Consider the following 56,119-nt stretch of genomic DNA (forward strand, 5'->3'; position numbering starts at 1 on the left):
AAGAACATCAACGTCGATGACATGGCCAAGGAAATGGGCACCACCGAGGCCGGCACCAACTCCATCAACGACATCACCCCCGTGCTGAACAAGGAAACCGGTAAGAACGACGCCTACCGGTCCGTGGAAATCAGCACCCCCGACGCCGACGCCAAGCAGACCGACACCCTGCGCGCCGACATCGTCAACACCGTTGACGACGGCCGGGCTGTGGTCGCGAACATCGCCGGCACCAGCACCGACACCGACGGCAACACCCACTCCTACGAGGGCGGGCACTACATCAGCGTCGTCGGCTACCGCGACAACGGCAACACCGTCACCATCGCCGACTCCGCCGACCCCAACCAGGCCGCCTACCAGATCAGCGTCGAGCACCTCGCCGACTGGATCGCCACCCGCGGCTACGCCACCAGCTGACCCCACACCACCAGCACACACCGAAGGGCCGGACCCCACCACGGGGCCCGGCCCTTCGGCATGACCTCAGTCGGTGGCGAGGACGGCCAGGATCTGCTCGCCGTACTTGGCGAGTTTGTTCTCGCCGACTCCGCTGACCCCTGACAGGTCGGCCAGCGTGCTGGGCGCGTCGCTGGCGATCTGTCGCAGCGTGGCGTCGTGGAAGATGACGTACGCCGGGACGCCCTGCTCCTTGGCCGTGGTCGCGCGCCAGGCTCGCAGCCGCTCGAACAGCGACGCGGCGGCCGGGGTCAGCTCGGCCACGACGGTGGACGCGCCGCGCGGCTTCGATGAGCGGCTCGATGCCGGCTTCTCCGGCTCGCGGCGCATGGTGACCGTACGGCGGCGAGCGAGGACGTCGGCGCTCGCCTCGGTCAGCGCCAGCGTGCCGTAGTCGCCCTCCACGGCGAGGAGCCCTTCGGCGAGCAACTGCCGGACGACGCCCCGCCACTCGGCCTCGCTGAGTTCGGAGCCGATGCCGAAGACGGTCAGCGAGTCGTGACCGTACTGGCTGATCTTGTCGTTCTGCTTGCCGAGCAGGATGTCGATGCAGTGCCCGGCGCCGAAGCGCTGGTTGCGTTCGCGGTCGAGGCGGAAGACGGCGGAGAGCAACTTCTGGGCGGCGACGGTGCCGTCCCAGGACTCCGGTGGGGTGAGGCAGGTGTCGCAGTTGCCGCAGGCGGCCGTCGACGTCTCGCCGAAGTATTCGAGCAGTTGGACCCGCCGGCAGCGCACCGTCTCGCAGAGGGCGAGCATCGCGTCCAGGTGCGCGGCCAGGTTGCGGCGGTGGGCGAGGTCCCCGTCGGACGTCTCGATCATCTTGCGTTGCTGGACCACGTCCTGAAGCCCGTACGCCAGCCAGGCGGTGGACGGCAGGCCGTCACGGCCGGCGCGGCCGGTCTCCTGGTAGTAGCCCTCGACGGACTTGGGCAGGTCGAGGTGGGCGACGAACCGCACGTCGGGCTTGTCGATGCCCATGCCGAAGGCGATGGTGGCCACCATGACCAGGCCGTCTTCCCGCAGGAAGCGCTGCTGGTTGCGAGCGCGGGTGCCCGCGTCCAGCCCCGCGTGGTACGGCAGCGCGGCGACCCCGTTGGCGGTGAGGAACTCCGCCGTCTTGTCGACCGAGGCCCGGGACAGGCAGTAGACGATGCCGGCGTCGCCGGGGTGCTCGTCGCGCAGCAGGGTCAGCAGCTGCTTGCGGGGCTCCCGCTTGGGCACGATCCGGTACTGGATGTTGGGCCGGTCGAAACTGGCCACGAAGTGCCGGGCGTCGTCGAGTTTGAGCCGGGTCGCGATCTCGGTGCGGGTGGCGCTGGTCGCGGTGGCGGTCAGGGCGATGCGGGGGACCTGCGGCCAGCGTTCGTGCAGCATCGAGAGCGCGAGGTAGTCGGGGCGGAAGTCGTGCCCCCACTGGGACACGCAGTGCGCCTCGTCGATCGCGAACAGGGAGATGCGGCCCCGGTCGAGCAGGGCGAGGGTGGATCGGACGCCGAGTGCCTCCGGGGCCAGGTAGAGCAGGTCCAGCTCGCCGGCGATGAAGGCGGCCTCCACCCGCCGCCGGGCGTCCAGGGTCTGGGTCGAGTTGAGGAACCCGGCGCGTACGCCGACCGCGGTGAGGGCGTCCACCTGGTCCTGCATGAGCGCGATCAGTGGGGACACGACGACGGCGACCCCGTCGCGGACCAGGGCCGGGATCTGGTAGCACAGGGACTTGCCGCCACCGGTGGGCATCAACACCAGCGCGTCGCCGCCGGCGACGACATGGTCGATCACGTCCTGCTGGAAACCGCGGAAGGCGTCGTAACCGAACACCCGGCCCAGCACGTCCAGGGCGTCGGAGGCGGCACGCAGGTCGGTGGGAGAGGCCATCCGGGGAGTCTACGAGCCCAGCCCGACAGCGCCCGTCCGGCGCACCCGGGCCGGGTGCACCGGACGAGCGACGCGGTCAGCCAGGCTGGCTGGACCGGTTGGCCAGGCCGCGCGGCGGAGCCTTCATCCCGACCACAATGTCGACGATCTCGATGTAGCGGGCCTTGTTGCCCATGCGGAAGGCGGTGGCCGCCGCGTTGATCTCCTCAAGGGTGTCCGCCTCGACCATGGTGACCTGGTCGTACTTGCCGTTCACCCCGGTGCAGACGACGTGGGTGAGCTGCTTGGCGAAGCGGCCCAGGTCGCGGGCGTGCTCGGCGGAGATCTCGTGGATGCCCTCGCGACCGAGGGCGAAGTACTCGGGGCTGATTCGCATGAACAGGAAGCCGACGTACTTGTTCTTGTCCGCCAGGTCGTGCATCGCGCCCTCCTGATGTCGGTCTGACCTGCGACGATCACGTTGAGCGTATTGACAACTACTGATCGTCATCAAGCGTGCGGGCTGTCGGGAGGGCGACCCTCGAAACGGTCCGCGACCGCCGCCCGGCCACGGGTGCCGGGCCGCAGCCCGGCGGCGGGATAGAGTCGCTGATTGACCAATCGCGGCCGAGGGCGGCCGCGGCGCCACGGCTTGGGGGTACGGGTGAGCGAGGCGCGCACAGCCGGTGACCGGATCGACGGCCCGGATGCCGGTGACGAGCAGATGGCGGCTGAGTCGGAGACCACCCTCGTGGTGGTCACCGGCCTCTCCGGGGGTGGCCGCAGCACGGTGGCCCGGGCGTTGGAGAACGTCGGCTACTACGTCGTGGACAACCTGCCGCAGGCCCTGATGCTGGACATGGCCGAGCTGGCTTTCAAGGCGGGCGGCGCGGCCCGGCGTACCGCGATGGTGCTGGACGTGCGGTCGCGGGCCTTCTCCACCGATCTGGTCGGGGCGATCCGGGAGCTCAAGGAGCGCGGATTCTCGCCCCGGGTGGTCTTCGTCGACGCCGACGACGAGGTGTTGATCCGGCGGTTCGAGAGCGTTCGGCGTTCGCATCCGTTGCAGGGTGACGGGCGGCTGGCCGACGGCATCGCCGTGGAGCGCGGCCTGCTGGAGGAGGCCCGCGACCAGGCCGACGTGATCATCGACACCAGCCACCTGAACGTCAACCAGCTCCGGCGCCGCATCGAGGAGCTGTTCGGCGGCGAGGACGCCCGCCGGCTGCGGGTCACGGTGTTGTCGTTCGGCTTCAAGTACGGCCTGCCACCGGACGCCGATTTCGTGTTGGACGCCCGTTTCCTGCCCAACCCCTACTGGGTGCCGGAGCTGCGTGAGCACACCGGGCGGGAGGAGGCGGTCAGCGCGTACGTGCTGGGCCAGGAGGGCGCGGACGCCTTCGTCGCCTCGTACGCCGACCTGGTCAACGCCACCACGACCGGCTTCGAGCGGGAGGGCAAGCGGTACCTCACGGTCGCCGTGGGCTGCACCGGCGGCAAGCACCGCAGCGTGGCCATCGCCGAGGAGTTGGCCAGCCGACTGCGTCACTCCGGGTTGGCGGCGAACGCCCAGCACCGCGACCTGGGGCGGGAATGACGGCCCGGCGGGTGGTGGCGTTCGGCGGCGGACACGGCCTGTCCGCCTCGTTGCGTGCGCTGCGCCACTGCGCTCCCGAACTCGACCTCGACATCACCGCGGTGGTCACGGTGGGTGACGACGGGGGCTCCAGTGGCCGGCTGCGGGCCGAGCGGGGTGGCCTGCCGCCGGGAGATCTGCGCCAGGCGCTGGTGGCATTGGCCGGGGACCACCCGGCCACCCGGCGTAGCGCCCGGCTGTTCCAGCACCGCTTCGCCGCCGTACCGGTGGGCGTACCCGGATCCGGCGCGACCGGCTCAGGCCCGGCGGCGGGCGACGACCCGGACCGGGACGGCGCGGCCCCGCGCGGCACGGACACAGCCGACCGCGGCACGGACACAGCCGACCGCGGCACCGGCGCGGCCCAGCGCGGCACCGACGGGGCGTCGGCCGGGACAGACGGTCTGACCGGGCACGCGGTGGGCAACCTGGTGCTCTGCGGCCTCATGGAGCTGCTCGGCGACCCGGTGGCCGCGCTGGAGCACGCCGGCGCGATGCTCGGCGCGGTGGGCCGCGTGCTGCCGATGTCCCGCCAACCGGTCGGCATCGAGGCGCGGGTACGGGGTGCCGACCCGGCCGCCCCGGACGAGGTGAGCACGGTCAGCGGCCAGCACCAGGTGGCCGTCACCACGGGCCGGGTCGAGTCGTTGCGCCTGACCCCCAGCGCCCCACCGGCGTGCGCCGAGGCCATCGAGGCGATCCGGGCGGCCGATTGGTTGATCTTCGGGCCGGGCAGCTGGTACACGAGTGTGCTTCCGCACCTGCTGGTGCCGCAGTTGGCCGACGCGATCGTGTCCACCTCGGCCCGGCGGCTGGTCACGCTGAACCTCGCTGCGGAGAAGGAGACCCTCGGGCTCTCCGTCGCCGATCATCTCGCAGCGCTGCACTGGTACCTGCCCGAACTCAAGGTCGATCTTGTGCTCGCCGATGCCAAGGCGGTGGGTGACCCCGAACCGGTCGAACGTGCGGCAGAATCGCTGGGTGCCCGCCTGGTCCTCGCCCCCGTCGCCGTTGTCGACGGGACTCCCCGCCATGATCCGGCTGCCCTGGGCGCCGCGCTGGTGCCTGTCCTGGGCGCCGATCGTTAGACACGTACGTAATCTCCGGCGACACGCCGGAACAGGTCCGTGAGGGGACGCACAATGGCGATGACGGCCGCGGTCAAGGACGAGCTGAGTCGGGTCGACGTGCCCAAGCCCTGCTGCCGGCGGGCGGAGATGGCCGCGCTGCTGCGCTTCGCTGGCGGGCTGCACATCGTTTCCGGCCGCGTGGTGGTGGAGGCTGAACTGGACACCGGGGCGGTGGCCCGGCGGCTGCGCCGGGAGATCGCCGAGGTCTACGGCTACCCCAGCGAGATCCACGTGCTGGCCTCCGGTGGGCTGCGCAAGGGCAGCCACTTCATCGTGCGGGTGGTCAAGGACGGCGAGGCCCTGGCACGGCAGACCGGCCTGCTCGACGTGCGGGGTCGCCCGGTGCGTGGGCTGCCCCCGCACGTGGTGGCGGCCAACGTCTGCTGCGCGGTCGCCGCGTGGCGGGGCGCGTTCATGGCCCACGGCTCGCTCACCGAGCCGGGCCGCTCCAGCGCGTTGGAGATCACCTGCCCGGGGCCGGAGTCGGCGCTGGCGCTGGTCGGCGCGGCCCGCCGCATCGGCATCACCGCGAAGAACCGTGAGGTACGCGGGGTCGACCGGGTGGTCGTCAAGGACGGTGACGCGATCGCCGCGCTGCTCACCCGGATCGGCGCGCACTCCAGCGTGCTGGCCTGGGAGGAGCGTCGGGTACGCCGCGAGGTGCGGGCCACCGCCAACCGGCTCGCCAACTTCGACGACGCCAACCTGCGCCGTTCGGCGCGGGCGGCGGTCGCCGCGGCCGCCCGGGTCACCCGTGCGCTGGAGATCCTCGCCGACGAGGCGCCCAACCACCTGACCGACGCCGGTCGGCTGCGTCTGGAGCACCGGCAGGCGTCTCTGGAGGAGTTGGGGGCCCTGGCCGACCCCCCGCTGACCAAGGACGCCATCGCGGGGCGGATCCGCCGGCTCCTGGCGTTGGCCGACAAGCGGGCCCGAGACCTTGGCATCCCGGATACGGAAGCAGCCGTCACGCCCGACATGCTCGTGGTCTGATAGGACGGTGGGGCCGCACGGTGCGCCCGGGAGCACGACCCGGCGCAGCGTGGTCTCGCACGCTCGGATAGGGTCGCTGCGTACGGCAAGGGGGCCGACACCGGCACTCCTCGTCGTGCCCCACCGCCTCGGGCGGTCAGGTCCTCAGACCGCGCGGCGGGGTGGCCGAGATGAACCGTCGACGGCCGGCTCCAACGGTCGGCGCACACCATTCCCGCCGGCCCGTTGTCTGAAGCCGGCGGACCAGAACGCGAGGAGATGGGACCTGTGACCATCCGGGTTGGCATCAACGGCTTTGGCCGAATCGGCCGTAACTTCTTCCGGGCAGTGCTGGCGTCTGACGCCGACATCGAGGTCGTGGCGGTGAACGACCTGACCGACAACGCCACGCTCGCCCACCTGCTCAAGTACGACAGCATCCTCGGCCGCCTGCCGTACGAGGTCAAGGCCACCGCCGACGAGATCACCGTCGGTGGCAGGACCATCAAGGCGTACGCCGAGAAGGACCCGTCGAAGCTGCCGTGGGGCGAGGTCGGCGCCGACGTCGTCATCGAGTCGACCGGCTTCTTCACCGACGCCACCAAGGCCAAGGCGCACGTCGACGGCGGGGCCAAGAAGGTCATCATCTCCGCCCCGGCGAAGAACGAGGACGTCACCGTCGTCATGGGTGTCAACCACGACACCTACGACCCGGCGAAGCACACCATCATCTCCAACGCCTCGTGCACCACCAACTGCCTCGCCCCGATGGCGAAGGTCCTGCACGACACGTTCGGCATCCAGCACGGTCTGATGACGACGATCCACGCGTACACCCAGGACCAGAACCTCCAGGACGCGCCGCACTCGGACCTGCGTCGGGCCCGGGCCGCCGCGCTGAACATCGTGCCGACCTCGACCGGCGCCGCCAAGGCGATCGGCCTGGTCCTGCCGGACCTCAAGGGCAAGCTCGACGGGTACGCCCTGCGGGTGCCGATCCCGACCGGCTCGGTCACCGACCTCACCGTCAACGTGGGTCGCGAGACCACCGTGGACGAGGTCAACGCCGCGCTGAAGGCCGCCGCGGACGGCCCGCTCAAGGGCATCCTGGTCTACAACGAGGACCCGATCGTCTCCACCGACATCGTGACCGACCCGGCGTCGTGCATCTTCGACGCGCCGCTGACCAAGGTCGTCGGCAACCAGGTCAAGGTCGTCGGCTGGTACGACAACGAGTGGGGCTACTCCAACCGCCTGGTCGACCTCGTCAAGCTGGTCGGTTCGTCGCTGTGAGCATCCGGACCCTCGACGATCTGCTCGCCGAGGGGGTGTCGGGTCGGCGCGTGCTGGTGCGCGCCGACCTGAACGTCCCGCTCGACAAGCAGACCGGTGCCATCACGGATGACGGCCGGATCCGCGCGGTGCTGCCGACTCTCGGTGCGCTGGTCGAGGCCGGCGCGAAGGTGGTCGTCTGCTCGCACCTGGGCCGCCCGAAGGGCGCTCCGGACCCGCAGTTCAGCCTGGGTCCGGTCGCCGGGCGGCTCGGTGAGCTGCTCGGCGCGCCGGTGCACTTCGCCACCGACACCGTCGGTGATTCCGCCCGCTCCACCGTCGCCGACCTGGCCGACGGCCAGGTCGCCCTTCTGGAGAACCTGCGTTTCAACGCCGGTGAGACCAGCAAGGACGAGGCCGAGCGGGGCGCCTTCGCCGACCAGCTGGCCGCGTTCGGCGACGCGTACGTGGACGACGCGTTCGGTGCCGTGCACCGCAAGCACGCCAGTGTCTTCGACGTGCCGGCCCGGTTGCCGCACGTCGCGGGCCGGCTGGTGCTGCGTGAGGTCGAGGTGCTCTCCAAGCTCACCGGTGACCCCGAACGCCCGTACGTGGTGGTGCTCGGTGGGTCGAAGGTGTCCGACAAGCTCGCCGTGATCGAGGCTCTGCTGCCCACTGTCGACCGGCTGCTCATCGGTGGCGGGATGTGCTTCACCTTCCTCAAGGCCCAGGGCCTGGAGGTGGGCACCTCGCTGCTGGAGAAGGACATGGTCGAGACCTGCCGCAACCTGCTGGAGCGGTCCGGCGGCAAGATCATGCTGCCGGTCGACGTGGTGGTCGCGGACGCGTTCGCTCCGGACGCGGCGCACGACACGGTGCGGGTCGACGGCATCCCGAGCCACCGGCTCGGCCTGGATGTCGGCCCGGAGACGGTGGCCGGCTTCAGCGCCGCGCTGTCCCAGGCGAAGACGATCTTCTGGAACGGCCCGATGGGCGTGTTCGAGATGCCGGCATTCGCGGCGGGCACCCGGGGGATCGCCGAGGCGATCACCAAGGCCGACGCGTTCAGCGTCGTCGGCGGCGGTGACAGTGCAGCCGCGGTCCGTGCGTTGGGGCTGGACGAGTCGTCCTTCGGGCACATCTCCACCGGTGGTGGCGCCTCCCTGGAATACCTCGAGGGCAAGACCCTCCCCGGCATCGCGGCCCTGGAGAACTGAATGTCGAGCACCACCCGCCGGCCGCTGATGGCCGGCAACTGGAAGATGAACCTCAACCACCTCGAGGCCAACCTGCTGGTGCAGAAGCTGGCGGCGAGCCTCACCGAGAAGCAGCTCACCGCCGTCGAGACGGTCGTGCTGCCGCCCTTCACCGACCTGCGCACCGTGCAGACCGCGGTGGACGGCGACAAGCTGCTGATCGGCTACGGGGCGCAGGACCTCTCCCCGCACGCGTCCGGCGCGTACACCGGGGACATCTCCGGGCCGATGCTGGCCAAGCTCGGCTGCACGTACGTGGTGGTCGGGCACTCCGAGCGGCGGGCCTACCACCACGAGGACGACGTGCTGGTCAACGCCAAGGTCAAGGCGGCGCTGACGCACGGCCTGACGCCGATCCTGTGCGTGGGGGAGGGGCTGGACGTCCGCGAGCTGGGCACCCACGTGGCGCACTGCTCCGACCAGCTCGACGGGGGCCTCGCCGGGCTCACCCCCGAGCAGGTGCGGCAGGTCGTCATCGCGTACGAGCCGGTCTGGGCGATCGGCACGGGCAAGACCGCGACCCCGGACGACGCCCAGGAGGTCTGCGGGGCGGTTCGTCAGCGACTGGCGGAACGCTTCGACCAGGAGACCGCCGACCAGGTTCGGGTTCTCTACGGCGGCTCGGTCAAGGCGTCCAACATCGCCTCGATCATGGCCCAAGCGGACGTGGACGGGGGCCTGGTGGGGGGCGCCAGCCTGGACGCCGAGGAATTCGCTCAGATCTGCCGGTTCCCGGAGCACCTCGCCCGCTGATCGCTCGGTATCCTTGACACCGCCCGTCCGCCGGTCGGTGCCGCCGTGCCCGATCAGACCGGGCGAGGATCGCTACGAGAGGAACTGACCCCAGCCATGCCGATCTGGTTCGCATACACGTTGATCGTGTTGCTGGTCATCACGAGCATTCTGCTCACCCTGCTGATCCTGCTGCACCGCGGCAAGGGTGGCGGTCTGTCGAGCATGTTCGGCGGTGGCGTCAGCTCCAGCCTCGCTGGCTCCTCGGTCGCGGAGAAGAACCTGGACCGCTACACCGTTCTGGTGAGCGTCGTCTGGTTCGCCGCGATCGTCGGCCTCGGGCTCTGGCTGCGCCTCCAAATGAACAGCGGCGCCTGAGCAGGCTCAGTAAGTCGTACAATCTGCGCGCGGTTCGTCACTCGACGGGCCGCGCGCAGGCTTTTCTCCGCTGCACCGCGTCGCCCGCCGCTCCACCCCCGAAGACGGCGGGTCCCCTCCGACGACAGGAGCGAGCAGCCGTGCCGAATGGCAACGTTATCCGGGGAGCCCGGGTCGGGTCCGCACCGATGCGCCCGGACGAGCGGCACCAACCCGCCCCCCGACAGGACGTCAGCTACTGGTGCCGTAACGACCACCGGGTCGACATCCGGATCGCCGCGGACGTCGAACCGCCACCCCTGTGGGACTGCCCCCGCTGTGGCCTACCCGCCGGTCGGGACGCCCAGAACCCGCCGGGCCGGGTCCGCGCCGAGCCGTACAAGAGCCACCTGGCGTACGTGAAGGAGCGGCGCACCGCCGAGGAGGGGGAGGCCCTGCTCGCCGAGGCGCTCGCCGCGCTCCGCCGTCGGCGCGGCGAGTAGCGGGCTCCTCCCCGCGCTCAGCGCAGGCTGCGCAGTCGGACGGGTACGTCGGCTGCGGCCGCCCGGTCCAGCAGCCAGCGGGTGCGGTTCACGCCGTGCACGCCGGCCGCCGGCAACTGCACCGGGCCGGCGCCGGCCAACGCCATACCCACCGCGCGAGCCTTGTCGGCGCCGGCGGCCACCAGCCAGACCTCCTCGGCGGTGTTGATCGCCGGCAGGGTGAGGGTGGTCCGCGTCGGCGGCGGCTTGGGGCTGCCCCGCACCGCGCTGACCGGCCGGGTCTCGTAGCCCACCGGGTGCTCGGGGAAGACCGAGGCCACGTGGCCGTCCTCGCCGACGCCCAGCATCAGCACGTCGAAGTGCGGCAGGGTGGCGTGCCCGGGTCGGGCGGCGCGGACCAGTTCCTCCGCGTACGCGGCTGCCGCCGCCTCGGGGTCGTTGCCGGCCGGGCCGTCCGAGGCCGGCATCGCGTGCACCCGGGCCGGGTCCAGTGGCACCACGTCCAGCAGGGCGGCCCGGGCCTGCGTCTCGTTGCGGTCCGGATCACCGGCGGGCAGGAACCGTTCGTCGCCCCACCACACGTCGACCCGGGACCAGTCCACCGCGTCGCGGGCCGGCAGCGTCGCCACCGCCCGGTACACGGCGGCGGCGACCCGGCCTCCGGTGAGCACCACCGAGGCTTCGCCCCGGTCGGCCTGGGCGTCGAGCAGCTTCACCAGCAACCGGGCCGCCACGGCCTGCGCCAGCAGGTCGGCGTCGGCGTGGACGGCGACACTCGCCTCACTCATGGTTACGCCTTCGTTTCCCGACCGCGCGGCGGTCGCTGTCGTGCCCGGGGCGGTGTGCCCGAGGTGGTGGGGCGAAAACCCCGGAGATTGCGGGGCAGGGCCGGTGCGTACCGGCCCTGCCCGACGTTGTGCCCCGGCTGGGCTCAGCCCTCGCCGCTCGTGCCGACGTGCGCGGTCACGCCGGCCTCGGCGCGCTGCGCGGTGGCCGGATCCTTCCAGACGTGGACCCGCTGCGCGGGGCGCTGCTCCAGCCCCCGCAGCCCGACCGTCGCGCCCAGCGCCTCCGCGTACACCTGGTCGGCGTCCAGCCGGCGCAGTTCCTCGGCCAGCTCGTCGCCGAGCGGGCGGCGCACCAGCGGCAGGGCCCGGTCGTCCTGGCCCGTCCGCCGGAACACGGCCAGGCTGTCCTCCCGGGTCAGCGTCAGCTGGTCGCCGTTGGCACAGCTGAGCTGCACCTCCCGCATCCGAGGGAACTCGTTGCTGTCCACCCGGCGTGGGGTGATGCCGAGCCGGCTGGACAGCCAACCGGCCATCAGCGCCGCCGTCGGGTCGGTGGGAGGCGCGACGATGGTCGCCTCGGTGACCTGGGCGCTGGTGGTGTCGAACGCCCCGGCGACCAGGGTGCGCCACGGGGTGATCCGGGTCCACGCCAGGTCGGTGTCGCCTGGGGCGTAGTCCCGGGCACGCTGCCGCAGCGCCTCCACCGGGTCGGCGGCCTGCGCGGAGTCGGTGATCCTCCGGTCGGCCACCACCCCGAGGAAGTCGGTGGCGATCTCCGCCGGTGGCTCACCGTGCCACCAGGTGACAACCGGTACGTCGGGAACGAGCAGCGGCATCACGACCGACTCGGCGTGCAGGGACAACCGGCCGTACATCCGGGTGACCACCGCCTCGCACGGGCCGAGCCGGCCCCCGACCACGATCTCCGCGTCCAGTCGGTTGCGGTCCCGCTCGATCTCCGAGCGGACCACCACCACGAGGCGACACGGGTGCGCGGCGGCGGCGATCGTCGCCGCGGCCTCCGCCTCCCGGACCCGCTTCTCGTCCACGACCACGATGAGGGTGAGCGCCATGCCGCTGGCCACCCCGCCGGCGCTGCGCCGCTCGGCGGCGAGCGCCTTGACCACCTCGTTGCCGGTGGTGTCCCACAGCCCGATCATGCTCGTCTCCAGGCGCGGCCCTCGCGGGCCAGCATCTCGTCGGAGGCCCGGGGGCCCCACTCGCCGGCCCGGTACGGCTCCGGGGTGGTGCCCTCCCAGGCGTGCTCCAGAGGGTCGATCACCTGCCAGCTCTGCTCGACCTCGGCCGCGTCCGGGAACAGGGTGCGGTCGCCGATCAGCACGTCCAGCACCAGACGCTCGTACGCCTCGGGGCTGGACTCGGTGAACGCCTCGCCGTACTGGAAGTCCATCGCGATGTCGCGGACCTCCATGGTCGTGCCCGGCACCTTCGAACCGAACTTGAGCACCACGCCCTCGTCCGGCTGCACCCGGATGACGAGCTGGTTGTTGCCCAGCGACTCCATGTCGGCGTCGTTGAACGGCAGGTGCGGCGCCTTCTTGAAGATGATGGCGACCTCGGTGACCCGCCGGGGCAGCCGCTTGCCGGCCCGGATGTAGAACGGCACCTCCGCCCAGCGGCGGTTCTGGATGCCCAACCGCACCGCCACGTACGTCTCGGTGGTGGAGTCGGCGGGGACGTCCCGCTCGTCCAGGTAACCGACAGCGCGTTCGCCGCCGACCCAGCCCGGCAGGTACTGGCCGCGCACGGTGTCCCGGGCGACGTCCTTGGGCAGGGTGATGGCCTTGAGCACCTTCAGCTTCTCGGTCCGGATCTCGTCGGCGTCGAAGCTGGTCGGTTCCTCCATCGCCACCAGGGCGAGGAGTTGGAGAAGGTGGTTCTGCAGCACGTCGCGGGCGGTGCCGACGGTGTCGTAGAAGCCGGCGCGGGTGCCGATGCCGACGTCCTCCGCCATGGTGATCTGCACCGAGTCGACGTACTTGGAGTTCCACAGCGGCTCGAACAGGTTGTTGGCGAACCGCAGGGCGAGGATGTTCTGAACCGTCTCCTTGCCCAGGTAGTGGTCGATCCGAAAGACGTCCTGCCGGGTGAACACGTCGTCGACGAGGTCGTTGAGCGCCTTCGCCGAGGGCAGGTCGTTGCCGAACGGCTTCTCCACGACGACCCGGCGCCAACCGCCGGACTTGTTGTTGTCGGCCATCCCGGTGCGGGCCAGCTGCTTGAGCACGACGGGGAAAGCGGCCGGCGGGATGGAGAAGTAGAACGCGGCGTTGCCGGTGATGCCGTGGGTCTGGCGCAGATCGTCCAGCGTCGAGGCGAGAGTGTCGAAGGCGGCGTCGTCGTCGAACGACCCGCCGACGAACTTGATGTTGCCGGCCAGCCGCGCCCACACCTCGTCCCGCCACGGGGTGCGAGCGTGCTTGCGGGCAGCCTCGCAGGCCAACGTCTCGAAGTCGCCGTCACCCCAGTCGCGACGCGCGAAACCGAGCACCACGAAGCCCGGCGGCAACAGCCCCCGGTTGGCCAGGTCGTAGACCGCGGGGAGCAGCTTCTTGCGGGCCAGGTCGCCGGTCACCCCGAAGATCACCAGAGCGCAGGGCTCCGGGATTCGGGGCAACCGGCGGTCCTGCGGGTCGCGCAGCGGGTTCACCGAACCGCCTCCTCGCTCCGCTTCAGTCACGTCGTCCATCCTCACGCCCGCAGATCACCGGCCGCGTCCAGTAGTTGGGCGACACCGGCGGCCCGGTCGGTCAGGTGCAACCGCAGCACCGGCCGCTCCCGACCGGCGAGAGCCTGCCGGTCACCGGCGGCCTGCGCCGCCTGCAACTCACCAAAGGTGTACGGCTTGCCCGGCACCGCCAGGTCCTCGGCGACCGCGCCGGTCACCTGGAGGTAGCTGCCCACCTGCGGGCCGCCCTTGTGGTACTGGCCCGTCGAGTGCAGGAAACGCGGACCCCAGCCGAAGGTGACCGGTCGGCCGCTCGCCTGAGCCAGCAGCGACCGCAGCCGGGCCGTGTCGGCGTCGGCGAACCGGTCGAGGTACGCCATCACCGCGAGGTAACCGTCGTCGCCCAGCCCGTCGAGCAGCCAGCGCAGGACACCGGCCAGGTCCCCGGGGGCGCCCTGCGGGGCGTACACCTCGATCGCGCCCTCGGTGAACGACGGCGTCTCCGCCGGCAGGCCCGAGGCCAGGATCTTGTTGGTGTTCTCCTTGGACTCGGTGACGTTCGGCTGGTTGAACGGGTCGATGCCGAGCACCACGCCGGCCACCGCGGTGGCGTACTCCCAGGCCAGGAACTGCGCGCCCAGCGGGCCGTTGACGGCCACGTCCGGGTTGGCCCCGCCGCCCGGCATGTCACCGGGGGCCAGCGCGCCACCGTAGCTGACGGTCAGCACGTCCGCGCCGGTGGCGCCGGGGCTCTGCGGAGACTCCACGACCACCGGGAGGATGCCCACCCCGGCCTTGCCGGTCGACTCGGCGATCAGCTGCTCGGCCCAGTCGCCGAGCCCGTCGATGCCGGTGCCGTCGGAGACCAGGGCGACCTTGTCCCGCGCCAGCGTGGCCGCGGCGCCCAGGGCGGCGCCGAGCGCCAGCGCCGGGTTGTTCTGGTCCGCGCCGAGCGACGTGGCCAGCGCGTCGGCCTGGTCGAGCAGCTCAGCGACCTCGACCCCGGCCAGCGCGGAGGGCACCAAACCGAACGCGGTGAGCGCCGAGTACCGGCCGCCGACGTTCGGGTCGGCGAGCACTGTGAACGCGCCCATCTCGGCCGCGGTGGTCTCCAGCGGCGAACCCGGGTCGGTGACGATGACGAAGTGCCGGCCGGCCTCCGCCTCGGTCATTCCGGCGTCCAGGAACGCCTGCCAGTACGCGCGCCGGTGGCTGTCGGTCTCCACCGTCGACCCGGACTTGCTGGCCACCACCACGACGGTGCGCTCCAGCCGGTCACCGAGCGCCGCCCGGACCTGGCCCGGGTCGGTGGTGTCCAGCACGGTCAACGGGCGACCCAGCGTCCGGGTGATCACCTCGGGCGCGAGCGACGAGCCGCCCATGCCGGCGAGCACCACGTGGTCCAGGTCGGCCAGCTCCGCGGTCAGCTCGGCCAACTGGACGAGCAGCTCGCGGCTGCGCCGGTGGGTGTCCACCCAGCCCAGGCGGATCTTCGCCTCGGCCTCGGCGTCCGGACCCCACAGGCTCGCGTCCTTGCCCGCCAGCTTGCCCGGGACGCCGGCCTTGACCAGCGCGTCCCGGGTCGAGGCGGGCGCGGCCTTGTCGACCGCGTCCGCGCCGTACACGGCGAGCCCGGCGGCTGCCTCCACCGGCCCAGAAAGTAGGTCGCTCATGCGCCACCGGCCTTCTCGGCAGCCTTGGCGTTGCCCTTGGCCGCCTTGTTCGGGGCACCCTTGCCCTTGGCCGCCGCCTCCAGCGACTTGCGGACCCCGTCGAGCAGTTCCTGCCAGCTGGCCTCGAACTTCTCCACGCCCTCGCGCTCCAGGGTGACGATCACGTCGTCCATGTCCACCCCGACCGACTCCAGGTCGGCGAAGACCTTCCGGGCCGCGTCGTAGGCGCCGGTGATGGTGTCGCCGCGGGTCTCGCCGTGATCGGCGTACGCGTGGATGACCGACTCGGGCATGGTGTTGACCGTGCCGGGGGCGATCAGCTCCTCGACGTAGATGACGTCCCGGTAGTCCGGGTTCTTCGTCGAGGTGGACGCCCACAGCGGCCGCTGCGGGTGCGCGCCGGCGGCAGCGAGCGCCTTCCAGCGGTCGGAGGAGAAGACCTCGGTGTAGCGCTCGTACGCCAGCTGTGCGTTGGCGATGGCGGCCTTGCCCTTGAGGGCCTTCGCCTGGTCGGAGCCGATCTTCTCCAGCCTCTTGTCGACCTCGGAGTCGACCCGAGAGACGAAGAACGACGCGACCGAGCCGATCTTGGACAGGTCGTGGCCGTTCGCCTTGGCCTGCTCCAGACCGGCAAGGAACGCCTCCATGACCGCCGAGTAGCGGTCCAGGCCGAAGATCAGCGTGACGTTGACGCTGATCCCCTCGGCCAGGGTGGCGGTGATCGCCGGGAGGCCCGCCTCGGTGGCCGGGATCTTGATGAAGAGGTTGGGACGGTCCACCAGCCACCACAGGGCCTTGGCCTCGGCCACCGTCCGGTCGCTCTCGTGGGCCAGCCGGGGGTCCACCTCGATCGAGACCCGGCCGTCGACACCGTCGCTGCCGTCGTACGACGGGCGCATCACGTCGCAGGCCCACCGCACGTCGTACGTGGTGAGCATGCGCACCGACTCCTCGACCTCGACGCCACGGGTGGCGAGGTCGCGCAGCTGCCAGTTGTACTCGTCGGCGTCGCTCAGGGCCTTGGCGAAGATCGTCGGGTTGGTGGTGACGCCGGCCACGTGCTTCTCGCGGCGCAGCTGGTCCAGCCCGCCGGAGCTCAAACGCACCCGGGAAAGGTCGTCGAGCCAGACCGCCACGCCTGCGGCGGTCAGCTCATTCAGCTTGTCGGTCATGCCGTCCACGCTCCCTCAGTTGCCGGTCGTGAAACCGGTGATGTCGCCCACCCGGGCCAGCGAGGCGTGTGCCGCCGCCACGATCCGGTCACCGGTGAACCCGAACTGCTCGAAGAGCACGGTGTGCGGGGCACTCGCGCCGTAGTGCTCCAGGCTCACGCTCTCGCCCAGGTCACCGACGATCCCGCGCCAGGACATCGCGATGCCCGCCTCCACGCTCACCCGTGCCTTTACCCCGCGCGGGAGCACCGACTCCCGATATGCCTCGTCCTGCTCGTAGAACCACTCCTGGCAGGGCATCGAGACGACCCGGGTCGGGGTGCCGTCGGCCTCCAGCCGCTCCCGGGCGGTCAGGCAGAGCTGCACCTCGGAACCGGTGCCGACGATGATCACCTGAGGCTTGCCGTTGGACGCCTCGGCCAGCACGTACCCGCCCTTGGCCACGCCCTCGGCGCTGCCCAGGACGTCGCGGTCCAGGGTCGGCAGCGGCTGACGGCTCAGCGCCAGCGCGGTCGGCCGGTCGGTGTGCTCCAGCGCCTGCCGCCAGGCCCAGGCGGTCTCGTTGGCGTCCGCCGGGCGGACCACGTCCAGGCCCGGGATGGCGCGCAGCGCGGTCAGGTGCTCCACCGGCTGGTGGGTCGGGCCGTCCTCGCCGAGGCCGATCGAGTCGTGCGTCCAGACGTAGGTCACCGGCAGCTTCATCAGCGCGGCCAGCCGCACCGACGGACGCATGTAGTCGCTGAAGACCAGGAACGTGCCGCCGTACGGGCGGGTGCCACCGTGCAGGGCGATGCCGTTGAGGATCGCGCCCATGGCGTGCTCACGGATGCCGAAGTGCAGCGTGCGGCCGTACTCGTGGCCGGGGAAGTCCTTGGTGGCGTGCGCGGCCGGAATGAACGACGGCTCGCCCTTCATGGTGGTGTTGTTGCTCTCGGCCAGGTCGGCCGAGCCGCCCCACAGCTCCGGGAGCACCGGCGCGAGCGCCTCCAGCACCTTGCCGGAGGCGGCCCGGGTGGCCACCCCCTTGGCGTCCGCGGGGAAGACCGGCAACGCGTCGGTCCAGCCGTCGGGGAGTACGTGACCAGCCAGCCGCTCGTAGAGCGCGGTGCGCTCCGGGTTGGCCTTCTTCCAGGCGTCGAACGCGGTGGTCCACTCCTGCTGGGCGTCGGAGCCGCGGCCCATCACCGTGCGGGCGTGGCTGAGCACCTCCTCGTCGACCTGGAACGTCTGCTCCGGGTCGAAGTCGAGGATCCGCTTGGTGGCCTTCACCTCGTCGGCGCCGAGCGCCGAGCCGTGGATCTTGCCGGTGTTCTGCTTGTTGGGCGCGGGCCAGCCGATGATGGTGCGCAGCGCGATGAAGGAGGGGCGGCCGGTCTCCGCCTTGGCGGCCACCAGCGCCGCGTACAGCGCCTCGGCGTCCTCGTGGTAGTCGCCCTGGTCGGCATCGCCGCTGCGCCAGTCGACGGTCTGCACGTGCCAGCCGTACGCCTCGTAGCGGGCGGCCACGTCCTCGCTCTTGGCGATCCGGGTGTCGTCCTCGATGGAGATCTCGTTGTCGTCGTAGATCACCGTGAGGTTGCCCAGCTGCTGGTGCCCGGCGAGGGCGCTGGCCTCGTGGCTGATGCCCTCCTCGATGTCACCGTCGGAGACGATGCACCAGATGTCGTGGTCGAAGACGGACGCGCCAAGCTCGGACTCGGGGTCGAACAGGCCGCGCTCGCGGCGGGCGGCCATGGCCATGCCGACCGCGTTGCCCAGACCCTGCCCGAGCGGGCCGGTGGTGGTCTCCACGCCCGGCGTGTGCCCGTGCTCGGGGTGCCCCGGCGTCTGCGAGCCCCACTGCCGCAACGACTTGAGGTCGTCCAGGCTCAGCGGGTAACCGGAGAGGAACAGCTGGATGTAGAGCGTCAGGCTGGAGTGCCCGGCGGAGAGCACGAACCGGTCGCGGCCGGGCCAGTTCGGGTCGGCCGGGTTGTGCCGCATGACGCGGTTGAAGAGGAGGTACGCCGCGGGCGCGAGGCTCATCGCGGTGCCCGGGTGACCGTTGCCGGATTTCTCTACGGCGTCCATGGCCAGCACGCGGACGGTGTCTACGGCCCGGCGATCGAGGTCGGACCAGTTCAGTGCGGAGTGCTCGGGTCGTTTAACAGCCACGATGGTTGTGCTCCTCGGCAGATGGGCGGAACCCTCACCGATGACCTTATCGAGCGTCCCTAAACGTGCGCCCGGGGATCTGCGCATGGTGTGCGCTACGTGACCATCCGGATGCTCGGTTCAACCCGGTGGTGTGACGGCCCGCACCGTTGTCGGGTCGGCCGGGCAGCCAAAACGACGACGCGTAGTGTGTGGGGCGGTATGCGGACCCGAGTGGTCCCGACCGATCCGATCTCCCCGTGCCCGATGCCGGAAGGTGGCAATCCGTGAGCATGATCACCGAGCGCCCCGCGAGCAACCCGGCCGGGCCACACCCGGCGCGGGCGGCCGAGGGCCCGGTGGCCCGGCGGGACGTACGCGCTGTCCTCTCGGCGTACGTGGCGCTCACCAAGCCGCGGATCGTCGAGTTGCTGCTGGTCACCACCGTCCCGGCGATGATGCTCGCCGAGGGCGGGCTGCCGTCGCTGTGGCTGATGGCCATCGTGCTGATCGGCGGCTCGCTCGCCGCCGGCGCGGCCAGCGTTCTCAACTGCTACATCGACCGCGACATCGACCAGCTGATGCGGCGCACCAAGCGTCGGCCGCTGCCGGCGCACACCGTGTCGCCGCGAAGCGCGCTGATCTTCGGTCTGGTGCTGGCGGCGGTGTCGGTGGCACTGATGGCGGCGTTCACCAACCTGCTGGCAGCCGGTCTGACCCTCGCCGCGATCGCCTACTACGACCTCGTCTACACCCTGTGGCTCAAGCGTTCCACCCCGACGAACACCTTCTGGGGCGGCGCCTGCGGGGCCGCACCGGTGCTGATCGGGTGGGCTGCGGTGACCGGCTCGCTGGCGCCGGCCGCCTGGGGGCTCTTCGCGGTGGTCTTCTTCTGGCAGATGCCGCACTTCTACCCGCTCGCCATGAAGTACAAGGACGACTACGCCCGGGCCGGCATCCCGATGCTCCCGGTGGTGGCCTCGATCCGCCGGGTGAACGCAGAGATCCTGATCTTCGCGTGGCTCACCGTGCTCACCTCCCTGGCCGTCTGGCCGCTGGGGCTCAGCGCGATCTACGGAGTGCCGACCCTGGTGGTGGGTGCCATCTTCGTGGTCGAGGCACACCGGCTCTGTCGGCGCGCGACCCGCGGCGAGGCGGTCAAGCCGATGCGACTGTTCCACTGGTCGACGACGTACCTGACGATCGTCTTCGTGGCCGTCGCGCTCGACGCGCTGATCTGACCCCTCCCGCACGGCCCGGCTCCGCGTCCTTCGCGCGTCCAACGCAGTGGCCTCCGCCCGCCGTCTTCCGCTGGCTGTCGGCTTCCTTGGGCGCCGGACTGCCTCGTGCGTCGGGGCTCCCTCGGGCACCGCGACTTCCTTGCGCGCTGCGGCTCGGCGGCCCTCGCGTCGTCCGTCAGTTGTCGCGCCGTGGCTCTGCCCGGCGGCGAACGGCGCCGATGATCTACTGACTAATCATGGACGTGGATGAGTTGTCCAGGTTTAACGTCACATCAGGGTAACTTTCAGCATGAGTCGGATCGACTCAACCTGGGGTGGTTCGAAGGCGATTTCCCGACGTGTTTTGCGCGTAAAAGTCGGTAAATAAACGGACAGGCAACTTGTGGTCGTCCTTAAACCTGTAGGTAATTGGCATCACAAAAGGTTCATGGTTCTCGCGCGACGGGGTGCGACTCTGCTTAGGCTTCGCGTCATGGCAGATGGTTCCGATACGACGCTGACGGCCGAGCAGACCGCCGGCGAGCAGGCGCCCCAGGGCCTGGTCGCGGGCCTCAAGGCGTTCGCCGCCGGACACGGCGGCGCGAAGGCGGTCATCGAGTACGTCGGCAAGCGTGGCGCGCGGATCGTCCTGGTGGGTTCCGACGGCGAGTGGGGCGACCAGTTCGCTGACGACACCGTCACCGCCCGGGAGGCGTGCGCCAAGGCGGGAGTCACCGTCGAGAACGCCTGGGAGCGTGAACTGATGGACCAGATGCGTCCGAGCAACGACCTCTGGCGGTCGATGGCCCGGCGCACGATGGCCCGCTGAACAGACACCTGAATTGACCACATATCACCAGTCGACCCGGGGGAAACCCCGGGTCGCTCTCGTCACCTGCTCAGCCCTGGCCGACCTCGACCCGGACGACCGGCTGGTCCTGGCCCCGCTCGCCGCCCGTGGTGTCGCCGTCCAGTCCGCCGTCTGGGACGACCCCGACGTCGACTGGTCGTCCTACGACCTGGTCGTGCTCCGCTCACCCTGGGACTACGCGCTACGCCGCGATGAGTTCGTGTCCTGGGCGGCCACCGTCCCGATGCTGGTCAACCCGGCGGACGTGGTCCGCTGGAACACCGACAAGCGCTACCTCGCCGAGCTGAACGCCGCCGGGGTGCCAACCGTGCCGACGTCGTGGATCGAGCCGGGGGAGAGCTGGCAGCTGCCCGCCGAGACCGGCGAGTACGTGCTCAAGCCGGCAGTCAGCGCCGGCAGTCAGGACACCGGCCGGTACGACCTGGCCGACCCGGAGCACCGGGACCTGGCCGCCGCACACGTTCGCCGGCTCTTCGAGGCCGGCCGGGTCACCATGGTCCAGCCGTACCTGCGGGCCGTCGACACCGAGGGCGAGACGGCCCTGCTCTTCCTGGCCGGCCCGGAAGGGCTCGCGTTCAGCCACGCGATCCGCAAGGGTCCGATGCTGTCCGGTCCGGATCTCGGTCCGGACGGGCTCTACAAGGCCGAAGAGATCACCGCCCGCACCGCCCGCCCCGAACAGCTGGCGGTGGCCGAGCGGACCCTCGCGACGGTGCCCGGCGGCACCCGACAGCTGCTCTACGCCCGGGTCGACCTGATCCCCGGCCCGGACGGTGAGCCGGTCCTGGTCGAGCTGGAGCTGACCGAGCCGTCGCTCTTCATCGGGTACGCGGACGGAGCCCCCGACCGCCTCGCCACCGCGATCACCACCCACCTGGCCCGCACCGCCTAACCCCCACCACAAGCAACCCCCGAACGGCCGCCCGCGCCGCCGTGGCCGCCCGCGCCGCCGTGGGCGCCCGCGCCGCCGTGGGCGTCCGCGCTGCCGTGGGCGTCCGCGCTGCCGTGGGCGTCCGCGCTGCCGTGGGCGTCCGCGCTGCCGTGCGCCCGTGCCGCTGGCCGTCCGCGCCGCCGACCAGCCGGGCTGCCGTGCGTCCGTGCTGCGGTGCGCCCGTGCTGCCGCCGGCAAGATCGCGCAACATCCTGGTTGTAGTGGCTTCCTGGCACTCCGTGGCCACTACATCCTGGTTCGAGCGCGATCTTGGTGGCTATGGGCGGCCAACCCCGGGTCCGGGACCCTCCGGCGCGGGGTTCGTCGTCAAGATCCGCGCAACTTCAGGGATGTTGCCGTCTCCCGCGTGTCGGAGGCAGCAACATCGGGGGAGTTGCGGAGATCTTGGCGCGGGGCGCGGGGCGCGGGGCGCAGCATCCGGCACCTCGACGGCGCGGGGTACGGCGCCCGCTCGGGTGGCGTTCGCTGTGGGGCCAGTCGTTGCGGGCCAGCTCGGTGGTGACGGCGGGGCGGGCTGGGCCAGCGGGGAACGCGGGGCCCGGCGGCCGAGCGGCCTAGCGGCCGGACGGTCAGGCGGTGACTGGTACCGGGGCGGTGGCGTCGGTCGGGGCGGCCTGGGGGGCCGACGTGACCGCGCGGCGTTCCCGGGTGGACCACTGCACCGACAGGGCGGCCAGCAGCACCAGGCAGGAGCCGAGCATGTGCGTGCCGACCAGGATCGCCGGCACGTGGGTGAAGTACTGCACGAAGCCGATCAGGCCCTGACTCAACTCCACGGCGACCAGGATGATCGCGGCGCGGGTGGCTCGCTGCGCACCGACGGCGCGGAACGCGAAGATCAGCGCCACCGACAGCCCGATCAGCAGGAAGACCCCGTCGGCGTGCACCTGCGAGATCGTCTCCGGGTCGAGCCCGTTGCGGGCGGCGCCGTGGTCGCCGGCGTGCGGGCCGCTGCCGGTGACCCAGGTGCCGACGACCAGCACGGCGACGGTGACGCCGGTGGTGACCCGGGCCAGCGCGCGCAGCGGTGCGGGCACCACGGCCACGGTCGGGCCGTCGGGGTCGCCGATGCGTCGCCAGAGGGCGTACGCGGCGGCGATCACGGCCATCGAGGCGAGGAAGTGCAGCCCGACCACCCACGGGTTGAGGTTGGTCAGCACGGTGATGCCACCGATCACCGCCTGGGCGGGGATGCCCAGGAAGACCGCCACGGCCAATGCGAGGAGCCCGGGTCGGCGGGGCCGATGCAGCAGTACGGCCAGTACGGTGGCCAGTGCGATCAGACCCACCGCGAAGGTCAGCATGCGGTTGCCGAACTCGATCACCCCGTACACGCCCATTTCCGGCGTGGTGACGTAGGAATCGTCGGTGCACCGGGGCCAGGTGGGGCAGCCGAGGCCCGAGGCGGTCAACCGGACGGCCCCGCCGGTGACGACGATGCCCACGTTCGCGATGATCGAGGCGAGCGCGAGGCGGCGCAGCAGGATGCCGGAGACCGGACGGACGATTCGGTTCACGGCGCAAATCCTACGCACCGTAGTGATCGAGGTTCGTCCGACTCCGTCGGCTCGGTGGTTGGGATCACCGGGGCCCGGGTTTGCGACCCTCCGGGTAATTACGTAACGTTGGCGTTGTGAAAAACGCGGCGGCGCTCTCCGGGCACCAACCGACGGCCGTACCGGCCCTCGGTGCGTCCGCCTCCGCGCCTGCCGTGACCACGTCGGCCGGCCTCGCCGGGCCGGCGGCGGCCGAGGTCTCCACCCGGGACCGGGTCACCCAGTTGCTGCTGGAGCAGGGTGCCACCACCGCCGCGCAGCTTGGCGCGGCGCTCGGGCTCAGCCCGGCGGCGATCCGCCGGCACCTCGACGCGATGCTTGCGGATGGTGACGTGTACGCCCGCGAGCAGCCCGTGCAGGGCAGCCGCGGTCGGGGGCGTCCGGCCAAGGTGTTCCTGTTGACCGAGGCCGCCCGGGTCCGCTGTGGCACACACCACTACGACAACATGGCCACCGCCGCGCTGCGCTGGATCGCCCGCAGTGGCGGCTCGGACGCGGTCGAGGCGTTCGCCACCGAGCAGGTGTCGGCTCTCGAGTCCCGTTGTCGGACGGCCATGGAGGACGCCGGCGACGACCCTCTCGCCCGGGCCGAGGCACTCGCCGCAGCGCTCACCGGCGAGGGTTACGCTGCCAATGCGACCACGATCGCCTCCGGCGGCCAGCTCTGCCAGCACCACTGCCCGGTGGCGCACGTGGCCGCCGAGTTTCCTCAGCTGTGCGAGGCCGAGACCGCGGTCATCTCCCGTCTGGTCGGCACCCACGTGCAGCGTCTGGCCACCATCGCGCACGGCGACGGGGTGTGCACCACGCACATCCCGACTCAGCCGGGCCGCGTTCAATCCGGTAATCCCGTAACCACTGTGAGGACAGATAGATGACCGAGCAGATCGTCCAGCCCCTGACCCAGGAAGAGCAGCTCGCCGCCCTGGGCCGGTACGAGTACGGCTGGTCCGACCCGGACGCCGCCGGGGCGGTCGCCCAGCGCGGCATCAACGAGGCGGTGGTGCGGGACATCTCGGCCAAGAAGAACGAGCCGGCGTGGATGCTCGACCTGCGGCTGAAGGGCCTGCGGCTGTTCGGCCGTAAGCCGATGCCGGCCTGGGGCGCGGACCTCACCGGGATCGACTTCGACAACATCAAGTACTTCGTGCGGTCCACCGAGAAGCAGGCCACCAGCTGGGAGGACCTGCCCGAGGACATCAAGAACACCTACGACCGGCTGGGCATCCCGGAGGCGGAGAAGCAGCGGCTGGTCGCCGGTGTCGCGGCGCAGTACGAGTCGGAGGTCGTCTACCACAAGATCCGCGAGGACCTTGAGGAGCAGGGCGTCCTCTTCCTGGACACCGACACGGCGCTGCGCGAGCACGAGGACGTCTTCAAGGAGTACTTCGGCACGGTGATCCCGGTCGGCGACAACAAGTTCGCCGCCCTGAACACCTCGGTGTGGTCCGGTGGCTCGTTCATCTACGTGCCGAAGGGCGTGCAGGTCGAGATCCCGCTGCAGGCCTACTTCCGGATCAACACGGAGAACATGGGCCAGTTCGAGCGGACGCTGATCATCGTCGACGAGGGTGCGTACGTGCACTACGTCGAGGGCTGCACCGCGCCGCTCTACTCCTCCGACTCGCTGCACAGCGCGGTCGTGGAGATCATCGTCAAGAAGAACGCGCGCTGCCGCTACACGACCATCCAGAACTGGTCGAACAACGTCTACAACCTGGTCACCAAGCGCGCCGTCTGCCACGAGGGCGCGACCATGGAGTGGGTCGACGGCAACATCGGCTCCAAGGTGACCATGAAGTACCCGGCGGTCTACATGACCGGCGAGCACGCCAAGGGCGAGGTGCTCTCGGTGGCGATGGCCGGCGAGGGTCAGCACCAGGACGCCGGCGCCAAGATGGTGCACGCCGCGCCGCACACCTCCTCGACCATCGTGTCGAAGTCGATCGCCCGTGGCGGCGGCCGCACCTCGTACCGGGGTCTGGTGCAGGTGCTGGAGGGTTCGCACCACAGCCGGAGCACTGTCAAGTGCGACGCGCTGCTGGTCGACACCATCTCCCGCTCGGACACCTACCCGTACGTCGACATCCGTGAGGACGACGTGTCGATGGGGCACGAGGCGACCGTCTCCAAGATCAGCGACGACCAGCTCTTCTACCTGATGAGCCGGGGCCTGAGCGAGGACGAGGCGATGGCCATGATCGTGCGCGGCTTCATCGAGCCGATCGCCAAGGAGCTCCCGATGGAGTACGCCCTGGAGCTCAACCGTCTGATCGAGCTTCAGATGGAGGGCGCGGTCGGCTGACGCCGCCGCTCCCCGTGACGGGCCGGAACCTCGGCCCGTCACACCCGGCCCCAACTCGTCGTCACGGAACAGACAGACCAAGGAAGAAATGACTACCCAGGCTTCCGCGCCGCCGCCCAGCACCAAGTCGCAGGCGCTGCGCTCGTACGACGTCGCCGACTTCCCGGCCCTCACCGGCCTGGAGGAGGAGTGGCGCTTCACCCCGCTCAAGCGCCTCCGCGGCCTGACCAGCGAGGCGCCGGCCGCGCCCGGCGCGGTCCGACACGAGTACGGCGACCTGCCCGAGGGCGTCGCCATCACCCGGGTCGGCCGTGACGACGAGCGGGTCGGCAGCGTGCTGACCCCGGTCGACCGGGTCAGCGCGCTGGCCTACGGTGCCGCCGCGGACGCCCTGCTGCTGCGGGTGGCCCCCGACGTGGTGCTCGGTGAGGCGGTGCGGCTGCGGGTGGTCGGCGAGGGCGTCGAGCAGCCGGCGTTCGGTCACACCTTCGTCGAGGTGGGCCGGTTCGCCGAGGCGACAGTGGTGCTGGAGCACGTCGGGTCGGCCACCCTGGCCGACAACGTCGAGGTGGCCGTGGCCGACGGCGCGAAGCTGACGCTGGTCACTGTCGCCGACTGGGCCGACGACGCGGTCCAGGCCCAGCACCTGAAGATCAAGCTGGGCCGGGACGCCAAGGTCATCCACATCCAGGTCTCCCTGGGTGGCGACCTGGTCCGGCAGTTCACCAGCGTGGAATACACCGGGCGCGGTGGCGAGGCCGAGCTGTACGGCGTCTACTTCGCCGACTCCGGCCAGCACCTGGAGCACCGGCAGCTGGTCGACCACAGCATCCCGGACTGCCGCAGCTACGTCGGCTACCGGGGCGCTCTGCAGGGCGAGAGCGCACACACCGTCTGGGTGGGCGACGTGCTCATCCGGGCCGAGGCGACCGGCACCGACACGTACGAGATCAACCGGAACCTGCTGCTCACCGACGGCGCACGGGCGGACTCCGTACCCAATCTGGAGATCGAGACCGGCGAGATCTCCGGTGCCGGCCACGCCAGCGCGACCGGCCGCTTCGATGACGAGCAGTTGTTCTACCTGATGGCCCGGGGCATTCCGGAGAGCGAGGCCCGCCGGCTGGTGGTGCGTGGTTTCTTCGCCGAGCTGATCAACAAGATCCCGGTGGAGTCGCTGCGCGAGAGCCTCGGCGACGCGATCGAGGCCCGGCTGACCAAGGCGGGCGCTTGATGATCCGCATCTGCTCCACCGAGGACGTGCCGAAGGGCACCGCGATCAGCGCGGACGTCGACGGCACGCCGATCGCCCTGGTGCACGGCGAGGACGGCGGCTTCTACGCCGCGTACGACGAGTGCTCGCACGCCTCGGTCGCGCTCTCCGAGGGTGAGGTCGATGGCTGCACGCTCGAGTGCTGGCTGCACGGCTCGCGCTTCGACCTGCGCACCGGCGAGCCGACCGGCCTGCCCGCCACCGAACCCGTCCCCGTCTACCCCGTCGAAGTCCGCGACGGCGACATCTACCTCAGCCTGACGCCGAGTAATGGAGTGACCCGATAATGAGCACCCTGGAGATCCGCGACCTGAAGGTGTCGGTCAAGCTGCCCGAGGGTGAGCTCAAGCCGATCCTGGCCGGTGTCGACCTGACCGTGAAGTCGGGCGAGACCCACGCGATCATGGGCCCGAACGGTTCCGGCAAGTCCACCCTGGCGTACTCGATCGCCGGTCACCCCAAGTACGAGATCACCGGTGGCACGGTGACCCTCGACGGCGAGGACGTGCTGGCCATGACGGTCGACGAGCGCGCCCGCGCCGGCCTCTTCCTGGCCATGCAGTACCCGGTCGAGGTGCCCGGCGTCTCGGTGGCGAACTTCCTGCGGACCGCCAAGACCGCCATCGACGGCGAGGCGCCGAAGCTCCGTACCTGGGGCGGCGAGCTGCGCGGTGCGATGGAGCGCCTCCAGATGGACCCGGCGTTCGCCCAGCGCAACGTCAACGAGGGCTTCTCCGGTGGTGAGAAGAAGCGGCACGAGATCGTCCAGCTGGAGCTGCTCAAGCCGAAGATCGCGATCCTCGACGAGACCGACTCCGGTCTCGACGTGGACGCGCTGCGCGTGGTCAGCGAGGGCGTCAACCGGGTCCGCGACACCGGTGACACCGGCGTGCTGCTGATCACCCACTACACCCGGATCCTGCGCTACATCAAGCCGGACTTCGTGCACGTCTTCGTGGCCGGCCGGATCGTCGAGCAGGGCGGCTCGGAGCTGGCCGACAAGCTCGAGGCCGAGGGCTACGAGCGGTACGCCGCCGGGGCCGGCACGGCCAAGGCCTGAGCGGGAGAGGCGCTGCCGAGATGACCAGCATCGCGATCCCCTCGGGGATGCCGCAGTACGACGACGTGCCGCGTTTCGACGTGGCCCGGGTGCGCGCCGACTTCCCGATCCTCGGTCGGGACATCAACGGGCACCCGCTGGTCTACCTCGACAGCGCCAACACCTCGCACAAACCGCGCCAGGTGCTCGACGTGCTCGACGAGCACTACGCGCGGCACAACGCCAACGTGTCGCGCTCGGTGCATACCCTGGGCACCGAGGCCACCGAGGCGTACGAGGGGGCGCGGGCGAAGATTGCCGCGTTCATCAACGCGCCGAGCACCGACGAGGTGGTGTTCACGAAGAACTCCACCGAGGCGATCAACATCGTGGCGTACGCCTTCTCGAACGCCTCGCTGCGCCCGGACGCCGATCCCCGTTTCCGGCTCGGTCCGGGCGACGAGGTGGTGATCTCCGAGATGGAGCACCACTCGAACATCGTCCCGTGGCAGTTGCTCTGTGAGCGGACCGGCGCGACCCTGCGCTGGTTCCCGGTCACCGACCAGGGGCGGTTGGACGAGTCGGGCCTGGAGGATCTGGTCACCGAACGGACGAAGATCGTCTCGCTGGTGCACATGTCCAACATCCTCGGCACTGTCAACGCCACCTCCCGGATCACCGCGCGGGTCCGCGAGGTGGGTGCGCTGCTGTTGCTGGACTGCTCGCAGTCGGTGCCGCACCTGCCCATCGACGTGGTCGACCTGGACGCCGACTACATCGTCTTCACCGGCCACAAGATGTGCGGTCCGACCGGCATCGGTGTGCTCTGGGGCCGGGGTGAGCTGCTGGCGGCCATGCCGCCGGTCTTCGGCGGCGGCTCGATGATCGAGACGGTCACCATGGCCCGCTCGACGTTCGCCGCGCCGCCGGCCCGCTTCGAGGCGGGCACGCCGCCGATCGCCGAGGCGGTCGCGCTCGGTGCGGCGGTCGACTACCTGACCGGCATCGGGATGCAGGCCATCCAGTGGCACGAGAAGGAGCTGACGGCGTACGCGCTGGAAGCTCTCGGCTCGGTGCCGGACCTGCGGATCTTCGGTCCGACCGTGCCGGTGGGCCGGGGCGGCACCATCTCGTTCGCACTCGGTGACGTGCACCCGCACGACGTGGGTCAGGTGCTCGACTCGCTCGGCGTGCAGGTGCGGGTGGGCCACCACTGTGCCAAGCCGGTGTGCAGCCGGTTCGGCGTCCCGGCCATGACCCGGGCCTCGTTCTACCTCTACACCACCACCGAGGAGATCGACGCTCTGGTGGCCGGTCTGGAGCAGGTGCGGAAGGTGTTCGACTGATGCAGCTCGACCAGCTCTACCAGGAGATCATCCTGGACCACTACAAGCGCCCGCACGGGCGTGGCCTGCGCGATGCCGACGACCCGGGCGACCAGGTCGCGGAGGCGCACCACGTCAACCCCACCTGCGGTGACGAGGTCACCGTCCGGGTGGCCACCGACGGCACGGTGCTGCACGACATCTCGTACGACGGGATGGGCTGCTCGATCAGCCAGGCATCGGCGAGTGTGCTGCACGAGTTGCTGCGTGGCCGGGGCGCCGGGGAAGCATTCGAGGTGCACGAGGCGTTCGTGGAGTTGATGTCCGGACGTGGCCAGGTCACGCCGGACGAGGACGTGCTCGGTGACGGGGTGGCTTTCGCGGGTGTGGCCCGTTACCCCGCCCGGGTCAAGTGCGCGCTGCTGCCGTGGATGGCGTTCAAGGACGCCGCGGCACGCGCCGGTGTGGGTGTGAGCCCGGAGGTGAAGGCGTGAGCCAGCGTCAGCGAGCGAATGACACAGTGGTGCCTTGTGGCATCACGCAGCGATGCGGAGGGACGGCATGAGCGAGAACACCGCTACTGAGGCGACGCCGGAGGCCGGTGACACCACCGTGGAGCCGCAGACCGACGCCGCGACGACCGGCGGCACCGTTGACGCCGCCGCTCCCGCGGGCGGCGTCACCAAGGCGATGATCGCCGACATCGAGGAGGCGATGAAGGACGTCGTCGACCCGGAGCTCGGCATCAACGTGGTCGACCTCGGCCTCGTGTACGGCGTCCACGTCGACGACGAGAACGTCGCCACCCTGGACATGACGCTCACCTCGGCGGCCTGCCCGCTGACCGACGTCATCGAGGACCAGACCCGGCAGGCGTTGACCACCGGCCCCGGCGGCGGCCTGGTCAACGACATCAGGATCAACTGGGTGTGGCTCCCGCCGTGGGGCCCGGACAAGATCACTGACGAGGGTCGGGACCAGCTCCGTTCCCTCGGCTTCAACGTCTGACACGATCCACTTCGTCGAGCGCGGTACCCGTCCGGGTACCGCGCTCGACGCGTTCCAGGCCCGCGCGGGAAAATAGTGGAACGGATCGTTCCGGTCTGCTAAGCTGAGTTTATCGAACGGAGCGGAATATTCCGCTCCGGAGGCGGGTGGGGAAGCTCGCTGAAAGCCGGCAGAGAGGGCAGGACGATGAGCGAGATGGCAGCGGGGCAGTGGCGGATCGTGCTCGAGCAGGCGCACGAGGCGCTTCGGACGACCGTCGAGGGGGTTCCGGCCGACGCCTGGGAGCGGCCCACCCCGTGCGAGCGGTGGAACGTCACCCAGGTGCTCCAGCACGCGACCGGCGACCAGTTCGCCTTCGCGTCGGCGATCAACGGCGGTCCGGGGCCGACGGAGGACCCGTTCGCACCCTCCGGTCGGATTGACGGCGACAAACTTGCCGACCTGCGCGCTGCCCTCGACGCGTCCGCCCGGGCCTGGAAGAGCGTCGCCGACGACGCCCCGGAGGTGCCCACGCCGCTGCCCCAGGGCAAGCTGCCGGCCGAGGTCGGCGCCGTAGCGTGCGCCCTGGACGCGGCAGTGCACGCCTGGGACATCGCGGTGGCCACCGGTCAGCCGTCCCCGCTCGGCGCCGAACTGGCCCGCCCCCTGCTGGTGGTGGCCCGGCAGATCGTCGAGCCGCTGCGGGCCTACGGCGCGTACGCCCCGGCGATCGACCCCGCTTCGGAGGCCGACGAGGTCGCCGCCCTGCTCTCCTACCTCGGTCGCGACCCTCGGTGACCGCCTGAAGTTCGGCTCTGCCCGGTCGGCCGACCCCCGAACAACCCAAGATCACGCTCGATCATTGATGTAGTGGCCTCGGTGCGTCGCCGAGGCCACTACATCCTGCTTTGAGCACGATCTTGGCGCGGGGCGCGGGGCGCGGGGCGCGGGGCGCGGGGCGCGGGGCGCGGGGCGCGGGGCGCGGGGCGCGGGGAAAATCGGTGGCGGGGGCGCGGGTCCGGCGCGGAGGATGCACGTGTGATTGAGGCGTACCCGAAGCAGGTTCCTGTCCGTGCGGCCACTGCCGTGCGTCGACAGCGGCCGCTCCGGGGACGGACCTCGACCCGCCACCGACGTCCATGACCGGGGCGTTCCTCGCCGGTCTCGTGGCCGGCTACGGCGTCGCCATTCCGGTCGGCGCGATCGCGATTCTCATTCTGGGGCTCAGCGCCCGCACCTCGTTTCGGGTTGGTGCGGCCGCAGCGCTCGCGGTGGCGACGGCTGACGGGCTCTACGCGGTGGTGGCCGTGCTCGGCGGGGCCGGCCTGGCCGGAATCATCGGGCCGGTCGCCGGGCCACTGCGGGTGGTCGCCGCCGTGGTCCTGCTGGGTCTTGCCGGGCACGGCCTGTGGCGGACATGGTCCGCGCACCGCTCGCAGCGGTCGCTGACGACACGCGACGGTGGGGGTATGAGCACTCCGGGGCGGGCCTACGCGGCGCTGCTCGGGTTGACCCTGCTGAACCCGATGACGGTGCTCTACTTCACCGCGCTGGTGCTCGGCCGCCGGAACACGGCCGATTCGGGTGTGGTCCCGGTGGCGCTCTTCGTGGCCGGGGTGTTCCTGGCGTCGGCGAGTTGGCAACTGGTCATTGCCGGCGGTGGCACCGTGGTCGGCCGGGCGTTGACCGGGCCGCGTGGCCGGCTGGTCACCGGCCTGGTCTCCAGCGCGCTGATCGCCGCGCTGGCGGTGGCCGCGCTACTGCCAGGCTGAACGGTCACGGCAGCCATCCGACGGCTGAACCACCCGACCGCGACGGGGCGACGGTGTCGCCCGGTCGCGGGCCAGGCCCGGGGCCGCCCGGGGTCGCGGGTGGGTTCGCTGTGCCGTACGGTCGGGCGGTGACCAGTCGACCCGCAGCCGGCGGAGGCCGGTGGGTCGAGGTGGACCCGGCCCGCGTCGGCCGCTGGGTCGAGGGCTTCGCCGACCGGCACGGCCCGCCCACCACCAGCGCCCAGGAGTACGGCCTACTGCTCGCCGCCCCGGACGGGGCAACCGCTGAGCTGTACGCCCCACCGGGTGCCCCGGTCGGCGCGGATGTGGCCGGGTTCGTGGCCTCCGCCGTCATGCCTCGCCGGATCGGCCTGCTGCTGGCCCGCAAGGGCGCTGTGGCGCTCGGGGTGGCCGAGGGCGGCGACCTCGTCGTCTCCAAGGTGGACACCCGGTACGTGCAGGGGCGCACCGCTGCGGGGGGATGGTCGCAGCACCGGTTCGCCCGTCGGCGTGACAACCAGGCGAAGGCTGCGCTGGGTGATGCGGCGGACCTGGCCGTACGGCTGCTGTTGCCGCAGGCGGCGACGCTCGCCGCGCTGGTCTGCGGCGGTGACCGGCGGGCGGTGGACGGGGTGCTGGCCGACCGGCGGTTGGCCCCGCTCGTGCCGTTGCGGGCGGAGCGGCTGCTGGACGTGCCGGAGCCCCGGCACGCGGTGCTGGTCGCGGCGGTGGGTGCGGCCCGGGCGGTCCGGATCCTGGTGCGCGACCCCGACTGACCTCGGCCTTCACTGGCGGCGGTGTCGGTGGGGGAGACGATCGCCACGCAAAACGGGGTTCGCGGCGTGCTGCCGGGCTGGCCGCCGGAGGATGGGCGCGTGGAGTTTCTGGTTGACATGGTGACGACGGTGCCGCAGGGAACATCGGAGGACGGCGTCGCCGACATGCGCGCGCGAGAGGCGGCGCGTTCGGCCGAGCTGACGGCCCAGGGCAGTCTCCTGCGGCTGTGGCGGCCGCCGCTGGCGCCGGGGGAGTGGCGTACGTGGGGGCTCTTCCAGGCCGCCGACGCCGATGAGCTGGAAGCCGTGCTCGCGTCGATGCCACTGCGCGCCTGGCGGCGCGAGACCGTGACGCCGTTGACGCCGCACCCGAACGACCCGGGTCAGCCGCCTCGCTGAGCCTGGAGGGGGTCGCCTCGCACCTGGGGCAGCTCGACAGGCACGCAACGGGGCACGTCCGTCCAGCAGGGAGATCATCATGTCCGAGGCGCAGATTCTGCGTACCGTCCTCGACCGGTGGAAATCGGCGGTCGACGCCCACGAGCCCGATCGGGTCGCGGCGTGCTTCACCGAAGACGCGATCTTTCAGGGGTTGCAGCCGTACACGGTCGGTCCTGCCGGCGTCGCCGCGTACTACGCCGGACAGCCGCTCGGCCTGACCGCCGCGTACGACATCCGGGAGATCCGCCGTCTCGCCGACGACGTGGTCCTCGGCTACCTGGAGGTGGAGTTCGGCTTCACCGACCGGCCGGCCCTGACCGTCAACCTCGGCGTGCTCCTGAGGCGGGTCGACGACGACTGGCTCATCGGCCACTACCAGGTCTCGCGGCTGACCTGACCTGGGAGCTTCGGCAGGAATGACGATCGTGGCAGGCCCGCCGATGGGCCTGCCACGATCTCGGAGCGGATGTCAGAGCTGGTCGGTGCCGAAGGTGTCGCAGGTCTTCGGGTCGCCGCGGTCGTAGCCCTGGTTGAACCAGCGCTTGCGCTGCTCGGACGTGCCGTGGGTGAACTGGTCGGGGTTGACCCGCCCGCCGGAGCGCTCCTGGATGCTGTCGTCGCCGATCGCCTCGGCGGCGTCGATGGCCTGGCTGATGTCGGCCTCGGTGATGGACTTGAACAACGGCTGCTGGCCGGTCTTGTCCTTGCTCTCGGTGGCGTGCCGGGCCCAGGCGCCGGCGTAGCAGTCGGCCTGCAACTCCAGCCGCACGGAGGCCGAGCGAGGCCCGCTCTGGTCGCCCTGGCCGGCCTTCGCGTTGGTGCCGAGCAGGTTCTGGACGTGGTGGCCGTACTCGTGGGCGAGCACGTACGGCTGGGCGAACTCACCCTTGGCGCCGAACCGGGAGGCCAGCTCGTCGTAGAAGCTCAGGTCGATGTACACCTTCCGGTCTGCGGGGCAGTAGAACGGGCCGACACCCGAGTCGGCCTGCCCGCAGCCGGTGTTCACGGCCGCCTGGAAGAAGTTGGTGGTGGTGACCTCGTAGTCGCTTCTGCCCAGTTCGGGGTACGCCTTCTTCCAGTAGTCCTGGATGCTGTTGACGTAGAGCAGGTTGCGGCAGCGTGCGTCGTCGAGACGCTCGGGGTTCGCGGTGGAGCACAACTGCTCCAGGTCGGTGCCGCCGGCCTGACCGCCCTCGTCGCCGTTGGTCATGGCGTTGAGACCGAACCCGCCGCCGAGCAGGGCGACGAGAACGGCCACCACGATTCCGATGATGCCGCCCCGGCCGCCGCCGCCGGGGATGGGGATGCCGAAGCCGCCGCCTGACCCGCCGCTACCCCGGCCCAGGTCGTTGGCCTGGGAGGTGTCGAGCTCGGCCCGCTCGTTGAGTTCCATGCGTGACCCCGATCGCCGTATGCCGGTGAGTGTCGTTTGTGTGTCGTTTCGTCCATCGAGTGCCGGACGGGGTCCGGACAGGCGTTCCGATACCCGATGATCTTGATCGGTAATCCGGGCGGGCCGTCCTGCGGCGCCCGGTACACTTGTCAGGTGCTGCGCTGCGAAGGCTGAACCGCCCCGCGCCGTCGGGCCCCTTGAGCCCGCCGGCCGTTTCGCGTGCCCCGAGTCAGCCTTCCAAACCCCGAGAGCGAGCCCGCAAACATGATCACTGCCACCGGCCTGGAACTGCGTGCCGGTTCCCGGATCCTGCTGTCCGACACCACCCTGCGCGTGCAGCCCGGTGATCGGATCGGCCTGGTCGGTCGCAACGGCGCCGGCAAGACCACCACGCTGAAGGTGCTCGCCGGCGAGGGGCAGCCGTACGGCGGCCAGATCGACCAGCGCAGCGCCATCGGCTACCTGCCACAGGACCCGCGCACGGGTGACCTGGAGGTCACCGGCCGCGACCGGGTGCTCTCCGCCCGCGGCCTGGACGTGCTGATGGCGCAGATGCAGGAGGTCGAGGCCCGCCTCGCCGAAGACGCCAACGACAAGCTGGTCCGTCGGTACGGCGCGCTGGAGGACCAGTTCGCCGCCCTCGGCGGGTACGCCGCCGAGGCCGAGGCCGCGCGCATCTGCGCCAACCTCGGCCTACCGGACCGGGCGCTCGCGCAGACCATCGGCACCCTGTCCGGTGGTCAGCGTCGCCGCATCGAGCTGGCCCGGATCCTGTTCCGCGACGCGGGCGAGAACGGCGGCGGCATCCTGCTGCTCGACGAGCCCACCAACCACCTCGACGCCGACTCGATCACCTGGTTGCGGGGCTTCCTCGCCAACCACAAGGGCGGCCTGATCGTGATCTCCCACGACGGCGCGTTGCTGGAGTCGGTGGTCAACAAGGTCTGGTTCCTCGACGCCACCCGGTCGGTCATCGACGTGTACAACCTGGGTTGGAAGGCGTACCTGGAGGCGCGCGAGACCGACGAGCGGCGCCGCCGCCGGGAGCGGGCCAACGCGGAGAAGAAGGCCGGCGCGCTGATGGCGCAGGCCGACAAGATGAGGGCCAAGGCCACCAAGACCGTGGCCGCGCAGAACATGGCCCGCCGTGCCGAGAAGCTGATCTCCGGCCTGGAGGAGGTGCGGGTCGCCGACCGGGTGGCCAAGGTGCGTTTCCCCAGCCCCGCGCCGTGCGGCAAGACCCCGCTCACGGCGACCGGCCTCTCCAAGTCGTACGGCTCACTGGAGATCTTCACCGACGTCAACGTGGCGGTGGACCGGGGCTCCCGGGTGGCCATCCTCGGGCTCAACGGCGCCGGCAAGACGACCCTGCTGCGGATGCTCGGCGGGCTGCTCAGCCCGGACACCGGCGAGGTGCACGCGGGGCACGGCCTGCGGCTGGGCTACTACGCCCAGGAGCACGAGACGCTGGACGTGGAGCGGACGGTGCTGGAGAACATGCGCGCCGCCGCCGTCGAGCAGTCCGACACCGACCTGCGCAAGATCCTTGGCGCGTTCCTCTTCTCCGGTGACGACGTGAACAAGCCGGCCGGCGTGCTCTCCGGCGGCGAGAAGACCCGACTGGCCCTGTCCACTCTGGTCTGTTCCGGCGCCAACGTGCTGTTGCTCGACGAGCCGACGAACAACCTCGACCCGGTCAGCCGGGAGCAGGTGCTGGACGCCATCGCCAACTACCCGGGCGCGATCGTCCTGGTCACCCACGACCCGGGTGCGGTGCTGGCGCTCAAGCCGGACCGGGCCATCCTGCTGCCCGACGGCGACGAGGACGCGTGGAGCGACGACCTGCTCGAACTGGTCGAGCTGGCCTGACCGAGGCTGCTCGGCCAGCTCTCAGCCGAGCAGGTCGACCAGTCGGCCGAGCACGCCGGAGCTGACCAGGATCACCAGCCCGATGGCGATGAAGACCGTCGGCACCAGCCAGGCGCCAGCGCGCTCGACCAGCCCGACCACCCTCCGGTGCCCGCCCAGCCAGGCCCCGGCCACGCACCAGAGCGCGATCAGCAGCACGAAGACCAGCAGGAACACCGCGCTGTCGGCCACACCGAGGGCCCGGAACACGGGTACGTAGACAGCGACGTTGTCGGCGCCGTTCGCGATCGTCACCCCGGCCACGCCGAGCGCTCCGGTGACGACCGCCGGTGCCTCGTCGTCGCCCGAACTCCGCAGCGCGCGTACGCCGAGCGCGATCGGCAGCAGGCCGAGCAGCCCCGTCCACGGGTCGGGCACCACCAGAAGTCCACCCGCGACCACCGCGCTGGCCAACGCGAGCGCGCCGATGCCGAGGTATTGCCCGGCGACAATCTCCCAGGTGCGGGGCTGGCCGGTCGTGCGGGCCGCGACGAAGAACAGCGTCAGGATGACGATGTCGTCGATGTCGGTGGCGGCGAAGACCACGGCCGCCGCGCCGGCGGTGCTCAACAGGTCGATCACGACCGAAGGCTACGGGCCGCCGGCAGCCGCCAGCTTCCGGCGGTGGTACGCCCGGATGCCGCGGCGGGCCGGATCGCCAGGATCACTCTATCGGGAAGCTGACATTGCATAGCGTGTCGGTTGGCGAAGAGTTGATATCTGGCGCATGATCGTTCGAGGCGGTCTAATAGGTGGGACCGTATCCGAACCGCACAGTCTGGGACGTGAGGACACAGCATGGCAGCCACTGGCACAGCCACCAGCACTGAGAAGGGTCGCCGGATCGTCGGAGCCGAGCGTCAGACGCTCGCCAAGGACCTGGTAAAGCGGTACACCTCGGGGGAGAGCATCCGCGCGTTGGCGGCCTCGACCGGCCGTTCCTACGGGTTCATCCACCGAGTGCTCACCGAGTCCGGCGTGCAGCTGCGTCAGCGCGGTGGCGCCCGGCGCCGCAAGAAGGCGTGACCCGCCCCTCAGCGTCGTGCACCAGCGCCGCGCCCCGGGACGTCCGGTGACCGCCGAGGCGACCGGGGTTCGGCTGACTTGCGACGGGCCGGTCGCCACGGTGACGTTGTGCCGGCCCGACGTGCTCAATGCCCAGACGCCCGCGATGTGGCAGGCGATGAGCGACTTCTCCCGCGACCTTCCCGGCGACGTGCGGGTGGTGGTGGTCCGCGGCGAGGGTCGCGCGTTCTCGGCCGGCCTCGATCTCGCGGTGGCGGGCGCTTCCGGCCCGGGGTCCTTCGCTGAGCTGGCCACACTGCCCGAGCAGGAGTGCGCCGAGCGCATCGCGGAGTTCCAGGCCGGTTTCACCTGGCTGCACCGGCCGGATGTCGTCTCCGTCGCGGCCGTACAGGGCCACGCGATCGGTGCCGGCTTCCAGCTCGCGCTCGCCTGTGACCTGCGAGTGCTGTCCGCGGACGCGAAGCTGTCGATGGCCGAGGTGACCCTCGGCCTGGTGCCCGACCTGGCCGGCACGAAACGCCTCGTCGAGTTGGTCGGATATTCGCGGGCGTTGGAGATCTGTGCGACCGGCCGCCGGTTGGACGCCGCCGAGGCGGATCGGATCGGGCTGGCCACCCTTGTCGTGCCCCCGGCCGAGCTGGACGGCGCGGTGCGGGACCTGACCGCCGGCCTGCTCTCCGGGGCCCGCGACGCGGTGGTGGAGATCAAGGCGTTGCTCGCCGGTGCCGGCGGGCGGTCGCACGCCGACCAGCAGCGCGCCGAGCGGGAGGCACAGACCCGTCGGCTGCGTGACCTTGCCGGCAGGGGAGAATAGGTAAGGACCGCACGGGAAGATCCGGGTTACGACCGAGGTTGTCACACTCGTCGGGAGAATTGACCTGACGGTGCGGTCCGCCCGGCAACCCGGAGGTGAGCGATGTCCAACCCGATGTCCGGCGGTGGCATGGCCGGGTGGAGCATGCTCCGGTCGATGCGCAACCGCGACGAGGTCTCCACCCACCGGCTCAAGCGCGGGGTGGCCCGTCGCATCGTCGCTTTCGCCCAGCCCTACCGGCGCGACATCATCGTCTTCCTGGCCACCGTGGTGCTGGCCGCCATCATCGGCGTGGCCACTCCGGTGCTCGCCGGTGACGTGATCAACGCGATCAACCGGGGCGGCACCGAGGCCGGCCGGCTCGTGGTGCGGCTGGCCCTGTTCATCGCCGCGCTGGCGGTCGCCGACGCGCTGCTGTCGCTGGCCCAACGGTGGTATTCCGCCCGTATCGGCGAGGGCATCATCTTCAACCTGCGCACCCGGGTCTACGACCACGTGCAGCGGATGCCGTTGCAGTTCTTCACCCGTACCCAGACCGGCGCCCTGGTCAGCAGGCTCAACAACGACGTGCTCGGCGCCCAGCGGGCGTTCACCTCCACCCTGTCCGGTGTGGTCAGCAACGTCATCCAGTTGGTGCTCACCGCGGCGGTGATGTTCACCCTCTCCTGGCAGATCACCGCGCTCTCACTGGTGCTGCTTCCGATCTTCATCATTCCGGCCCGTCGGGTCGGTCGACGGCTGGCGGACATCACCCGCGAGGCGTACAACCTCGACGCCAAGATGAACGCGACGATGACCGAGCGGTTCGGGGTGGCCGGTGCGCTGCTGGTGAAGCTCTTCGGCCAGCCCGAGATCGAGGCCCGCAGGTTCGCCGACCGGGCCGAGCGGGTCCGCGACATCGGCATCCAGTCCGCGATGTACTCCCGCACGTTCTTCGTGGCGATGCTGCTCGTCGCCTCACTGGCACAGGCGCTGACCTACGGTCTCGGCGGCTGGCTCGCGGTGACCGGCGGCGTCAGCGCCGGCACCGTGGTGACGCTCGCGCTGCTGCTCACCCGCCTGTACGGGCCGCTCACGGCACTCTCCAACGTCCGCGTGGACGTGATGAGCGCGCTGGTCTCCTTCGACCGGGTCTTCGAGGTGCTCGACCTCAAGCCGGGCATCGTGGAGAAGCCCGACGCGGTGCCGGTGCCCCTGGGCGCCGGCCGGGTCGACTTCCGCGACGTGCGTTTCCGCTACCCGAGCGCCGCCGAGATCTCCCTCGCCTCCCTGGAGGAGGTCGCCACGCTCGACCGGACCGTCAACGAGCCGGTGCTCAAGGGGGTCTCGTTCAGCGTCGAGCCGGGGCAGATGGTCGCGCTGGTCGGCCCGTCCGGGGCGGGCAAGTCGACGCTGTCGATGCTCATCTCCCGGATCTACGACGTCAGCGACGGGCAGGTGCTCGTCGGCGGGGTGGACGTGCGCGACGCGACGCTCGCCTCCCTGCGCGACGAGATCGGTGTGGTCACTCAGGATTCGCACCTGTTCCACGAGACGATCGCCGAGAACCTTCGCTACGCCAAGCCGGACGCCACCGACGACGAGATCTGGGCCGCCCTGGCCGGCGCCCAGGTGGCCGATCTGGTCCGGTCGCTCCCCGACGGTCTGGACACCACAGTGGGGGAGCGCGGCTACCGGTTCTCCGGCGGCGAGAAGCAACGCATCGCGATCGCGCGGCTGCTGCTCAAGGCACCGTCGATCGTGATCCTCGACGAGGCGACCGCACACCTGGATTCGGAGAGCGAGGCGGCGGTGCAGCGTGCGCTGTCGGTGGCGCTGGCCGGGCGTACCGCCCTGGTGATCGCGCACCGGCTCTCCACAGTGCGCGACGCCGACCAGATCCTGGTCCTGGACGGTGGACGGATCGTCGAGCGGGGGCGGCACGAGGAGTTGGTCGCGGTCGGCGGGCTCTACGCCGAGCTGTACCGCACCCAGTTCGCTGTCGCCGACTCGCCCACCCCGTTCGTCGACGCGACCGGCCCCGAGCCGGTGGTCATGCCGCTGGGCACCTACCGCGCCGACGAGGTGCTGCCGCCCGCCGCCGCCAACTGACGGCCGCGTCCATCACAGGGCCGGTAGGTCGGTTGCCGTTCGCAACTCGGCGAACGCCAGGCCCAGCGTGACCGGGGTGAAGTGCGCGTTCAGGCCGCTGGGGTTGGGCAGCACCCACAGGCGGGCGCCGGCCAGCGACTCCGGCTGCGGCCCGAAGGTGGCCTTCGGCCGCTGAAAACCGATCCGGTACGCGGTCACCCCCACCACGGCCACCCAGCGCGGCCGGTACCGGGCCACCTTGCCGGTCAGGATCGCCGCGCCGTCGAGGAGTTCCTCGGTGCTCAGTTCGTCCGCGCGGGCGCTGGCCCGGGCGGCCATGTTGGTGATGCCGAGCCCGAGCGCGGGCAGCTCGTCCTGTTCGCTGGGGTGCAGCAGCCGGGGGGTGAACCCGCCCCGGTGCAGGGCGGGCCAGAACCGGTTGCCGGGTCGAGCGAAATGCCATCCCGTTGCCGCCGACCACAGGCCCGGGTTGATGCCGACGAAGAGCACCGCCAGCCCCGGCGCGAGCACGTCGGGAATGGTCCGGTCCGCAGCCGCCGCCAGGTCCGCCCGGGTCGGCCGGGTCGTCCCGGGCGGCGTCACGGCACGGGCGGGTCGGGCTCCGTCGGGGGTCACAGCCCGCGCAGCGCGCCGCCGTCGACCGGCAGGGTGATCCCGGTGAGGTAGCTCGCGGCGGGGGAGAGCACGAACGCGGCCACCCGGCCGAATTCGGCCGGGTCGCCGACGCGGCGCAGCGGGATGCCGGCCTCCGCCTCGGCGCGGGCCCGCTCCGGGTCGCCGGTCGCTCCGAACAGCTCCCGGTTGCGATCGGTCATGATCCGGCCGGGCAGCAGGCCGACCACCCGGACCCCGCGCGGGCCGTAGTCGTCGGCGATGTCCTTGGCGGCCCCGACCAGGCCGGGCCGCAGACCGTTGGAGATGCCGAGACCGGGCACCGGGCCACGCGCCGAGGTGGAGAGCACCAGCCCGATCGCGCCGCCCTCGGGCAGGGCGTTGGCGACCGTGCGTACGGCGCGGATGGTGCCCAGGAAAACGGTCTCGAAGGAGAGCCGCCACTGCTCGTCGGTGACCGCTGCGGCGTTGCCCGGCGGTGGCCCACCGACCGAGATCAGCGCGCCGTCGAGCCGGCCGAAATGCTCCTGCGCGGCGGCGACGAGCTGCTCCGGGGTCTCGGGGTCGGCCAGGTCGGCGGTCAGTCCGACGGCGTGCTCCGGGCCACCCAGTTGCTGCGCGGCGGCGGCCACCGCGTCCGGGTCCCGGGCCGAGAGCACCACCCGCGCACCATCGGCGACCAGGCACTGCGCGGTCGCGTAACCCAGGCCGCGGGAGGCGCCGGTGAGGACGTACACGCGGTCGGTCAGTCCGAGATCCATAACTCCGATCCTGCCGCATCCGGTACGCCGTCGCCAGCACGGGTGGGTACCCGTGGGGCGGGGCGCAGCAGGCGTACCCGGCCGGCGATCTGCACCGCGACGGCGCCGCCGGCACGGCCCACCGCCGGCACCCGGCGCGGACGCGGCGCCCGAACCCCGTCGTAGCGCAGGCGTGCCTCCCGGACGGCCAACTCCTCGGCGGCCGCCGGGGGGAGCGCGTGCCGGTCGTGCAGCGCCCGGGCCAGGTCCCAACCGTCGCGCAGCGATCCGGCGGTGGGTCGCCGGGCGGCCCACTCGGCGAAGGTGGTCGGCCACCTGGCACCGAGGCCGGCGGCGAGCAGTGGCCAGTGCCGGGCCACCTCGCCGGCCCGCTTGCGCAGCAGGGCCGCGCGGGTGGCGGCCAGCGGTCCCGGCGCGAACCCCGCCGGTGGCTCACCCCCAGCGACCAGCGCCGCGACCAGTTCCGCCTGCCGCTCGGCCAGCCCGGCCCGGGGCGCCGGCGCGGAGCCGCCCTCGGGTGTGCCCGTCATGTCACGGCCGGGAAGCCCGCAGCGGAGGCCAGGGCGTCCAGTTCGGCGCGGAGTTCGGCGGCCGGCGGATAGTGGCCGTCGCGCTCCAGCAGCAGCGCCGGCGGTCGCCGCCGGGCGCAGAGCGCGCCGACCAGCTCCAGCACCGCCGCCGGCACCGGGTCGGTGTGGGTGTCGTGGTAGAAACCGCCGCGCTCCGAGCCGCCGGCCACGTGGGCGTACGCGACCCGCTCCAGCGGCAGGCGGTCCAGCAACGCCAGCGGGTCGGCGCCCCGGTTGCGAGCGTTGGCGTGCACGTTGGCCACGTCCAGCAGCAGCAGTGCCCCGGTCCGGTCGAGGATCTCGGTGAGGAAGTCCGCCTCGTCCAGCTCGTCGTCGGGCCAGTCGAGCAACGCGGCGATCGGCTCCAACGCGATCGGCACCGGAAGCTCGGCCTGCGCCCGGGCCACGTTGGCGCAGACCGCGTCGACGGCTTCCCGGCTGCGCGGCAGCGGCAGCAGGTGGCCGGCCTCCAAGCCGCCGGCCCGGACGAACGCGATGTGCTCGCTGACCAGCGGGGCGTCCAGGCGTTGCGCCACAGCGGCCAGGTGGGCGACCCGGGCCGGGTCGACCGGCTCGGCGCCGCCGAGGGAGAGCCGCACCCCGTGCGGTACGACGGTCACCGCGCGGTCCCGTAGCTGCGTCAGACCGGGCGGGAGCGGCCCGGAGGCGGGCACCCCCTCGGCCACCACCTCGACGAAGCGCAGGCCGGGCAGCTCGGCCACGAAGCCGGCGATCTCCGGACGCCAGCCGATGCCGACCCCGGACGGGCCGGTCATCCGCCGCACCCGCCGCCGCCCCCGCATCCGCCGCCTCCACCGCCGCAGGAGCTGCCGCCGTCCCCGCCGGAGCTGTCCCCGCCGCCGGAGGACCCGTCGGAGCCGCCCGTCCAGCCGCCGCCGGAGGCGGCCTGGCGCTGAATCTCGGCCTGCTCGGCGAAGCCCGGGTCGAGCGCCCAGAGTGAGGCGGTGCCGAACAGGGCCACGCCCATCGCCGCGCCGGCCAATCCGTAGGTGGCGTAGGCGGGCGCGGAGGCCGGCGCGAGGTGGGTGTGTTCGCGGCGGACGGAGCGTAGGGCGGTGCGACCGGCCCGGGTGAGCATGGGTGCCCGGCGCAGCACCAGCGTGATGGTCAGCAGCGGAACCAGGGTCAGCAGCAGGTAACCCACCGGGCGACCGCTGAACAGGCCGGAGACCAACCGGAGTACACCGAGGCCCAGCAGGGCGAACAGGATCATGGACCAGAAGCGGGCACGGGCGCGCTGCGCGTCGTCGGTGAGCAGGCCGCGCTGCTCCAGGCCGTTGCGGATCTGGTCCAGCGCGGTGCGTACGCGCTCGTCCCGCGGCAGGTCCCGGACCCGGGAGTGCTGGTGGGCGGCCCAGTGGATGGCCTGGTCCAGTGGGGTGAGCCCGGTCGGCGGGGCACCGCCGGTGGTCAGCCGACGGTCCGGTCGTACGCCGACCGCGCCGCTGCCGCGCAGCCCGCCCAACGCCGCGTGCACAGCGAGCTGAGGACCACCGTTGAGGTACGCGACCTGCTGTGGTCCGAGTGGATCGAGGGTGTTGTGCGCCGGGGCGGTCAGCAGGCGGATCCGGTAGTACGCCGCGATCGCCACCACCAGGATGGCCGCCGCGATGTAGTACCGGAGGAAGGTCGGGCCGGAGATGCCCCAGGTGTCGCCGGACGCGGCGTGGACGTTCATCGACTGCTCCTGTCACCGGAGGGATCGGCGGCCCCATTGTGGAGCAGCCTCGCCACGGGTGTCCGACCGGTGTGCGCGCGGTCAGTGGCGGCGGACCGCCTCCTCGACGAGGTCGAGCACCGGGCCCAGGTCACCGGCCGGTCGACCCATGGCCAGGTGCAGCACCAGGCCGTCGTAGGCCAGTTCCAGGAACTGGGCCAGCACGTCGATCGGTACGTCCTCGCGCAGCACCCCGGCGTCGCGCTGGCGGGCCAGCCGGTCCCGGGTCGCCTCCGCGATCGCGGCGGACCGCTCCGCCCACCGCCGGGCGAACGCCGGGTCGGTGCGCAGCCGTCGGGAGACCTCCAGTTGGCTGCCCAGCCAGCCGGTGGTGTCGGGGGAGACGGCGCGGGCGAGCAGGTCGCGCATCACCTGCACCAGACCGTTGCGGGCCACCGTCTCGACCATCGCCGCGGCGTCGTCCTCGGCGACGGCCAGGAAGAGCGAGTCCTTGTCGCGGAAGTGGTGGAAGATCGCGCCACGGGACAGGCCGGTGGCCTCCTCGAGGCGGCGTACGGTCGCTCCCTCGTAGCCGAGCCGGGCGAAACACGCCCGGGCCGCGGCGAGGATCTCCTGCCGGCGAGCGTCGAGCTGGTCCTGGCTTACTCTGGGCACACGTCGATCGTTGCAGGTCACCCCGGGGCATGCAAACCGTACGTACGGCTTGGGACGTCGCCGATTACCATCGCCCCCGTGACCCAGCCCCACACCCTGCCCAGCTCCCCGCTGACCGTGGCCACCGTCCAGGCCACCCCCACGCCGGGCGACGTCGCCGGCAACGCGGTCATGGCCGCCGACCTGGTCCGCCGAGCCGGCGAGGGGGGTGCCCGGGTGGCCGTCCTGCCGGAGCTGTTCCTCTGCGCGTACCACCCGCCGGTTCTCGCCGCCGACCCGGCCGGCACGGACGTCGCGGCCGATCCGGCCGGGATGGTCGCGGATCCCCGGCTCGACCCGCTGCGGGCGGCGGCGCGCGAGGCCGGCGTCACCGCGCTGGTCGGCGCGGCCGTCCGGCACCCGGACGGCCGGCGGACCATCGCGGCGCTGGTGGTGGACCGGACCGGCGAGGTGCGGGTCGGGTACGACAAGCAGCAGTTGTGGGGCGACGAACGGGAGTTGTTCACCCCTGGCGATCGGGGTGCCACGCTGCTCGTCGACGACTGGCGGCTCGGGCTGGGCATCTGCTACGACGGCTGTTTCCCCGAGCACGGCCGGGCCGCCGCCCTCGACGGCGCACACGCCTACCTGTGCCCCAGCGGATACCTGGCCGGCTCCGAGCACCGGCGGGACCTGTACTACGCCGCGCGTGCCCTGGACAACACGATGTTCGTGGTCTTCGCCAACGCGGTCGGCGGCGTCGACCCGTGGCGGTTCAACGGCGGCGCGGCCATCTACGACCCCGAGGGGCGGGCGCTGGCTCGCGGGGCAGACGACGGCACGGCGGTGCTGGTGGCGACGCTGCATCCCGCCGTGCTCGCGGCCACCCGGGCGGCCCACTCGATGCTCGTCGATCGGCTGTCGGACCAGGGCGGCGCGCGGCTGTCGATGCCTGGCTGAGCCCTTCGTCAGCTCGATACCCGCCGCATCTGTTGGCGGACACGTCGGTCCCGTAGGGTGCCCGAGTGCCACTGCTCCTGCTGGACCTGGACAACACCCTGCTGGATCGGGCCGGGCCGTTCCGCCGCTGGGGTGAGCGCTTCCTGGACAGCATCGGCGCGCCCCACACCGACATCGACTGGCTGATCTCGATCGACGCCGACGGTCTGACCGACCGCTGGGACCTCGCCGACGCCATCCGGGACCGCTACGAGCTGCGCATTCCCTCGATCGACCTGGTCGAGGAGCTGCACGACGGGGTGGTGGCGCAGACCCGGCTCGACCCGCTGACCGCCTGCGCGCTGCGGATCGCCGACGACGCCGGCTGGGTGCCGGTGGTGGTCTGCAACGGCACCGTACGCGTCGAGGACGCCAAGATTCGCCAGACCGGACTGGACCAGTACGTCGCGGACTGGGTGATCTCCGAGGAGGCCGGCGTCAGCAAGCCCAACCCGAGAATCTTCGCGCTCGCCGCCCAGCGGGTCCGGATGCCGCTGCGCGGGGCGTGGGTGATCGGCGACAGCCCGGAGGCGGACATCGGCGGAGCCGCCGCCGTTGGGCTGCCGAGCGTCTGGCTGCACCGGGGGCGCACCTGGTCGGACGTCCGGTTCGCGCCGAGCCGCACCGTGGACGGGTTGATCGCCGCGGTCGCCACCGTCCTGGCCCGCTGAGGGTTTCCGCGCTGCCGGCCGTGCGTCCGAGCGGCCGTTCGGGTGGCGGCTCGGTAATTCGGTTGACCGGCCGACGTGGTGGTACGAGCATTGTCCGCGCATGGTGCATCCCGGGCGAGTGCCCGGTCGAGGAGAGGGGGTCGGTCATGGCCGTCTTTGCAGGTCGCTTCCAGCTGCCTATCTCAGCCTCGACCAAGGGAACCTCACCACAGTGCGCGATCATGACCTTCCGGCGCTCGAGCGCCGCCGCGGCAAGAGCCGCTTCGACGACGACGAACCGCAGTTTCTGAAGCGCGGGCGGCCCACCGAGCCGCTCGCAGACCCGGACAGCGAGCCCGACCCGGACACCGGCGAGCGCTGGTCGTCCTGGGACGACGCCGTGCACGGGCCACACCCGCACCCCGCCTGGCTGGTCACCGAGTTGGCCGCCAAGGACACCGAGCTGGGTGTGTTGAAGACCGGCAAGGAGGCGGACGTCCATCTGGTCCGCCGGGCCGTGCCGGACACCGACCGGTCCTGCCTGCTCGCGGTGAAACGCTACCGCGATCCCGAGCACCGGTTGTTCCACCGCGATGCCGGCTACCTGGAGGGCCGTCGGGTGCGCCGGTCCCGGGAGAACCGGGCGATGGCCGGCCGGACGGCGTTCGGCCGGCAGATGATCGCCGGGCAGTGGGCGGCGGCCGAGTTCGCCGCGCTCAGCCGGCTCTGGGAGATCGGCGCCGGGCACGACCGGATCGCCGTGCCGTACCCGGTGCAGTTGCGGGGCACCGAGCTGATGCTGGAGTTCGTCGGTGACGCCGAATCGGGGGAGGCGGCACCCCGGCTGGCCCAGCTGCGACCCGACCCGACCGAGCTGCGTGACCTGTGGGCCCAACTGGTGGAGGCGCTGAGGGTGCTGGCTCGGGCCGGCTACGCGCACGGCGACCTGTCGCCGTACAACCTGCTCGTGCACCGGGGTCGGCTGGTCGTGATCGACCTGCCGCAGGTGGTCGACGTGGTGGCGAACCCACAGGGGCCGGAGTTCCTGGCCCGCGATGTGCGGGTGGTCGGCGCCTGGTTCGCGGCCCGGGGTCTGCCCGCCGAGCAGGTGGACCCCAGCCTGTTGACCGGAGAGCTGCTGCACGAGGCGGGCCTGCGCTGATCGGAGCGGGTCGGGCGGCCACACCGCCCGACCCGCCACGTCGGCTATTGCAGGTAGCGCTCCACCTCGGGCTTGGGGCGTTCGCCCTGGGCGTCCGGGTCGCCGTGGGTCTCCCGGGCGGCCCGTCGGCGGCGCAGCAGGTCCCAGCACTGGTCGAGGGACTCCTCCAGGGCGCGCAGTCGCTCGCTGGCCTCGCCCTCGGTGCCCGACTCGTGGGCCTGGGCGTCGGCACGCAGCTTGTGTTCCTCGTCGACCAGCTCGGAGATCCGGTTCAGGATGGTCTTGTCGTCCATGCCACAGAGCCTGGCACAGGGTGCCGGGCATCGCCCGGATTCGGGGGTACCGGTGCGTCCCGGGTCACTGACCCCGCACCGGCCGGCCCGACACCGCCCGTGCGGTGCCGATGCCGCGGCCGGGTCGGCGGCACGCGGCCGTTTCGTCCGTCGCGCCGGTTCGTCGGCCCGCCCGGCGCGGTGTCGTGCCTGAGTATCCATTCAGGAATCGAGCATGGTGAGAACATCGACGAGCGTGCGTGTACTTAGATGGAAATTGCGCCTTCCGCAAGTCTGGAGGTGCCCCTCGTTTGGTGAGATGCTTCCGTCGGCCCAGAAGGTGAATGTTTCATCAACCCGCCCGACCGAAGTGGACCGCTGCGGTCGCCGGGACGACGAGGAGACGTGGTTCGATGTCGCAGGTGTCCGAGGCGCGCCCCGCCACTGTCAGCACCGAGCCCCGGACAATCCCGTTACGACGCGCTCTGCCGGCGCTGGTCCGCGATCCGCTGGGCGCGCTCGTCGACTTCGCGCAGGACGCCGACGGCGACGTCGTCCGGCTCAACCTCGGCTCGTTCCGCCCCTATCTCGTCAGCCATCCTGAGCACCTGCAACGCGTGCTGCGGGACAACGTTGCCAACTACACCCGGGACGGCGACGGGTTGCTCTGGCGACCGGTCCGCCGCATCGTCGGCGACGCCATCCTGGTCGCCGAGGGTGAGATCTGGGAATCCAGTCGTGGCGCGCTGCAACCGTTGTTCACCGCCAAGCGGGCCGAGACGCTCGTCGACAAGATGGCCGAGGCGATCAACGAGGCGGTCGACGAGTGGCTCGAACCGGCCCTCGCCGGGCGCCCGATCGACGGCGGCGCCGAGCTGACCCGGATCGTCCTGCGCACCACCATGCGAGTGCTCTTCGCCGATCGGATCTCGGTCCCCGACGCCCTGCGGATCAGCGCCGCGCTGGACACCGTCACCACCGCGATGCTTCCCCGACTGCTGATGCCCGCCGTGCCGTACGCGGTGCCGATGCCCGGCGACCGGCGCTTCCGCGAAGCGGTGCGCACCATCGACGAGGTGGTGCTGCCGATCATCCGGGAGGCCCGGGCCCATCCCACCGACGGCGACGACATCATCTCCACGCTCTGCCGGCCGCGCGCCGACGGCAGCGAACCCGACGAGTACGCGATCCGCGGCGACGTGGTCGCGATGTTCTCCACCGCCACCGAGACCACCATCGCCCTGCTCTCCTGGCTCTGGCCGGTGCTGGCGTCCCGGCCCGACGTGGCCGAGCGGATGACCGACGAGATCGAGCAGGTGGTCGGCGCCGAACGGGTCGGCCGCGAGCACCTGCCCCAGCTGCGCTACGGCCGGATGGTGCTCGACGAGATGCTGCGGCTCTACCCGGCCGGCTGGATGATCCCGCGCACCGCGGTCGGCGACGACGTGCTGGGCGGGGTGCGGATCAAGGCCGGTGGCACCGTGCTGGTCAGCCCGTACGTCACCCAGCGGATGTCGACGTTCTGGACCGACCCGGCGCTCTTCGACCCGGAGCGGTTCGCGCCGGAGTTGCCCCGGCGGCGCTACCGCTACTCCTACTTCCCGTTCGGCGGGGGCCCGCACCAGTGCCTCGGGCAGTACCTGTTCCTGCTGGAGGCCCAGCTCATCGTCAGCACCGTGCTGAGCCGCTACCGCTTCCGGCTACGCGAACCGGTCGACCTCACCCCTCGGATGGGCGCCTCGCTGCAACCGAAGCAGCGGGCCGAGGTCATCCTCACCCCGGTCGAGCGCCCGGTCGCATCGTGACGGAGACCCCGCGACCGGCGCGGGCCGGTCAGGACGCGGTCGCCGAACAGGGACGGGTGTGCGCACTCGCCGTCCGGGGCGTACGCGACCTCCAGAACGTCACCGCCGCTCACCCGGAGCTGTTCGACGCCGCACCGTTCGACGCGGCGCTGCTCAGCTCGGTGGCCACCGCCATCGCCTTCACCGCGCCGTGGCACACCGCCGCGGAGCTGCGGATCACCACCCGTACCCTGCTGTGGGTCTTCGCCGCCGACTGGCAGGTCGACTACCTCGCGCGGTCCGTCGACGACGTGCGGGAGATGGTGACCGACTGCCTCGCGGTGGCCGACGGCGCCGCGCCACCACCGGGGCGTCACCTGGCCCGGCTGCTGGCCGACCTGCGCGACGAGCTGACCACCGTCCCGGCGTTCGCCCGGCTACGGCCGATCTGGCGTGACGAGCTGGCCCGGATGCTCGCGGCAGTGGCGCGGGAGTGGGACTGGAAGCACCTGCCGACAGACCCGACCACCGGGCGGCGCCTGCCGGACCTGGACCGCTACCTGGACAACGCCGACAACCTCGCCTGCTCCTTCGTCAACGTCACCCACTGGATCGCCACCGGCGACGAGAAGACCCTCGCCCAGCTGACCGACCTGCTCGACGCCGGTCGTGGCGTGCAGCGCGTACTGCGGTTGGTCAACGACCTGGCCACCCAGGGCCGGGACGCCGAGTGGGGTGACCTGAACGCCCTGCTGCTGGTCGACGACCCGGCGCAGGTGCACGACCGGCTGGCCGAGCTGACCGCGCGGTCCCGGGGGGACCTGGCCGCCCTCGCCGAGCGGTGCCCCCGCCAGGCGGACTACCTCGGCCGGCAGATCTCCTTCACCGGCGGCTTCTACCAACTGTCGGACTTCTGGGGGGCACGCGATGAGTGACGGCGCCACCCGGGTGTTCGCCGACGCGGGGACCGCCGCCGACCCGGTCGCCGACGCCGCCCGCGAGCTGATCGCCGGCCTGGCGCTGCGGCCGTGGGGGCAGGTCGCCCCCTCGGTGTACGAGAGCGGCCGGCTCGTCGCCGGTGCGGCCTGGCTGCCGGGACACCACCAGCGGATCGGTTTCCTGCTGCGCGAGCAGCGCCCGGACGGCGCGTGGGGCCCACCCGAGGGGTACGCCCTGGTGCCCACGCTCAGCGCCACCGATGCTCTGCTCGCGGCGCTGGCCGACGGCGGATGGGCCGGTGCGGATCTACTCGCCCCGGTGGCGCGCGGACTGGACGCGCTCACCGGCCGGCTGCTCCCCATCCACGCGCGGGCGTTGCCGGACACTCCGGCGCTGGACCTCATCGTCCCCGCGCTTGTCGAGTCGATCAACGGCCGGTTGACAGGGCTGGACCGGGCGACCGCCGAGCGGCTGCCCCGTCCGCCGCTGGCGCTGCCCGCGGGGCTCGGGTCCGACCGGCTGCGCGCGGTCCGCGCCGCGGTGGCCGCCGGGGCGGCGCTGCCGACGAAGCTGGCTCACTTCTACGAGGTGCTGGACGCGACACCGGCGGACGCCGGACCGACCCTCACCGCCGTCGGCGCGTCACCCGCAGCGACCGCCGCCTGGCTGACAGCGGCTGGCCCGGCCGCCGGCCCCGCCGCGCACGCCTTCCTGCGGGAGTTGATCCGCGAGGCTGACGGGCCGGTGCCCTGCCCGACCCCGATCACCGTGTTCGAGCGGGCCTGGGTGCTCAGCGGGCTGCGCCGCGCCGGTGTCGCTGTCAATCCGCCGGCGACAGTGCTGCGTACCCTGGCCGCCGCCACCGGCGCCGAGGGCATCGCCACCGGCGAAGGACTGCCGACCGACGCGGACACCACCTCGGTCACGCTGGACGCGCTGGCCCGCTTCGGCCGCCCGGCGGACCCGGCGAGCCTGTGGGCGTACGAGACGGCGGAGGGGTTCTGCACCTGGCCGGGGAGCGAGGACGGCTTCTCGGTCACCACCAACGCGCACGTGCTGGACGCGTTCGGCCAGCACGTGGCCGCACACCCCGGCGCGGACGCCCGGTACCACCGGACGGTTGAGCGGCTCAGTGCCGTGCTGCCGGCACACCAGCTCGCCGACGGCCCCTGGCAGGACCGGTGGCACGCCTCGCCGTACTACGCCACCGCCTGCTGTGTGCTGGCGCTGGCCGAGTTCGGGCGGGGTGCGGCCGCCGCCGAGGCGGTGGATCGGGCGGCCGGCTGGGTGCTGAACAGCCAACGCGCTGACGGTTCGTGGGGGCGGTGGGACGGCACCGCCGAGGAGACCGCGTACGCCCTCCAGGTGCTGCTGGCGGTGCCGACGACAGTGCCACGGGTCGACGACGCGGTGGCTCGTGGGCACGCCTACCTGCACGAATCCGCCGGCCGGGAGCACCCTCCACTGTGGTATGGCAAGGAGCTGTACTGTCCGACCGTCATCGTTCGCGCCACTGTGCTCGCCGCCTGCCGGTTGGCCGGCATCCGTACCTTCGGCGTGGACCGATCGGTGGTGGATTGCGGTTACCGGTCAACAAAAACAGCAACTTGAGGGGTTGTGTGGACACTGCTAGCGTACGCAGAGCCTCAGCCCCGGATGCCCCGCTGCGGTGGGACGTCGCCCCCTCTGATCATTCGTTGATGAGCTGAGTCAACGCCCGGCCTGGGACGGTTCAATGCGTTCTCGCGGTACGAGTATCCGCACCAAGGTTGTCGCCCTGCTGCTCTCCCTGGTCGCGCTCTGGATGTTCGCGGCGTGGGTGACCCTGCGCGACGGCTTCAACCTGCTCGGTGTCCAGTTGCTCAACAGCAAGGTCTACACACCGAGCGAGCCGCTGTTGCAGGAGCTCCAGGTGGAGCGGCGGTTGACCCAGGCGTACCTGAGCAACCCCGAGACCGCGCAGCGGACAGCGCTCGAGGCCGAGCAGCGTAAGACCGCCGAGCTGGCCGCCGACTTCGCCGCCTCGGTGCGCAACTGGCAGGTCGACATCGCCGGCAGTTCCGCACTGGACACCCAGCTCGGTATGACGATCGCCCAGGTCAACGCGTTGGAGCAGACCCGCGCGGAGGTGCTGGACCGCAAGATCGACCGGATCGCCGCCGCTGAGGCGTACACCGGCGCGATCGAGTCGATCTTCCAGATCTACGACGTGACGGGCAGCCTGGACGACAAGCAGATCGCCGGCGAGGCGGCGGCCCTGATCCAGCTCAACCGGATGAAGGAGCTGGTCTCCCAGGAGGACGCGCTGCTCAGCGGCCTCTTCGGCAACGGTCGGATGAGCGGCCCCGAGTACGCCCGCTACGTCGCGCTGGTCGGCTCGGAGCGGTTCCTCGGTGAGGAGACCCGGGTACGGCTCGCCGACGCCGACCAGCGCCGTTACCAGCAGCTCGTCGAGGGCGAGGCGTTCACCCGACTGCGCGCCGTGCAGGACAGCATCATCCGCGAGGGCCGGCCGTCGACCCAGCTGCCGGTCGGCGCCGAGCAGTGGCGGGGCACTGTCGAGCCGGTGCTGGCCGAGGTGAACGGCGTCGTCACCGCTGGTGGCGAGGGCATCGTGGACCGGGCCACCGGCGTGGCCGTGATGGTCGTCGTCCGACTGGTGCTCGCCACCGGTCTGGGCCTGCTCGCCGTCATCGCCTCGGTCGTCGTCTCCATCACCACGGCCCGGAACCTGCTGCGCCAGCTGGACCGGCTGCGGGAAGCCGCCTGGCAGCTCGCCGACGAGCGGCTGCCCCGGGTGGTGGAGCGGCTCGGGCGCGGCGAGGAGGTCGACGTGGCCACCGAGGCGCCCCCGCTGGAGTTCGGCACCGACGAGATCGGCCAGGTCGGCAAGGCGTTCAACGCCGTCCAGGAGACCGCGTTGCGGACCGCCGTCGAGCAGGCCGACCTGCGTCGCAACGTCCGCGAGGTCTTCCTGAGCCTGGCCCGACGCACGCAGGCGCTCGTCCACCGCCAGCTCACCCTGCTCGACGCGATGGAGCGCCGCGAACACGACGCGGAGGAGCTGGAGGACCTGTTCCGGGTCGACCACCTGGCCACCCGGATGCGGCGCAACGCGGAAAACCTGATCGTGCTCTCCGGTTCCACCCCCGGTCGGGCCTGGCGGCGCAACGTCCCGATGGTCGACGTGGTGCGCGGCGCCGTGGCCGAGGTGGAGGACTACACCCGGGTCAACGTGCTGCCGCTCGGGCCGGTCTCGCTCGCCGGTCGCGCGGTCGGCGACGTCATCCACCTGCTCGCCGAGCTGATCGAGAACGGCCTGTCGTTCTCCCCGCCACACACGACCGTCGAGGTCCGTGGCCAACTGGTCTCCAACGGGTTCGCCATCGAGATCGAGGACCGGGGTCTCGGCATGAGCGAGGAGGACCTGGCCGCGGCGAACCACCGGATCGTCGACCGGTCCGAGCTGAACCTCGCCAACGCCGCCCGCCTCGGGCTCTACGTGGTGAGCCGGTTGACCGAACGCCACGGCGTGCGGGTACGGCTCAAGGAGTCCGCGTACGGCGGCACCACAGCTGTCGTGCTGATCCCGCTGGATCTGGTCACCCAAGCCGACGTCTCCCCGGAGGACTCCGGGTCGTTCCGGACCGGCTCGGCCATCCCGATGCCGTCGGCGCCCGCCACGGACAGCGGCCGTCCGGCGTCCCTCGCACCGGTCGCGCTCGCCGCGCCGACGACCACCGCGTCGGAGGTGGCGGTGACCTCGGCGGCGCCGACGCCGGCCGACACCGCCGCGCCGACGACGGACGAGGGGGCCGAGGCGGACACCGTTCTCCCCACCCGACAGCGGACCACCCCGGCAACCGGCACCCCCGACCTGCCCACCCGCGCTCGGCGCGGGCCGGCTCAGCCAGCCCTGGAAGCCCCGACCGTGCCCACCGGCCTGCCCGCCGTTGACCCCAGCCGCTCGGAGACCGCCGACGGAGAGCCGGCCGGCGACGGTGGCCCGGTGCCCGCCCGCGCCGAGGCGGAGCGGACCGACTCCGGCCTGCCCGTCCGGGTCCGACAGGCGAACATCGTTCCCGAGTTGCGAGACGACCCGGCGGTGTCCGAAACCGACGACGAGGATGTGGTGCGCCCACCGGAGCAGGTTCGCCGGATGATGAGCTCCTACCAGACCGGCACCCGGCGTGGGCGGACCGACGCGGCTCGGCTGCTCGGCGGCGCCTCCGGCGCCCCGGCGGCGACGCCGTCCGAGCCGACCGACGAGGATCCACAAGCGACCTGACCGAGCACCGACGACGCGGGTTTCCGCGCGGTGTGACGGTCGAGCCCCAGACGAACAACGGCGCACAGCCGGGCGAGAAGAGGACGACGAAGTGACCCAGAAGACGGCTTCGAGCGCCGACCTGACGTGGTTGCTGGATGACCTGGTGGGCCGGGTGAAGCAGGCCGAACACGCGGTCGCGCTCTCCACCGACGGCCTCTTGATGGCCTCCTCCCAGGGGTTGAGCCGGGACGACGGCGAGCACCTCGCAGCGATGGCGGCCGGCATCCAGAGCCTCGCCCGAGGCGCCGGCAAGCGTTTCGGTGGTGGGCAGGTGCAGCAGACCATCATCGAGATGCAGTCATCGTTCCTGTTCGTCACCGCGGCCGGCCGCAACGCCTGCCTGGCGGTACTGGCCAGCGAGGACGCCGACGTCGGCCTGATCGCCTACGAGATGGCGATGCTGGTCACCCGCGTCGGCAAGTACGTCGCATCGCCGTCGCGCGGCACTGATCAGCAGGTCGGCGAGAGGTAGCGGCGATGACGGTCCAGGGGGAGTCCGCAGACCATCAGTGGGTGGATGACCACGCGGGTCCGGTGGTGCGTCCGTACGCGGTGACGCGTGGTCGGGCCCGCCCGGTCACCGGCACATTCGACCTGATCTCCCTGGTCACGGCGACCCGAGCCGAGGTCACGCCCGAGGTCGGTCTCGGTCCCGAGCATTTGGCGATCGTCGGGCTGTGCCAACGCATACAGTCCGTCGCCGAGATCGCCGCCCATCTCGACCTGCCGGTGGGCACCATCCGGGTGCTCCTCGGTGATCTGGCGGCCCGCAGCCTGGTGCAGGTCCGCGAGCCGCAGACCACGGCCGGTCTTCCCGACAACAGCATCTTCGAGGCGGTAATCAATGGACTACGGGCACTCTGACCGGCCGGCGGGAGCGACGCCACTGCCCACCGCGATCAAGATCCTGGTCGCGGGCGGCTTCGGCGTGGGCAAGACGACCATGGTTGGCGCGGTCAGCGAAACCCGGCCGTTGCGCACCGAGGAGGTGCTGACGGAGACGGGGGTCGGCATCGACGACCTCTCCGGGGTGGAGGGCAAGACCACCACCACCGTGGCCATGGACTTCGGCCGGATCACCATCAGCGACGACCTGGTGCTGTACCTGTTCGGTACGCCGGGGCAGGACCGGTTCTGGTTCGTCTGGGACGAGTTGGCGTTGGGGGCGATCGGCGCGGTGGTGCTGGCCGACACCCGCCGGCTCGCCGACTGCTTCCCCTCGATCGACTACTTCGAGGGTCGGGGCACGCCCTTCGTGGTGGCGGTGAACTGCTTCCAGGACGCCCGGCAGTACCGGCTCGACGAGGTGCAGGCCGCGCTGAACCTGGACCCTGGTG

The 56,119-nt window shown here is 71.5% G+C and carries 57 protein-coding genes (1 of these 57 cut by a window edge); 39 read left to right on the top strand and 18 right to left on the bottom strand.

Annotated features, from left to right (window positions below):
• On the top strand, positions 1–420 hold a 420-nt coding region (locus GA0070561_RS21245; RefSeq protein WP_208603820.1), incomplete at its 5' end, for a C39 family peptidase.
• Between the two features lie 66 nt (positions 421–486).
• Here GA0070561_RS21245 and recQ read toward each other — a convergent pair.
• The gene (gene recQ / locus GA0070561_RS21250) at positions 487–2,331 is read right to left on the bottom strand and encodes a DNA helicase RecQ (protein ID WP_091403654.1); all 1,845 of its coding nucleotides are present in this window, start codon (positions 2,329–2,331) and stop codon (positions 487–489) included.
• Between the two features lie 76 nt (positions 2,332–2,407).
• Positions 2,408–2,752 carry a hypothetical protein gene (locus tag GA0070561_RS21255; RefSeq protein ID WP_091403656.1) on the bottom strand — a complete coding sequence of 115 codons (345 nt, stop codon included), beginning with the start codon at positions 2,750–2,752 and terminating at the stop codon, positions 2,408–2,410.
• A gap of 282 nt (positions 2,753–3,034) precedes the next feature.
• Between GA0070561_RS21255 and rapZ the strand changes: the two genes are divergently transcribed.
• The 8 genes from rapZ to GA0070561_RS21295 all read left to right on the top strand — a co-directional run bounded on the left by rapZ (position 3,035) and on the right by GA0070561_RS21295 (position 10,168).
• Complete coding sequence (gene rapZ, locus GA0070561_RS21260) at positions 3,035–3,907, top strand: RNase adapter RapZ (protein ID WP_091405198.1); 873 nt, start codon at positions 3,035–3,037, stop codon at positions 3,905–3,907.
• Positions 3,904–5,034: a gluconeogenesis factor YvcK family protein gene (locus tag GA0070561_RS21265; RefSeq protein WP_091403658.1), complete on the top strand. Its 1,131-nt coding sequence runs from the start codon at positions 3,904–3,906 to the stop codon at positions 5,032–5,034. Before rapZ ends, GA0070561_RS21265 begins: the two co-directional genes overlap by 4 nt.
• Before the next feature lie 54 nt (positions 5,035–5,088).
• Positions 5,089–6,069: a DNA-binding protein WhiA gene (gene whiA, locus GA0070561_RS21270; RefSeq protein ID WP_091403660.1), complete on the top strand. Its 981-nt coding sequence runs from the start codon at positions 5,089–5,091 to the stop codon at positions 6,067–6,069.
• A gap of 267 nt (positions 6,070–6,336) precedes the next feature.
• On the top strand, positions 6,337–7,341 hold the full coding sequence (gene gap / locus GA0070561_RS21275; protein ID WP_091403662.1) for a type I glyceraldehyde-3-phosphate dehydrogenase: 1,005 nt from the start codon (positions 6,337–6,339) through the stop codon (positions 7,339–7,341).
• A complete protein-coding gene (locus GA0070561_RS21280; RefSeq protein ID WP_091403664.1) occupies positions 7,338–8,537 on the top strand; it encodes a phosphoglycerate kinase in 1,200 nt (399 codons plus the stop codon). The genes gap and GA0070561_RS21280 overlap by 4 nt, the downstream gene beginning before the upstream one ends.
• The gene (tpiA, locus tag GA0070561_RS21285) at positions 8,538–9,329 is read left to right on the top strand and encodes a triose-phosphate isomerase (protein WP_091403666.1); all 792 of its coding nucleotides are present in this window, start codon (positions 8,538–8,540) and stop codon (positions 9,327–9,329) included. It begins immediately after the preceding gene.
• 96 nt (positions 9,330–9,425) lie between these two features.
• Positions 9,426–9,686, top strand: coding sequence for a preprotein translocase subunit SecG (gene secG / locus GA0070561_RS21290; RefSeq protein WP_030337344.1), 261 nt, complete (start codon positions 9,426–9,428; stop codon positions 9,684–9,686).
• Positions 9,687–9,826: 140 nt separating this feature from the next.
• Positions 9,827–10,168 (top strand): RNA polymerase-binding protein RbpA, encoded by a 342-nt coding sequence (locus GA0070561_RS21295; RefSeq protein ID WP_091403668.1) that lies wholly within the window; start codon positions 9,827–9,829, stop codon positions 10,166–10,168.
• Positions 10,169–10,185: 17 nt separating this feature from the next.
• Here the strand turns inward: GA0070561_RS21295 and pgl are convergent, their stop codons facing one another.
• From pgl to tkt, 6 genes are all read right to left on the bottom strand, one after another.
• On the bottom strand, positions 10,186–10,956 hold the full coding sequence (gene pgl / locus GA0070561_RS21300; RefSeq protein WP_091403670.1) for a 6-phosphogluconolactonase: 771 nt from the start codon (positions 10,954–10,956) through the stop codon (positions 10,186–10,188).
• A gap of 143 nt (positions 10,957–11,099) precedes the next feature.
• Positions 11,100–12,116 (bottom strand): glucose-6-phosphate dehydrogenase assembly protein OpcA, encoded by a 1,017-nt coding sequence (locus GA0070561_RS21305; protein ID WP_091403672.1) that lies wholly within the window; start codon positions 12,114–12,116, stop codon positions 11,100–11,102.
• Positions 12,113–13,666, bottom strand: coding sequence for a glucose-6-phosphate dehydrogenase (gene zwf, locus GA0070561_RS21310; RefSeq protein WP_091403674.1), 1,554 nt, complete (start codon positions 13,664–13,666; stop codon positions 12,113–12,115). The genes GA0070561_RS21305 and zwf overlap by 4 nt, the downstream gene beginning before the upstream one ends.
• A gap of 2 nt (positions 13,667–13,668) precedes the next feature.
• Positions 13,669–15,318, bottom strand: a complete 1,650-nt coding sequence (locus tag GA0070561_RS21315) for a glucose-6-phosphate isomerase (RefSeq protein ID WP_091403676.1) — start codon at positions 15,316–15,318, stop codon at positions 13,669–13,671.
• On the bottom strand, positions 15,315–16,490 hold the full coding sequence (gene tal, locus GA0070561_RS21320; RefSeq protein ID WP_091405201.1) for a transaldolase: 1,176 nt from the start codon (positions 16,488–16,490) through the stop codon (positions 15,315–15,317). The genes GA0070561_RS21315 and tal overlap by 4 nt, the downstream gene beginning before the upstream one ends.
• 15 nt (positions 16,491–16,505) lie before the next feature.
• Complete coding sequence (gene tkt / locus GA0070561_RS21325; protein ID WP_091403678.1) at positions 16,506–18,644, bottom strand: transketolase; 2,139 nt, start codon at positions 18,642–18,644, stop codon at positions 16,506–16,508.
• A 266-nt stretch (positions 18,645–18,910) separates the two neighbouring features.
• Between tkt and GA0070561_RS21330 the strand changes: the two genes are divergently transcribed.
• From GA0070561_RS21330 to GA0070561_RS21340, 3 genes are all read left to right on the top strand, one after another.
• Positions 18,911–19,864 carry a heme o synthase gene (locus GA0070561_RS21330; RefSeq protein ID WP_091403680.1) on the top strand — a complete coding sequence of 318 codons (954 nt, stop codon included), beginning with the start codon at positions 18,911–18,913 and terminating at the stop codon, positions 19,862–19,864.
• Positions 19,865–20,336: 472 nt separating this feature from the next.
• Positions 20,337–20,672 carry a hypothetical protein gene (locus tag GA0070561_RS21335; protein WP_091403682.1) on the top strand — a complete coding sequence of 112 codons (336 nt, stop codon included), beginning with the start codon at positions 20,337–20,339 and terminating at the stop codon, positions 20,670–20,672.
• A gap of 13 nt (positions 20,673–20,685) precedes the next feature.
• Positions 20,686–21,606 (top strand): ATP-grasp domain-containing protein, encoded by a 921-nt coding sequence (locus GA0070561_RS21340; RefSeq protein WP_091403684.1) that lies wholly within the window; start codon positions 20,686–20,688, stop codon positions 21,604–21,606.
• Positions 21,607–22,235: 629 nt separating this feature from the next.
• Here GA0070561_RS21340 and GA0070561_RS21350 read toward each other — a convergent pair.
• Entirely contained in the window at positions 22,236–23,201 is a 966-nt protein-coding gene (locus GA0070561_RS21350; RefSeq protein WP_167362455.1) for a COX15/CtaA family protein, read from the bottom strand.
• Between the two features lie 98 nt (positions 23,202–23,299).
• Between GA0070561_RS21350 and GA0070561_RS21355 the strand changes: the two genes are divergently transcribed.
• From GA0070561_RS21355 to GA0070561_RS21415, 13 genes are all read left to right on the top strand, one after another.
• Entirely contained in the window at positions 23,300–24,100 is an 801-nt protein-coding gene (locus tag GA0070561_RS21355; RefSeq protein WP_373861615.1) for a helix-turn-helix transcriptional regulator, read from the top strand.
• Positions 24,097–25,527, top strand: a complete 1,431-nt coding sequence (gene sufB / locus GA0070561_RS21360) for a Fe-S cluster assembly protein SufB (RefSeq protein WP_091403689.1) — start codon at positions 24,097–24,099, stop codon at positions 25,525–25,527. Before GA0070561_RS21355 ends, sufB begins: the two co-directional genes overlap by 4 nt.
• Before the next feature lie 88 nt (positions 25,528–25,615).
• Positions 25,616–26,761, top strand: a complete 1,146-nt coding sequence (gene sufD / locus GA0070561_RS21365; RefSeq protein WP_091403691.1) for a Fe-S cluster assembly protein SufD — start codon at positions 25,616–25,618, stop codon at positions 26,759–26,761.
• Positions 26,761–27,087: a non-heme iron oxygenase ferredoxin subunit gene (locus GA0070561_RS21370; RefSeq protein ID WP_091403693.1), complete on the top strand. Its 327-nt coding sequence runs from the start codon at positions 26,761–26,763 to the stop codon at positions 27,085–27,087. The genes sufD and GA0070561_RS21370 overlap by 1 nt, the downstream gene beginning before the upstream one ends.
• Positions 27,087–27,860 (top strand): Fe-S cluster assembly ATPase SufC, encoded by a 774-nt coding sequence (sufC, locus tag GA0070561_RS21375; RefSeq protein ID WP_091403695.1) that lies wholly within the window; start codon positions 27,087–27,089, stop codon positions 27,858–27,860. Before GA0070561_RS21370 ends, sufC begins: the two co-directional genes overlap by 1 nt.
• Positions 27,861–27,880: 20 nt before the next feature.
• A complete protein-coding gene (locus tag GA0070561_RS21380) occupies positions 27,881–29,185 on the top strand; it encodes a cysteine desulfurase (protein WP_091403697.1) in 1,305 nt (434 codons plus the stop codon).
• Positions 29,185–29,658, top strand: a complete 474-nt coding sequence (gene sufU / locus GA0070561_RS21385; protein ID WP_091403700.1) for a Fe-S cluster assembly sulfur transfer protein SufU — start codon at positions 29,185–29,187, stop codon at positions 29,656–29,658. The genes GA0070561_RS21380 and sufU overlap by 1 nt, the downstream gene beginning before the upstream one ends.
• Positions 29,659–29,725: 67 nt before the next feature.
• A complete protein-coding gene (locus GA0070561_RS21390; RefSeq protein WP_091403703.1) occupies positions 29,726–30,172 on the top strand; it encodes a metal-sulfur cluster assembly factor in 447 nt (148 codons plus the stop codon).
• Between the two features lie 186 nt (positions 30,173–30,358).
• Positions 30,359–30,949, top strand: a complete 591-nt coding sequence (locus GA0070561_RS21395; protein ID WP_208603821.1) for a TIGR03086 family metal-binding protein — start codon at positions 30,359–30,361, stop codon at positions 30,947–30,949.
• A gap of 341 nt (positions 30,950–31,290) precedes the next feature.
• Entirely contained in the window at positions 31,291–31,923 is a 633-nt protein-coding gene (locus GA0070561_RS21400) for a LysE family transporter (protein WP_091403708.1), read from the top strand.
• Between the two features lie 128 nt (positions 31,924–32,051).
• The gene (locus GA0070561_RS21405) at positions 32,052–32,699 is read left to right on the top strand and encodes an acVLRF1 family peptidyl-tRNA hydrolase (RefSeq protein WP_091405209.1); all 648 of its coding nucleotides are present in this window, start codon (positions 32,052–32,054) and stop codon (positions 32,697–32,699) included.
• Positions 32,700–32,798: 99 nt separating this feature from the next.
• Positions 32,799–33,098, top strand: a complete 300-nt coding sequence (locus GA0070561_RS21410; RefSeq protein ID WP_091405207.1) for a muconolactone Delta-isomerase family protein — start codon at positions 32,799–32,801, stop codon at positions 33,096–33,098.
• A 79-nt stretch (positions 33,099–33,177) separates the two neighbouring features.
• The gene (locus tag GA0070561_RS21415; protein ID WP_091403710.1) at positions 33,178–33,537 is read left to right on the top strand and encodes a YybH family protein; all 360 of its coding nucleotides are present in this window, start codon (positions 33,178–33,180) and stop codon (positions 33,535–33,537) included.
• A 72-nt stretch (positions 33,538–33,609) separates the two neighbouring features.
• Here the strand turns inward: GA0070561_RS21415 and ypfJ are convergent, their stop codons facing one another.
• Positions 33,610–34,533, bottom strand: a complete 924-nt coding sequence (gene ypfJ / locus GA0070561_RS21420; protein WP_091403712.1) for a KPN_02809 family neutral zinc metallopeptidase — start codon at positions 34,531–34,533, stop codon at positions 33,610–33,612.
• Positions 34,534–34,797: 264 nt separating this feature from the next.
• Here ypfJ and GA0070561_RS21425 point away from each other — a divergent pair, with 264 nt between their 5' ends.
• On the top strand, positions 34,798–36,402 hold the full coding sequence (locus GA0070561_RS21425; protein ID WP_091403713.1) for an ABC-F family ATP-binding cassette domain-containing protein: 1,605 nt from the start codon (positions 34,798–34,800) through the stop codon (positions 36,400–36,402).
• 21 nt (positions 36,403–36,423) lie between these two features.
• On the opposite strand, the gene GA0070561_RS21430 is transcribed toward GA0070561_RS21425, so the two are convergent.
• Positions 36,424–37,023 carry a cadmium resistance transporter gene (locus tag GA0070561_RS21430; RefSeq protein WP_091403714.1) on the bottom strand — a complete coding sequence of 200 codons (600 nt, stop codon included), beginning with the start codon at positions 37,021–37,023 and terminating at the stop codon, positions 36,424–36,426.
• Positions 37,024–37,239: 216 nt separating this feature from the next.
• On the opposite strand from GA0070561_RS21430, the gene GA0070561_RS21435 reads away from it, so the two are divergent.
• The 3 genes from GA0070561_RS21435 (at position 37,240) to GA0070561_RS21445 (ending at position 40,372) form a co-directional block, all read left to right on the top strand.
• The gene (locus GA0070561_RS21435) at positions 37,240–37,467 is read left to right on the top strand and encodes a helix-turn-helix domain-containing protein (RefSeq protein ID WP_007462679.1); all 228 of its coding nucleotides are present in this window, start codon (positions 37,240–37,242) and stop codon (positions 37,465–37,467) included.
• Between the two features lie 46 nt (positions 37,468–37,513).
• On the top strand, positions 37,514–38,281 hold the full coding sequence (locus GA0070561_RS21440; RefSeq protein ID WP_091403716.1) for an enoyl-CoA hydratase/isomerase family protein: 768 nt from the start codon (positions 37,514–37,516) through the stop codon (positions 38,279–38,281).
• Positions 38,282–38,395: 114 nt separating this feature from the next.
• Entirely contained in the window at positions 38,396–40,372 is a 1,977-nt protein-coding gene (locus tag GA0070561_RS21445) for an ABC transporter ATP-binding protein (RefSeq protein WP_181541223.1), read from the top strand.
• A 12-nt stretch (positions 40,373–40,384) separates the two neighbouring features.
• Here the strand turns inward: GA0070561_RS21445 and mug are convergent, their stop codons facing one another.
• From mug to GA0070561_RS21475, 6 genes are all read right to left on the bottom strand, one after another.
• A complete protein-coding gene (mug, locus tag GA0070561_RS21450) occupies positions 40,385–40,987 on the bottom strand; it encodes a G/U mismatch-specific DNA glycosylase (protein ID WP_244166362.1) in 603 nt (200 codons plus the stop codon).
• A complete protein-coding gene (locus tag GA0070561_RS21455) occupies positions 40,984–41,745 on the bottom strand; it encodes an SDR family oxidoreductase (protein WP_091403723.1) in 762 nt (253 codons plus the stop codon). The genes mug and GA0070561_RS21455 overlap by 4 nt, the downstream gene beginning before the upstream one ends.
• A complete protein-coding gene (locus GA0070561_RS21460) occupies positions 41,730–42,275 on the bottom strand; it encodes an SCO6045 C-terminal-like domain-containing protein (RefSeq protein WP_091403726.1) in 546 nt (181 codons plus the stop codon). The genes GA0070561_RS21455 and GA0070561_RS21460 overlap by 16 nt, the downstream gene beginning before the upstream one ends.
• On the bottom strand, positions 42,272–43,090 hold the full coding sequence (locus GA0070561_RS21465) for an MbnB/TglH/ChrH family RiPP precursor modification enzyme (protein WP_091405215.1): 819 nt from the start codon (positions 43,088–43,090) through the stop codon (positions 42,272–42,274). Before GA0070561_RS21465 ends, GA0070561_RS21460 begins: the two co-directional genes overlap by 4 nt.
• Positions 43,087–44,013 carry a TIGR04222 domain-containing membrane protein gene (locus tag GA0070561_RS21470; RefSeq protein ID WP_091403729.1) on the bottom strand — a complete coding sequence of 309 codons (927 nt, stop codon included), beginning with the start codon at positions 44,011–44,013 and terminating at the stop codon, positions 43,087–43,089. The genes GA0070561_RS21465 and GA0070561_RS21470 overlap by 4 nt, the downstream gene beginning before the upstream one ends.
• Positions 44,014–44,094: 81 nt before the next feature.
• On the bottom strand, positions 44,095–44,667 hold the full coding sequence (locus GA0070561_RS21475; protein ID WP_091403732.1) for a TetR/AcrR family transcriptional regulator: 573 nt from the start codon (positions 44,665–44,667) through the stop codon (positions 44,095–44,097).
• 78 nt (positions 44,668–44,745) lie between these two features.
• Between GA0070561_RS21475 and GA0070561_RS21480 the strand changes: the two genes are divergently transcribed.
• The 3 genes from GA0070561_RS21480 (at position 44,746) to GA0070561_RS21490 (ending at position 47,457) form a co-directional block, all read left to right on the top strand.
• Positions 44,746–45,606: a carbon-nitrogen hydrolase family protein gene (locus GA0070561_RS21480; protein WP_244166363.1), complete on the top strand. Its 861-nt coding sequence runs from the start codon at positions 44,746–44,748 to the stop codon at positions 45,604–45,606.
• A gap of 65 nt (positions 45,607–45,671) precedes the next feature.
• Positions 45,672–46,316: an HAD family hydrolase gene (locus GA0070561_RS21485; RefSeq protein WP_091403736.1), complete on the top strand. Its 645-nt coding sequence runs from the start codon at positions 45,672–45,674 to the stop codon at positions 46,314–46,316.
• Positions 46,317–46,527: 211 nt separating this feature from the next.
• The gene (locus tag GA0070561_RS21490) at positions 46,528–47,457 is read left to right on the top strand and encodes a serine protein kinase RIO (RefSeq protein WP_091403739.1); all 930 of its coding nucleotides are present in this window, start codon (positions 46,528–46,530) and stop codon (positions 47,455–47,457) included.
• A 44-nt stretch (positions 47,458–47,501) separates the two neighbouring features.
• Here GA0070561_RS21490 and GA0070561_RS21495 read toward each other — a convergent pair whose 3' ends face one another.
• On the bottom strand, positions 47,502–47,750 hold the full coding sequence (locus GA0070561_RS21495; RefSeq protein WP_091403743.1) for a DUF2630 family protein: 249 nt from the start codon (positions 47,748–47,750) through the stop codon (positions 47,502–47,504).
• Positions 47,751–48,196: 446 nt separating this feature from the next.
• Between GA0070561_RS21495 and GA0070561_RS21500 the strand changes: the two genes are divergently transcribed.
• From GA0070561_RS21500 to GA0070561_RS21530, 7 genes are all read left to right on the top strand, one after another.
• The gene (locus GA0070561_RS21500; protein WP_181539441.1) at positions 48,197–49,534 is read left to right on the top strand and encodes a cytochrome P450; all 1,338 of its coding nucleotides are present in this window, start codon (positions 48,197–48,199) and stop codon (positions 49,532–49,534) included.
• Complete coding sequence (locus tag GA0070561_RS21505; RefSeq protein WP_091403752.1) at positions 49,531–50,448, top strand: terpene synthase family protein; 918 nt, start codon at positions 49,531–49,533, stop codon at positions 50,446–50,448. The genes GA0070561_RS21500 and GA0070561_RS21505 overlap by 4 nt, the downstream gene beginning before the upstream one ends.
• The gene (locus GA0070561_RS21510; protein ID WP_091403755.1) at positions 50,441–52,063 is read left to right on the top strand and encodes a prenyltransferase/squalene oxidase repeat-containing protein; all 1,623 of its coding nucleotides are present in this window, start codon (positions 50,441–50,443) and stop codon (positions 52,061–52,063) included. The genes GA0070561_RS21505 and GA0070561_RS21510 overlap by 8 nt, the downstream gene beginning before the upstream one ends.
• Positions 52,064–52,187: 124 nt before the next feature.
• Complete coding sequence (locus GA0070561_RS21515) at positions 52,188–54,740, top strand: sensor histidine kinase (RefSeq protein ID WP_091403758.1); 2,553 nt, start codon at positions 52,188–52,190, stop codon at positions 54,738–54,740.
• 91 nt (positions 54,741–54,831) lie between these two features.
• Complete coding sequence (locus GA0070561_RS21520; protein ID WP_091403761.1) at positions 54,832–55,254, top strand: roadblock/LC7 domain-containing protein; 423 nt, start codon at positions 54,832–54,834, stop codon at positions 55,252–55,254.
• Positions 55,255–55,259: 5 nt separating this feature from the next.
• Positions 55,260–55,646 carry a DUF742 domain-containing protein gene (locus GA0070561_RS21525; RefSeq protein WP_030337267.1) on the top strand — a complete coding sequence of 129 codons (387 nt, stop codon included), beginning with the start codon at positions 55,260–55,262 and terminating at the stop codon, positions 55,644–55,646.
• A protein-coding gene (locus GA0070561_RS21530; protein ID WP_030491535.1) for a GTP-binding protein crosses the window boundary here: on the top strand, positions 55,627–56,119 show its 5' portion. Its footprint extends 119 nt past the window's final position; 493 of the gene's 612 nt are visible here — the first part of the coding sequence; its start codon is at positions 55,627–55,629; its stop codon lies off the right edge, out of view. Before GA0070561_RS21525 ends, GA0070561_RS21530 begins: the two co-directional genes overlap by 20 nt.

This window comes from Micromonospora saelicesensis (genome assembly GCF_900091575.1).
In the GTDB taxonomy this organism is placed as follows: domain Bacteria; phylum Actinomycetota; class Actinomycetes; order Mycobacteriales; family Micromonosporaceae; genus Micromonospora; species Micromonospora saelicesensis.

Excerpts from the sequence above, each read along its gene's own strand:
- GA0070561_RS21435 (WP_007462679.1), top strand. The coding sequence starts at position 37,240 with ATGGCAGCCACTGGCACAGCCACCAGCACTGAGAAGGGTCGCCGGATC.
- GA0070561_RS21415 (WP_091403710.1), top strand. The coding sequence starts at position 33,178 with ATGTCCGAGGCGCAGATTCTGCGTACCGTCCTCGACCGGTGGAAATCG.
- GA0070561_RS21445 (WP_181541223.1), top strand. The coding sequence starts at position 38,396 with ATGTCCGGCGGTGGCATGGCCGGGTGGAGCATGCTCCGGTCGATGCGC.
- GA0070561_RS21525 (WP_030337267.1), top strand. The coding sequence starts at position 55,260 with ATGACGGTCCAGGGGGAGTCCGCAGACCATCAGTGGGTGGATGACCAC.
- tal (WP_091405201.1), bottom strand. The coding sequence starts at position 16,490 with ATGACCGACAAGCTGAATGAGCTGACCGCCGCAGGCGTGGCGGTCTGG.
- GA0070561_RS21255 (WP_091403656.1), bottom strand. The coding sequence starts at position 2,752 with ATGCACGACCTGGCGGACAAGAACAAGTACGTCGGCTTCCTGTTCATG.
- GA0070561_RS21495 (WP_091403743.1), bottom strand. The coding sequence starts at position 47,750 with ATGGACGACAAGACCATCCTGAACCGGATCTCCGAGCTGGTCGACGAG.
- GA0070561_RS21460 (WP_091403726.1), bottom strand. The coding sequence starts at position 42,275 with ATGACGGGCACACCCGAGGGCGGCTCCGCGCCGGCGCCCCGGGCCGGG.
- GA0070561_RS21390 (WP_091403703.1), top strand. The coding sequence starts at position 29,726 with ATGAGCGAGAACACCGCTACTGAGGCGACGCCGGAGGCCGGTGACACC.
- GA0070561_RS21315 (WP_091403676.1), bottom strand. The coding sequence starts at position 15,318 with ATGAGCGACCTACTTTCTGGGCCGGTGGAGGCAGCCGCCGGGCTCGCC.
- GA0070561_RS21265 (WP_091403658.1), top strand. The coding sequence starts at position 3,904 with ATGACGGCCCGGCGGGTGGTGGCGTTCGGCGGCGGACACGGCCTGTCC.
- GA0070561_RS21380 (WP_091403697.1), top strand. The coding sequence starts at position 27,881 with ATGACCAGCATCGCGATCCCCTCGGGGATGCCGCAGTACGACGACGTG.
- GA0070561_RS21370 (WP_091403693.1), top strand. The coding sequence starts at position 26,761 with ATGATCCGCATCTGCTCCACCGAGGACGTGCCGAAGGGCACCGCGATC.
- GA0070561_RS21515 (WP_091403758.1), top strand. The coding sequence starts at position 52,188 with ATGCGTTCTCGCGGTACGAGTATCCGCACCAAGGTTGTCGCCCTGCTG.
- GA0070561_RS21465 (WP_091405215.1), bottom strand. The coding sequence starts at position 43,090 with ATGACCGGCCCGTCCGGGGTCGGCATCGGCTGGCGTCCGGAGATCGCC.
- GA0070561_RS21400 (WP_091403708.1), top strand. The coding sequence starts at position 31,291 with ATGACCGGGGCGTTCCTCGCCGGTCTCGTGGCCGGCTACGGCGTCGCC.
- recQ (WP_091403654.1), bottom strand. The coding sequence starts at position 2,331 with ATGGCCTCTCCCACCGACCTGCGTGCCGCCTCCGACGCCCTGGACGTG.
- GA0070561_RS21305 (WP_091403672.1), bottom strand. The coding sequence starts at position 12,116 with ATGATCGGGCTGTGGGACACCACCGGCAACGAGGTGGTCAAGGCGCTC.
- secG (WP_030337344.1), top strand. The coding sequence starts at position 9,426 with ATGCCGATCTGGTTCGCATACACGTTGATCGTGTTGCTGGTCATCACG.
- rapZ (WP_091405198.1), top strand. The coding sequence starts at position 3,035 with ATGGCGGCTGAGTCGGAGACCACCCTCGTGGTGGTCACCGGCCTCTCC.
- ypfJ (WP_091403712.1), bottom strand. The coding sequence starts at position 34,533 with ATGGAACTCAACGAGCGGGCCGAGCTCGACACCTCCCAGGCCAACGAC.
- sufU (WP_091403700.1), top strand. The coding sequence starts at position 29,185 with ATGCAGCTCGACCAGCTCTACCAGGAGATCATCCTGGACCACTACAAG.
- GA0070561_RS21395 (WP_208603821.1), top strand. The coding sequence starts at position 30,359 with ATGAGCGAGATGGCAGCGGGGCAGTGGCGGATCGTGCTCGAGCAGGCG.
- GA0070561_RS21425 (WP_091403713.1), top strand. The coding sequence starts at position 34,798 with ATGATCACTGCCACCGGCCTGGAACTGCGTGCCGGTTCCCGGATCCTG.
- GA0070561_RS21335 (WP_091403682.1), top strand. The coding sequence starts at position 20,337 with ATGGCAGATGGTTCCGATACGACGCTGACGGCCGAGCAGACCGCCGGC.
- sufC (WP_091403695.1), top strand. The coding sequence starts at position 27,087 with ATGAGCACCCTGGAGATCCGCGACCTGAAGGTGTCGGTCAAGCTGCCC.
- pgl (WP_091403670.1), bottom strand. The coding sequence starts at position 10,956 with ATGAGTGAGGCGAGTGTCGCCGTCCACGCCGACGCCGACCTGCTGGCG.
- tpiA (WP_091403666.1), top strand. The coding sequence starts at position 8,538 with ATGTCGAGCACCACCCGCCGGCCGCTGATGGCCGGCAACTGGAAGATG.
- GA0070561_RS21510 (WP_091403755.1), top strand. The coding sequence starts at position 50,441 with ATGAGTGACGGCGCCACCCGGGTGTTCGCCGACGCGGGGACCGCCGCC.
- zwf (WP_091403674.1), bottom strand. The coding sequence starts at position 13,666 with ATGGACGACGTGACTGAAGCGGAGCGAGGAGGCGGTTCGGTGAACCCG.
- sufB (WP_091403689.1), top strand. The coding sequence starts at position 24,097 with ATGACCGAGCAGATCGTCCAGCCCCTGACCCAGGAAGAGCAGCTCGCC.
- GA0070561_RS21470 (WP_091403729.1), bottom strand. The coding sequence starts at position 44,013 with ATGAACGTCCACGCCGCGTCCGGCGACACCTGGGGCATCTCCGGCCCG.
- whiA (WP_091403660.1), top strand. The coding sequence starts at position 5,089 with ATGGCGATGACGGCCGCGGTCAAGGACGAGCTGAGTCGGGTCGACGTG.
- sufD (WP_091403691.1), top strand. The coding sequence starts at position 25,616 with ATGACTACCCAGGCTTCCGCGCCGCCGCCCAGCACCAAGTCGCAGGCG.
- GA0070561_RS21455 (WP_091403723.1), bottom strand. The coding sequence starts at position 41,745 with ATGGATCTCGGACTGACCGACCGCGTGTACGTCCTCACCGGCGCCTCC.